The following is a 57,671-nucleotide window of genomic DNA, read 5'->3' as shown; positions in this document are numbered from 1 at the left end:
CCTCACCCTTGCCGCTGATGGCGATGCTGGTCGTACCAGCCGTCTGGATCGTTGTCCAGCTGCCACCGTTCACCTGTTCCTGCAGGACATAGCTAGTCGCGCCGCCTATCCCATTCCAGCTGACGGTATAGCTACCTGTTCCGCTATAGGTGGGTGCGTTGATACTCGGCGCAGCGCTCTCATCGCGGGCGACGAGCTTGGTGCCCAGATAAATGAAGTTGGTCGACTTCAGAGTGGCCGCATCGACTTGGTACAGCAGTTGCCCGGCCTGGCTGTAGAAGTAGTAGGCCGGGGTTCCTCCTGTCGGGGTCTTCATCACCCGTCGGCCCGACGCGTCATAGGCGTAATTGTCGTACCCCGGGATCTGGGTCAGCTGGTTTTTCTGGTCGAAGACCAGGTTGGCTCCGCTCTTGTTGATAACGTTGCCACGGTTGTCGTACTGGAAACTGTCGACCGTACTGGCGCCGTTGGTGATGCTGGCCAGCTTGTTGGTCGTGTCGTAGTGGTAGGTGGAAGTCTGGCTATCGCTCGTGCGGCTGCGCAGGTTGTTGAGGGCGTCGTAGGTGTACGCCTGGGTACCCCACAGGCCGGCCGCACTGGCGCTGGTCAACCGGTTCAGCGCGTCGTAGCCGAATGACTTGTTGCGCGGGCCACCGGCCACCAGATCTGCCACCGTGGTGATGTTGCCGTTGGCGTCGTAGCTGAGGTCTTCGCTCAGCTGTGCCGTGCTGCCGGGGCCGTAGCTGAAGTTGCTGAGCATCTGGCGCGCGTTCTGCTCGGCCACGTAGGCGGTACCGTTGCCATAGACAAACTGCGACACCTGCCCGTTGGGAAAGTAACCGATGCCGGTCGCGTAGCTACCGGCCTGGGTCGGCCGGCCCAGCGCGTCGGGCGCGTAGCTGACATTCTCGCCATCGGGGTAATGCACCAGGCTGAGACTGCCGTACGCATCATGGGCATAGCCGAGGCCCCAGGCGTTCTGGCCGACCAGCTGCAGGCTCTCGCCGATGAGCATGCCGCGATAGTTATACGAACCACTCCAGGTGCTGATGCCCGAGACCACGCTATCCGGCTGGCCTAGCGGCGTGTAGTGATATTGGGTGCTCTGTGTGCCCGAAGGCGGCAGGGTCGTCAGCACCCGGTTCATCGCATCGTAGGTGCGCGCGGTCTGCGCCGCTGTGGCCACTTGTTCCTGTCCGCAGCCCGTGCCGGTGATCGCCAGCCCTTGCGCACTCCACGCCAGGTTGTTGGCGCCGTCGTAGGCCATCACCGTGCTGCCGCTTTCCGGCTCGGTGGTGCGGCACAGGCGGTGGTAGGCGTCGTAGGTCAGCGTCTTGGTGACACTGTCGCTCTCGGTGCCGTACAGGCCCGACTGGGTGATCGACAGCGGATTGCCGTAGAGGTCGCGCGCAATCGTCTGGGTGATGCCGACCGGTGCCTGCACCTGGATTACCGCGTCATAACGAGGTGCGTCGAATACCTGGTAGGTGGTTGTGGTGACGTTGCCCTTGGGGTCGGTCACCTGCTGGCGCGCGCCGGACAGGTATGTGGTGCTGCTGGTGAGCGCACCCAGCTCGGAGTCCTGTTGGATCTGGGTCGTACGGCCCAATGCGTCGTAGGTCGTGGTACTGCCTTGGATACCGGCCGCCGCGGGTGTCTGCGTGAAGATGAGCGCGCTGGCACTCGGGTACGAACCGAAGATCTTCTGGCCTTTGGCGTCGTATGTGCCCAGCGTACTGGTTTGAACGCTGCCACCGATGTCGCTGTCGCTGAGCACCGGACGCAACATGGCATCGAAGTAGGTAACTCCGACCGCGTTGCCGGTGGTGGTGGTACGGCGCCAGTGGTTGGCGGGGATGCCGCGCTCGGCGCCGGTGACGAAGTTGTAGGCGAAGGTCTTGGGCAGCCATGCCACTTCGTCCCCGCCGGGATAGGTGATCCCGCTGATCCGGCCGACACCGTCATAGCCGTAGCTGGTGGTGTGACCAGCCTGATCCGTGATCGCGCTGATCTGGCCGAAGTCGTCGACGGCCAAGGATTCGCCGGTGCCATCCGGGTAGCCGATCGTCTGCGGGATGCCGCGCTTGTAGTTGCCGAGGGTGGTGGTGTGGGTGTTGCCATCGGTGAAGCTTGCCAACTGACCGGCGCTGTTGAACGTGTACTGCATCAGCGTCTGGCCAAAACGGGCGCGCGACTGCAACGTGTCGTTGCTGGTGCTGTAGGTATTGAGGCTTTCGACCTCGCCGGTGGTGAGGTTGGTCACCTGTTGTGGCAGGCCCAGCACCCACAGCGCCGGATCGTTGAGATAGGTGGTCGCCTCCTCGATCGGGCTTTGCCCGGCGATCGAGTTGGAGCGCTTGGCCTGGGTTACCTGCGCGTAAACATCGAACGCTTCTGCTTGCCAGGTATAGGTGTCGCCATCCTGCGTGATGGTGCGCAGGTTTTGGGGAGAGACTGTTACGACCTGTGCCTGGTTGATGCGATTCTGAAAATTGTCGCCGTACACACTGGGAAAGGGGCCGCCGGTCGCAGCGGCATAGCCGTTGGTTTCAGAGCGTTTGAGTGTCGTTCCGAAGGCGCCACTGTAGAAATCGGTGCGCAGCAGATGGCTTTCGGACGCGTCGTAGCGGTTGCTGAAGGTGTAGCGGACGTCGTGGCCATCCGGGTCGAGCACATCCGCCCACACGGTGTCCACGCAGGTCTGACTGGTTGCGCACGCGTCGGTCGACCAGCTCGAATTCGTTGGCGAGAACGTGTAGGCCCATGTGCGCGTCGGCAAACCGGCGCCCGTAAATGTCTTGCTGACAATCGACGGCACATAATAGAAACGCGGATAGGTCGAATAACTCGAGGTCGGGCTCGTCGTCACGCAGCTCTTGTACACATACGAACGCCCCCGAATGGCAGGTTTGGTCGTGAAGCTACCCGTCAGCCCCGACGGATGAACCATCGTGGTGGTCCAGCTCCTGTCGTCGTACGCCGTCGGCTCATCGCACGTCCCGGGAATTTCCGTGGACATGTCAGCGTAGGAGAGACCACCATCGAACGACCACGAGGAACTATCGGGCAAGGTGACGGATGTCAGCCGATAAAACCCGAGGTTGGATGCATAGCCATAGGTCCAGGTACGAGACGTCGATCCGCTGGTTACGCTGGCGGTCTTGATGCGGACGTTGGTTCCGTCAACCGGGTCGTAGGTGAGAGCGATCTGGCGACCATCACTCGCGACGATGCTGTTCAGGCGCTTCGGGTTCGTAGCGTCGTAGTTGTAGGTTAGATAGTTTCCAAACCGATCTTCCACACGCGTTACCAGCATGACGCCCAGTTCGCGCCGCAGAAAATCCGTTGGTAGAGACATCGGCTGCACGCTGAATCCCGCGGGGCTCGAGCCGAGCGCACGGGTGATGTTGGGTGCCCAGCGATAGATCAGGTGATTGAACGTGTATTTGGTGCCATCCGGTGCCACCGCAAGGAACCCTTCGCCGCTGATACCGTCATCCGTGGCAACGCCGCACGTGAGCATCCAGTTGTGTGTCGTGACGATGTTGAACGTGGCGCCCCCCATTTGCGGCGTGAGGGTGTTGTAGGTGACGTCGCGTTTGAGCAGGTCCTGGCTGCCGGAGCCGGGAATAATCATCTGGTAACCCGACCACCACGAATGAGGCTCCCAATCCGACCCGCCGTTTTGCGCCGGCACCGTCCACGGAATGGTGAATTGAGTGCATCGCGCCGTGGAGTGGTTGATGCCTATCGTCCACCCCTGATTCAATATCACCGCCGTTGTCGTGATGCGCGGGATCTCGATATTCCAGTCCGCAAAGGACCCATCGTTCGATTCGGAAGGCGGGGATTGGTCGGTAATGGAATGCAGCGAACGGGTCAGCTGCAAAGCCGGTCCATTGCCAGGCAGGCTTATGTCGGTCTGCGTAAACGAAAGGCTGCCGTCGTAGAGGCTGACCTGTTCACCGAACGGGTTTTCCCCCAGCGGCTGGATGTCCTCGCTGACACGGATCAGCTTTTTGTATTCCTGCTCCGGGAGGTTTTGCGCGCGGCACACACCCGCGAGCGACGCCGACAGCACTGCCGACAGGCAGATCCCTTGCCAAACACGCATAGATGTTCCCCTTTACCTGGCGTCAGGCGCAGGCATGGTGGGGACATTGAGACGGGTGGCGGTGCCAAGTCAAGTGGCTGTTCTGGACCCCTGATCGGGTATCTCTGCATTTGCTTGCGAGCATCATGCGAGCGAGGGGCTAGCGGCTTGTCCGGACATCGGCTCGGGCTTAATAGGCCGATTTCAAGCAGCGATATCTGGGGATGGTCCCGGGATCTTCCGGGTATAGACGCGTCAGCGCATGCCAAGCAGGTCTACATCGAGCACGATGCCATACAGCGGTTCACCCTCCCTCGGCGCTGTCCACTTGCTGCCTTCATTGCGGAACAGCACGTCGATAGCCGGCCGCGCGTGCCTCGCGTTCTGTGATGCACCACACATACCGCGGCATGCAAAAGTGCCATTCACGACAGTCGTAAAGCAGCAATTCGAAACAATCATCGGACAGGCCGAAAATCCGATCCTTTGCGTGACGCCCAATCCTGCACCATCCCGCCCGGGAGGCATCCGCAGACAGGGAGTTCAGCTATGGATGCGATCCACTCCAAGAGTGCATTCGTGTACCGGCAGGTCAAACGCGCCCTGCGATCGGGACGCTACGCGCCTGGTCAGCGGATCGATCCGGCCACACTCGCCGCAGAGTTCAACACCAGTCCCACGCCGGTTCGATTCGCGCTGTATCGCCTGGTCGGCGAATCCCTGCTCGTCGATCGTGCACGCGACGGACTGTACGTTCCTTTGCTCACCGAGGTCGGCCTGCGCGACCTCTATGACTGGATGGAACGGCTGTTGCTGATCGCATGCGATATCGGCGCCATGCCGGCAGCCCGAAAGACCGAGCAGCTGGAGCTCACCTCTGCCGACGACGATCTGGTCACGCTGACGTGGCAGCTGTTCGACGCAATCGCCCTGGCGACCGCCCGCGGAAACCTGCACCATGCCGTGAAGCAGGCCAACGACCGGCTGGCGCCGATACGCCGAGCTGCGCAAGGATTGCTCGAGCACCGCTTCGAAGAGCTTTCGGAATTGAACCGGCACTGGCAGGCCCGCGACATGCCGGCCCTGAAGTCCGCACTGCACGACTATCACGAATGCCGCAAGCAACTCGTGCCGTGCATCGTGGCCTTGCTGAGCGAGCGCAGCGACTACCTTCACTAGACCTCGCCGATGTCTTCTGCCCGCAGGTCCGCTTTGCGCGACCACGGCGGTTGCCCGCTTCGGCTTACCCTGCCGACAACCGGGTCTCAAACAGCCGCTTTCAGGGGACCTGGAAAGATGCCCGCATTCCGGGCGCAGGTTTCCATCTGCGCCGCGGAACGTGGCTCGCCCAGGCCTCAGGCCGCTTTCTTGGCAGCGGTCTTTGCAACTTTCTTGGCTGCGCCCTTCTTGACGGCCTTCGCCGGAGCCGCCTTGGGTGCGCCATCGATCAGGAGGCTCTCGGCGGTGGTACCGCGCTTCTTCAAGGCCTGCACGAACCACAACGGCCGCTTGCCACGACCTGACCATGTCTGGGTAGCGTTCGCAGGGTTGCGATACTTGGGGGCTACTACCGATTTCGGCCCCTTGGCGCCTTTGCCGCTACGTGTCGGATACACGTCGGCCAGGGTGAGGCTGCTGTTTTTCAGCAAACGCTCGATTTTTTCCCGGACCTCGTTGACGTGATTGGCATGAGCAGCCTGCATCTGCGACTGGGCATTTGCGATGAGTGCCTTGAGTTCGGCTGGGGACAGCGTTTCGAGATTAATGGCCATGGTTGTGCTCTTGGGCAGTGGATTAAAAATGGGATTCTATCCGAGTGAATAGGAATTCACCTACAAAAGGAAAAGGCATTTCCTTACACGTCTCCAGCTTACTTCACTGCATGGGTGGCGACGAGCGGGTGAATGCCTCAGAACTAACGCCGAGGAGCCTCACGTACAGCGCAGCCCGAAGCCGATCAGCGCCGGCGAGTCGGTCACGAGCGGTAGGTTCGGGCGATCAATTTCAGCGGTGTGCGTAATGTGCGCCTATGCCGCGAGTCGAAGAGGCGTCGAAGCAGAGCCCGGCATTACAGGGCGACCGTCACGCTTCCGGAATAATCACCGGATGACAGCGCAATAATCATTTGAAAATCAAAATTTGCGCCTCCTACGCTGCTCGCGTCATGGGACTGCCATGACGTTACCGCAGGAGATCGAAATGAACACGAACGAGAACATTCGCAACGACACGCCGGACGATGTCATCGTCCTTGGCGTCGCCAGCGTCGAAACGAAGGGCGGCACTGGCCAAAGCGAGGCGAACGGCTTCCCCGTTACTGGCATTTCCGAAGATTGACCCCAGGGGCGCGCTGAAAGGCGCGCCCCTCCTGCGGGGAAGCGACGATGATCCAGCATCTGAATACGGACATATCGTTCTGCGAGATGGATGGCCGGCTGTTCTTCTTAGATATAAAGAACGACCAATACTTCCAGCTGTCTAGTGCGCTCGAGCGCAGCTTTCTCAGTTATCTGGAAGCACCTGACAAATCAGCCGTCGACATCAGTGGATTGGTCAAACACAACCTTATTTCGCTGACGACAACGTTACCGCACGGCGGCTCCGCAATGGGCATTGCTCTCCCTAGCGAGAGCGCGATTGAAATGCCCTGTCCCGACAAGCGGGTCCCTTTCGATGTGGCGCGAGACGTCTTCGTTATGGTTGCCATGATGCGTTGGCAACTGAAAGTGCGGCGGCTGAAACAAGTTCTCCAAGCCCTGAGCGACTACCGCAACGAGAGAACATCGCCACCTGTCCACGACCAAGCCGAACTCCGGCAGCGTTTGTCAGAAGCCGCGAACGCCTTCGAGCTTGTGCGGCCCTACGTACCCATCGAAATGTGCTGCCTGATCGACTCATTGTCGATGGTCAGGTTCCTCGCCAAGCGCGGCTTACATGCCCACCTCATCATGGGAGTGGCATGCGATCCGTTCTCCGCCCATGCCTGGGTGCAACACGGCTCGCTGGTATTGAACGAAACCGTGGGAACGGCCCAGGCCCATGTCCCGATCCGGGTAATCTGATGTGCTACCGCTACGTCGCCTTGTCTGGCAACTTTGCCGGCAACCCGAAAAACTCCGGATGGTCGCTCGCAGATCCGTTGCGGAACCTGCGCATGGAACTCTGCGGCCACGTAGGGTGCGTTGCACTATTTGCGCCCAAAGAGACTCCGACGTTGCATTTACCGGGGGGCGGCATACTTCTCGGCGACCTATATGACGAGGACGGCAGACCGGTCAAGGATCTGGCGCGTCTGCAGCATCTGCCGACACAGTCGGTGCTGCGAGAACATCTTCTCGACCGCTACTGGGGTGAGTACCTGCTATTCCAGCCTGCCGAAGAGGGTACCGACAGCATCACCCTCATGCGGGATCCATCCGGCGGCATGGCATGTGCCTATTCACTGCAGGATGGCAATGGATTCATCACCTCCGACTTGGCGATCGTGTCAAGTCTTGGCCTGCATCGCGACCGGATCGACTGGGACTTTGTGCGCCACTGCCTGGTCTATCCGCACATGAAAATCTCTCGCACCGGTCTTGCCGGCATCAGGGAACTGCTTCCCGGCTGCATGCTTGCAATCAACGGCGAGACAACACGCACCATGCTGGCTTGGTCCCCTTGGACCTTCGTCGCCCCTACCCAGCGGCGTAGCCACCCCGTGGCGTCGGCAGAGGCACTTAGAGAAGTCATAACCATGGCGGTTCAGGCCATGGCTGGAACCGACCGATCTCTGCTACTCGAACTCTCTGGTGGTATGGATTCTTCGATCGTCGGCGTCTGCCTTGCGGGAGCGCGAGCACGAATCACCTGTTGCACCACTATCACACCAGTGCCCGGTGCCGACGAACGCCGATATGCCAGTCAGATCGCAGAGCAGCTTGGCGTCGAGCTTTTGCAACGGCCGCTCGATTTCAATGAGGCAGACATCGATTTCCCGCTGCCGAGCCACTCACTGAGGCCTGCAGTCTGGATGCTGGGCCAAGCCATTGCCCGCGCTATGAACGACGAGGCAGGCCTCCAGGAAGTTCGCAGCCATTTCTCCGGCAGCGGTGGCGACACGATCTTCTGTTATCTGCCATCCGCCGCTCCAGCCGCCGATGCCTTTCGGGAACGTGGTGTGGCTGCGGGATGCCAAGCTGTAGTCGATCTGTCCAGGCTTCATGGATGTACGGTGGCAAAAGCCACACGGCTGACGCTAAGGAAGCTGTACCTGCGCCCCAAACCGGCCTGCAGACCGGACTATTCATTGCTGGCACAAACTGACGTGACTCCTCCTCTGGAGTTGCATCCATGGTTCGATGCGCCACCCCATGCCCTTCCCGGCGACCGGGAACGGATCTTCGACCTCGCCGGCAACCAGATGTTTGCGGATGCCACACTTCGAGCGGGTCATCGAAGAGTACGCATGCCGCTGCTTTCTCAACCTGTGATGGAAGCTTGCCTCCGCATTCCCTCCTGGATGTGGATATCCGGTGGTCAGAACCGGGCCGTCGCCCGATCCGCATTCGCCACACAGCTTCCGAAAGACGTGCTGGAGCGGCGCAGCAAGGGCACCTTCATGAACTACAACGCCGGGATATACCGCAGGAACAAAGAGACCATCCGCCGATTCCTGCTGGACGGCCACCTCCAGTCCCGCGGCCTGCTGGATCCGCACAAGCTGAACCTTTTCCTGGACAGCCCACTGTCCTCTCGCGATCGTTCCTTCATGCGTATCTTCGCCCTGTGCATGATCGAGAACTGGGCCCGGAAGCATGCCTAGCACTTAACCCTTGCAGTCGGGAGCCGAGGACCGTGCCGACGTCGGGCGCCTTCGCAGGGCACGCCAACGCGCGTACTGGTCAGCCTTGGAAGGATCATCATCCTCATACCCCTGCAACCAGAATCGAAACCAGTCCATGTTGCGCGTGTAAGCCGCGAGCTTGTGTTTGGGTTGAAATTTCTGATGCGGCTCGTTGGGGAATACGTAAAGGTCCGCCATGCTCTTCCTGATCATCGGGATGACATAGTCGGTCGCCTGCATATACTCCTGCTCGGGCATCTGAAAGAGGATCGGAGCAGATATTCTGTCCAGGTTGTAAGCCGGGGAAAGCACATGCCATTGCGACGGTGTTTTTTCGGGCGAACCAAGTCCCCAGAACTTTTTCAACCCGCTTGCAAACGGGTCCCCTTTGATGGATCCAAGCAGATAGTAGTTGGGCGACATCGACACGGAACTGACTGAGGCAGCCGCCAGAAGTCGCGACTTCATTGCGACCCACATCGTGACTTCACTTCCGAAGCTCAATCCACCCATCCCCACTTTGGCGCAATCGACCTCGCCATTTGCCGACAACAGCGTGACCGCGCTTTCGGCGGCCGCGAGTCCTTCGTTGTAGCGATCGACAGGGTCGAGGCGATAAGGGGCGGCATTGATGCAGAGCGCAGATATTCCGTGCGCCGCCAGGCTTGCGAAGGGCCATTCATCGCCGAAGCCACCACGCACGAATCCCGCGCATCGATAGTAATTCACGAACAGCGGAAGCCTGGCTCCAGAACCGCTTTTCGCTGGATAAAACCGTCCTGTGAACAGCTGGCCTCTCGCACCTTTCCAACGTAGCAACCTTACCGAACTAGATTTCGCCATCGCCCGCGCGAGCGCTGCATTGGGTTCAAACAGAACCCGCTGGGCTTCTGTCTCCAGGTCGATCCGCTCCAGGCGCGGCGGCTGACTGGCTGTCGCGCTCACACATACCATCGCGGCATGGGAGGCCCCGCATTTACTGGACGGATCCCGCCCACCATTGAGCAGGCCCGGCGAATGCGCCACCGGTAGCACAGCCCCAGCCCTGACATTCCAGCGATAGATGGATTGCGCCAATCCTGCCGACGGATCCGTTACGGTAAACAACACTTCATCGCTGTGGGGGCGCCATTGGATCGACGTGATTGCCTTTCCCGTGCATGCCGCAGCCTTGCATACGATCTCTTGCGGCCCTTCGGGCAATGTCGCAGACAACTTCACATCCGGTTTGTCCCGCAAGCCGTTCCTTTTGCCAGTTCGGGTCAAGATGGCTACACGGTCATCTGCGGGTGAGCGCGAGAGGAGCCAGGCCTCGGGGTATCGCTTGTCTGCATTGGATTCCTCACCAACATCACGGGCTTCGGCAGCATCCAGGTCCCGCGTTACCCGCTTCTGCAGATCCACTGCTTTCCAGTGATCGGGAACATCGGCCGGCAATGGAACACGATCGAACCAAACTTTGCCGTAATGCTGCGTCGCCATGCGTCCCCCTACGAAACCGGAGCGAAATAGCGGCTGGCCTATCGGCACGAAAGCGTCGATGTGAATGCCCTGGTCGTACTCGGCCCGCTCCGCCGACCGGACCTCCTCGCGGGCGGCGCCGACGCTGTACCTGAGGACACAGCCGCCCTTGCCCAAGACGAAATCGCGCACGTCCGCCGTGTCGTGCGTCATGGGCTCTACGCCCGAACCGTTCGCCGCCGCGCGCCACACATCGATCTTCCCGTCGACCATGGCGCGGTAATAAATCCAACGCCCATCCGGAGACCACACGACAGTAGCTGGCAAAGGAATTCCTGCAGAGTCACGCAGGACCACGCCGCCGTCCGCGATCCGGTGGGGAAGCGACACCCCGTCGACATCCTGCACATACCAGAACGCATCGTAGGTGTTGCGTTCGACCGAAGCCTGCTCGATCCGGAACGCCACCAGCTTTCCATTCGGGGATACGACAGGGCCATTGAAGTCGGCCACCTCCAGCAGGTCGCGAGGTTCAACCGTCTGTGCGTGGGCGACATACGAGAGCCCGCTCATGAGCACGATAATTGGCAAGGTTTTCATTGCCGTCACCAATGCTTGGACAACGACAGGCTCAGGAAGCGCCCCACCGCCGAGTAGTTGGTCGAATCGTAGGGCGCATAGCCGTTGGCGTAGTTCACCGAGGTGGCGGCGTACAACGGCGGCGCACGATTGAGTAGATTCTGGGCCGACAACTCCAACGCCAGATTCGACCATGCATCCTCGCGCGCGCCGGCCTCGTAGCGCAGCGTGGCGTCGAAGGTGCTAAACGAGGCGCCCTTCCTGCCATCCGCAGTATTGGTCACCCCGCTCGTGTAGTTTCCAAACAGCGAAGCGGTAAATCCGCCCTGCTGCCACATCGCCCCGATTCGGCTTTTGATCCTGGCCGGATGGGCCAATGTGCCAGCCAAGTCGTAGGGGCTCTGCGCCACCGTCAGAGATTGTGTACTGGCCAGCCAACTGGTCGAGCCCCGGACCATCAACCGCCCTGAGCTCAGGTTGAATTGGTACGACCCCGACAGGTCGCCCCCCTTGATCCGTTGCCGGGCTGCATTGACATACCGGCCGTCGAGGATCGCCACGACCTTGCTGGCGTCGTAAGGTGCACCAACGAAGTTGAAGAAGTTGCTGCTGTTTACGTTTGCAAGCGCCGTCCCCTGCGCGGCCTCGGTTGGATCGTAATCGACAAAATCCGCGTAGACCGGATTGCCTAGCACGTTGAAATCGGTGAGCGGCTGCAGAACACGGTCGGTGTAGTCGATGTCGAACCAGGTCAGCTCCGCTTCAAGGCCGGTTAGGGCCTCCGGGTGAAATGCCAGCGAGGCACTCCATGTCCGGGCCCGCTCGGGACGCAGGTCCGCGTTGCCGCCCGACAGCCACAACACCGCAGCGTCCGTGGGGTAACCGGCACCAAATGTCGCCGCCGGGTAGTAGATGGCGACCTGGGCGAGAGAGAGCTGATCAAGTGTGGGCTCCTTGAACGACTTGCCCCATGAGGCTTTCAACGAGAAATCGGCACTGGGCGCATAGATCAGACCAAACTTGGGCGAGGTCACCCTTCCGTAGCCGCCATCTTCGGTGCGGACCGCGCCTGTCAGCGCAAGTCGCTCAACTCCGCCGATGCCCTGCTCCGGCCCGATCAACGGCACGCTCAACTCGGCATAGGCAAAGCGGCTGCTCTGATCGCCACTGGCACCGACCGTTCCGCGGCTGGGGATCGAGTACAGAAAGTCGTTGTACCGGTAGCCTGCACCCGTGGCCAGCCTCGCTTCGCCGCCGGGCAGTGTGAACAACGGCCCTTCCGCGCCGATCTCGTAAGTCCGGCTTTTGTTCCCGTACGCGACGCCGCCAGCAGTGACCGCCCCGTCTGTTCTGCTTACTGTCGGTTGAGAAATAGAACTCCTCTCCTTTCCCACGGCCCCGCTGAGCGTGAGCGTCCAGTCGCCCGGCAGCCATATTTCGAAACTGGGCGCCAGCAGGGTGGTCTTCGTCTCGACGTTGTAGGGGTAGTAGACGCTGGGGTATGCCGACGATGTCGAGATGTCCCGCTCGTTCCTGAGCGCATCCAGATGCAGTTCCGCAGCGTCCCCCAACGACTGATGCAAGCTGAACAAGCCGCTGCGCAGATCGTTGCCCTGCCACAGCGTCGAAGGCCGGTACATCGACCGGGTGTAGTCACGCTGGTCGGAGTAGATCGGGTCATTGGAGGTTTTCTCCAGCGCCGTGATCAAGCCGCCCGTAGCCCAAGTGGTGCCGGTAGTCGCGGTGTACTCGCGCGTGATCAGCCCACCCTCGGTGGCTCCGCCATAGCGCGTGCCCACGGTCACCCCATCGAAGTCCCGCTTGAGGATCACATTGGCCACACCGCCCACCGCATCGGAGCCATAGATCGCAGAAGCACCATCCGGCACGATCTCAAGGCGCTCCACCGCCGACACAGGAATGGCGCTGATGTCCACCGCTTGAGAAAAACCGCCGTAGGACATGCGACGACCATTGAGCAAGGTCAAGGTCGCATCCGGCCCCAGCCCGCGTAGATTCATGCCCGAGCCGCCGGTGATGTTTTGATTGCTTGGCCCACCTCCCCCTGCGCCTTTCGCAACTCCAGGATTCTGTCCCCCGGAAAAGTTCTGAGGCACGCTTCGGGCCACTTCGCCGAGATCGGTAAAGCCCTCTTCCTGGATCCGCTCGCTGCCGATCGTGATGACTGGTGATGGCGTGCTGCCGCCGCGGATGCGCGTGCCGGTGACGGTCACGGTCTGCAGGTTGGTTGCCGCTGGCGCGGCGGACTTGTCGGTCGATGTTTTCGGTTGCGTCTTGGCCGGCGCTTTGGTCGCCGGCGCCCTGTCCTGCATGGCCGTGTCTGTCGTGGTGTCCTGGGCCATGGCCCGCTCGCTGGTGCCGATGGCGGCCACGAGCAAGGCGATGGAAATGGCGTTGTGTAGCGTGCCTGGCTTCATGCTGCGTTCCTCCCCTTGGTTGGACTGCTTTGCTTGCCGGTCCTGTCGCGGACACGGCCTCTACTGGGCAGCACCATGGGCGCTGCGCCTATGTAGAGTAATATAAAGTAGAGTAATAATCTGTAGAATTCAAGGCGGTAGATGGACAGGCTGGGCTTATGCCCTCCCAGTCCAAGCCCAAGCGCAAGCCTGCACCCCTGTCGAGCGCTCTCGGTCACATCGCCGTGAACGTCCGTCGCCGCCGCGATGCCATGGGTCTGACGCAAGCAGAACTCAGTGAATTGGTGCCGTGCCACCCCACGTACGTGTCGCAGATCGAACGCCGCGTCACCAATATTTCCGTCGAGCGCCTGGAGGCGTTCGCGAAAGTCTTTGGAGTGGATGCCCTTTCCCTGATGCAGCCCCCGAAATAGAAAAATGGCGCCCCTAGTAACTTCAGGGAGCGCAGCAGTCATGAGAAAAACTGCGGCCTACCGGCGCAGATTTAGACGGCCAGTGGGGGAGGCGCATTGGATCGCCCGGCTCGTAACGATTACTGCGCGCTATCTGCACTCAAAGCGTCAGCCACCTCGCGTAACACAGTGCTGCAAATCATCAGCACACCACGAGGCGACTACTCGGTTATTAGCAGTAGAGTTATATTCTGTAGAAGGTAACCCGGTAGATGGTCAGGCTGGACGCATGTCGTCCAAGTCCTCTCTTCCATCGCTACCAAACGCCCGCAAGCGCGTGGCGGCAAACATTCGCCACCTGCGCAAAGCTAAGGGGCTAAGCCAAGAACAGTTGGCCGAGATTGCTGAGTTTCACCGTACATACGTGTCTCAGCTCGAGCGTTGCGTCACTAACATCTCGATAGATGGCCTAGAACGGCTAGCTCAAGTATTGGGAGTGGACATCACCGACTTGTTGCAGGTGCCCGAACACGGGAAGCGGTGAGTTATCAGAAGAGACCAGCTTGTCTTCCCCAATCTATTTTGGTCGAGCGCAGCAATGCCCGACCCCACCGGTTGCAAGCGCCTACAGAACACCGATCCAGCCGCTGATATCCGCGACGGCCAAGCTGCGCGAACGTGGCAGCCATGGACGAGCATATCGACATGGATAACCCACTCTGCCGAGCCTACTGGTGCGGCAACTTCAGCTGCAGCGATGCAGAGTTGGCTAGTGCAGTGCGCATCATGGACAGCACAGCAGTCGGCCTTGTCGGGCTCTACCTGGCCACACGCAGCCCAGAACCCCGTGACGTCGATCAGCATGACCTTGCCGTGGACGCTTGACGGATAGGTCGGCGACGAAGCGCTAGCTCCAAAATCGGATGCGACCTGCAACGGTCCATAACTGTTCCCGTTCAAAGGTGTCCGTCAAATCCGGGCCAGCTCACACTGACCTCTGTTTCGATCTGCTGATGCTTTACGTCGAAACTACCCGCATTGTCGGTGTCACGCGAAAGCACGCCGCTTGCCTGCAATAGGTTGCTCAGCTCTATTTCAGGCAAGCGGCGACGGCTTTGTCCATGCTCTCAACGTGAACCGGGTGCACCGAGCCAGACTTCATTTTCCAGACGGTGTAGCCACCGCCACTGGCTTTGGAACCCAATGAAGTCTGTTTGCCCTCACTGATCAGCCGAACGTGAAGGGCAACTTTACCGGTGTCTGGGTCTTGGATGTCAAAGAGTTTCCGAGCGACGGCGTCACTCAGCAGGTGCTTCCCCTTGGTGTCCAGACAGAAGACCTTCTTGCCAGACCAGACGAGAAAGTCGGGACGAAACGATCCTGTGTCGCCAGGTGTAAGCAACGGAATTGAATACCCACCAGCGTTCGGGTTCCTGTGCCACCGCACCTTCGCACGATCTAAGGCCTCCGCGAATTTCATCTCCATCTTGTTGAGACCGCCATAACGCTCATACAAGCTGCAAGTAAACGTCGATGCGTCTTTCGCTGTGCGCAGTGGACCAAAATCCATTGGCGAGCTCGTTTCATAGCTCAGCTCCGAATGATCGAAGTAGGCTTCGACCACTCGCTCGGCCACATCTCCAACCATGCTGGCTGCCGGACTGTTCATCTGAACTCGTACATCGAACTTGCTATCGGTTGTATCAACCATCGCTGATACTCGACTGGAACGCTCTCGAATCGCATTGGTGAGAAGCCAGCGCACCCTTACAGGATTCGTGTCGCCCCCAGGGCTCCAGGCAGCCTTGCTGCTGTCTCCAAGCTTGGTCATATCGATTTCTGTCTTGGCCGTTCGGGCTTCGCCCTTCGTGGACGGGTCGTCCTTCGAATAGCTGGGATATTTCGCAAGCTCCTCGGCGACGTGGGGCTGAGCGTCAACACTGTTCACGTGCACTTCGTAAAGCGTCACGTCATCGAAGCGCGGTTCAAGCGTGATGGAACCTGCCCCAGTCCCGCCGAAATTGCTCGTGATCTCAATGGGAGCGCCCTCATCATTGAGCTTCCTCTGGATCTTTGAAATCGTCTCGTCGAAGACATTTTCTTTGTCGACCCGAATGAAGAAATGTGCGCTGTTGAGAAGCGGCGATTCATAGTGTTCCGCGCCGTATTGCCGGAGCACGCGACCGATCATCTGTTCAACAGCAATCGACGAACCCATGCTCTTGTCGATGTAGGCGCAGTAGCAGCCGGGATCGTCCCAACCTTCTTGAAGCGCCAGGTTGAAGATGATGTGCTTGTATTCGCCCGCGGAAAAATCGTCGAAATCGCTCTCCCCCTTCGAAAAGAGATTGACCTCTTCGGGCTTCGATCCTTCCGCAAAATCAAGGTTCGCGTAGATCGCGATGTCCTTGGGCGAAACCTTCTTCTGTTCCACCAAGTATTGCCAGATCCGAATGGGCGGCGCTTGGCGCATCTGAAACGGCGCTTTGGGATCGTCCTTGCTTCCATCGTCGTTGATATTCGTCTTGCAGACGTAGATTGCCTTCGGCTGAATACTCAGGCCCAGACGCTTGGATTCCGACCTTAGCAGGGTCATGCGATCGGTCAGCTCGTCGAGGCATCGTTCCATCGGTGCCGTGGTGCCATCGAATTGGATGGCTCGCTTGACCAGCTGTGCGTCCACAACAGCGTCGCTGGATACAGCCGTTGTGATGAACAACCGCGGATCAGCTTTCCCGTTCTTGCCCAAGGCCTGAGCTTTGGCCAAACCGGTCATATCCTCGACCTCCTCGACCCAGCCAAGGATGGGCTTGACCACGGACTTCTCGAATCCCTCGGGCAATTTTAGAGTTGAACTCGCCAACAGGTAGGCGTCGGCATCCAGCTCAGCGAGAATGTCAGTCTGCTGTTCCGACAGGTTGTGCCCTTCGTCGTAAACGATGATCAGCGGGCGTCGCCGGCCGTCATCCATGAGTCGATCTTTCAGGCGCTCCCAAGGCGATGTGCCGCCGAACAGGTCCTGCCCGGACTTGTAGATCCTCAAGTGCCCTGCAACTTGATCCTTATTGTTGAAGACGCCCGTTGTCGTCATCAGGATCAGCGGCACGGATCCGTCAGCGAGCATGGTGGGCTCCATGTCCTGGATCCCGGCGATACGAAACCCTTCAAGAATTTCGTGATACTTCCCGCCCGCGGAGAAGTTCGTCAGGGTCTGTCCTACCACTGACTTTGCCTTGGACATCCACAGCACAATCGGCTCAATGGACGGATAAGATATGCGAAGCCAGTTGACGCTCTGCGCGAGGATCGGAGTTTTTCCGGCGCCAGTAAGTGCCGCCAAAGCCTGGAAAAACGGCCGCGGTCGACCATTGGCTTTGAGCGGCCTATATTTATTGAAGAGCTCATACCGTTCCGCAATCAGCCGGGCCGCATCACTCTGGAAGGTCTTGAGCTCGATCATGCAGAAGCCTCCTCGTTGTTGAGGGCATCTGCGCGAATGTTGAAGCCGATATGTTCAAGCACCTTGTCGGGAATTTTGTAGAACTCGACACTCGACCCGGTATAAACCGCTGTGCGCGCATAGACGTGATAGCGTCGCGCGAGACCTGCTTTCTGGGCTTCCTCAACAATGGCCCGGAACACTGCACGATCGAGCACCGACGGACTTTCAGAAGCTCCCCACACCAGGAAGAATCCTTCGTTGTTTGGACTGACGCCAAAGAGATACTTGTGCGATCCGACATCCAATCGCTTCAAGTAGGATTTTGCCTTCTCGGCCTTGTTCCAATAGCTCGTCAGCAGAAGGTCAATCATCTCCTCTCGTGCCAGATCAATCACCGCCTTCGCATCGACATCCTTGCGCTGCAGCTCGACGAACCGAAACCCACCAAGCATCGACGGACGCTTGCCCGATACCCAATCGCCACTGATCACCCGACGCAGACGATCGGCAGTCAGAGTCTTCGCGTAGCGGTCGCCCTTCTCGGTGTTCCCCTGCTCAATCATGATGAACCGCCGACTTGCTCCCGAATCCTGGTTCAAGTCGAGGACGGCGTGCCCGGTCGTTCCGGAACCCGCGAAGGGATCCATGACGACGCCATCTGGACGACACCAGATCTGAATGATCTTCTTGATCAGCCGCAGCGGTTTGACGGTCTTGAAATTATGACCTGGACCAACGACAGCAGTCAGCTCATTCACTCCCGCTTGACTGTGGCCGGATTCCTCGTGATCCCATGATTGGGTCCCCATGACAAGCGGATCTTCATACTCGTCCTTAGCCCAATAGGTCAGTGGAACCTTTCCCTTGCGAACCTTAGTCAGATGCTTTTTCTGTCGTGGACCGCCTTCGCCCCCATCAGTGAACACCAGGCTCGGCCAGACTCCTCGATCCATTACTTTTAGCGCGCTGACACGCGCCTTCTTGAGCGCAGCCTGTCCTGCCTTGGGTTCGAGCCCTTCGAATTTGCAACCCTTAATGACAAGCGCATCTGCTTCGCAGTGGTCATCGAGCTTCTTCGACGCGTATTCAACGCCCCACGCTTCCAGTGAGCGCTTCATCTCTGCTCGATCGGAAACCCAATGGCCCCGGGTCGGATAAAACATCCGGCCTGTAAACGGAGATTGAATCGCGTAGGTTCCGGTCTTGCGATATTCGGGAGCAGTTACGTCAGCCGCTGTCCATTCCCCATCAGGATCTCCATCCTCGTTTGTATATCGAGAATTCATGGACGCGGTGCGATCGAGCAGCCCTGTTTTTGTCCGATCCATGTCCTTGGCATAGACCAAGACATATTCGGTGGCAGTGGACAGTCCGCCCTTTTTTCCACCCGTATCGTTTTTTGGGGAGTAGGCCTTTTGCCAATTGATGATGCCGATGCGATTGTCTTCCTTGAAGATCTCATCCATCAGCATGCCAAGCCGGAACAGCTCGCGGTGATCGATGCAGATCGCAATGACCCCGTTGGGCTTGAGCATTTCTCGCATCATCCACAACCGAGGCGTCATGAATCGAAGCCACTTGCTGTGCTTCGAGCCGTCTTCCTTCGGCACCAAATCGCCGAGGTCGGGATCGTTCGGATCTGTGTCCCATTTGTCGTTGTAGCGGAAGTCCTCACCCGTGTTGTAGGGAGGATCCGTCATGATCAAGTCAACCTGGCCACGATATTTATAGAGCGTGACCATGGCGGAAAGATTCTCGCCTTCCCACAGCTCGTTCTGAAACTGCTGGTCCTCTGTTCCACACGAATATTTCTTGATGATGCGCGACAACTTCGGCTTGACCTGTCGGATGATCTGCCAAGGCGCGGTTCGCCCGGCGTAGTTCATCACGATGCCGTCTTTTCCGGCCTCAAGAAGGCTGGCTTCATGCTCCTGCAATAGCTTGATCAACGCAGCACGGGGGAGTTGGTCGAGATCCATTTGCATCAGCCATTTCAGAAACGAAAAACAAAGCCAGCACCAATCCGGCGCCAGCCAACAGGAGGTGTAGCGTATCGGGGGGGATTCTCAGCCTCTGCGACAAGCGTGTCCAAGGTCCGCTCACTTCCCACAATAGCCCGTCAAAGATTACCGGATGGCGCAGGGGATGTCTCCGTGCCCAGCGGCCTGCTGAGCCGCTTTCCGCGCCTCGATCCACGCCTTTCTCTTCGCTTCCCGATCACTGACGTAGTCATCCTTCGGGGCCAACTTCGCGCGCTTCACCACCTCGAAACTAAGCGGGTCGCCAATGACGCTCGATGTAGCCGGCCGTCGCATAGACCGCAGTACCCAAACTCGCATCAGCCGCGCTCGTCTCTCGAGGCATCGGGTCTGCATCTCGCTGCGTTGTACGTCGCGAACCACTGCGCCGCCGGTCCAGTTGGCGACGATGCACGATGGACGGTCGAGATTGTGAGATTCACGCCCGCGCGCGGCATCTCGTCAACATCGAGCACGACGAGACTGCCGTCGGCGAGGTCTTGTCGCACCATGTGCAGAGGCATGCTGCCGTAGCCGATGCCATCCTTCAGAACCGAAACCGGGGTCAGAGACGACTTTCTAAAAGTGCACTCTGACCCCGGTTTCCGCAAGCAGCAAGGGCCGCTAACGCGGCCCGACTGGCGCGATCTTGGCGCCGCATGAAACACAGCGGCTGGTGGTCAGCGACAGGACGGGCAACTACTCTTCGGCATAGCCGGGGAAGAGCAAGTTCGGGCCTATTGACTACGGACGGCGAAATGGTGAAACCATTTACCGATCACCGATGGCGTTAGTCGCTGCTTCCAGCCAAAAACGGAGGTTGATGGGTGATTAACTCGCCAGTTTCCCCCAACCTAATAATTTTTTCCTTATAAAACTCCAGCAACTCTTTCCAAGCACTCCGAGACCCACCTCCGGGCTCTTCACGATTGGCATCGCAAAGGGCTAGCTTGATCTTAACTACGTACCAAATTGCGGTATACCAATATTTATTAAATTGTCCCTCCTTTACCCCTACTTCACCTCCACGCACCTCTCGGAGCCATGGGCACGATTCCAACAACCGTTTATCTACAACGCCGCCGCGGTGAACGAGTGAATTTCGAATTTCAGACATTTCCAAAAACATCTTTGACACCCATTCATCCACAGATCCGTTGACTGCAACGGCATCGAGAACGATTTGAAATCGGCCATTCCCTTTCTTTAGAGTTGAAGCCCGAGTTTCCTTGAATCTACTTAGAATGACTTCTAGTCGTTCCGCGCCATCCACGTTGATAAACTCTGAGATGGACATCTTAAGTGCATGAAGTTGGGGAAAGGCGTCTAACGTAGACCCTCGAAGCCTTGACATTGCGATCTCATCAACGAAAGTCTCCAATATTGACCAAGTTCGGATTAACGCCAAGTTGTAGAGATATGGATGTCTTAAATCCACCTGCCTCTTCGCGAACTCTTCAAGTTCCTCAGCATCCTTTAGATCTCTAGCGAGTTCATTGCTGGACATTTCCTTATGGTAATGCTGATTAATACGGTGCATCGAATTGGTTATGGAAACTAACTCCGACGTTTGTGCAAATCCTATTTGGACAGTGCGAACAAATTTGCCCAGGTCAAAAAGCTCGCTAAAGTGTTTGTTTATTACGTCCACTTCGGGGAGGCCCTCTATCAGTTTTTGTTTAATTGCCCAGCTACTATTGACTATAGAAGCGAAGCTCTGAACCAGCACCTGGTATCAGCAAGAACCGGGTCAGGTTTACTTCTTTCGTCAATAAGTGAACCTGACCCCGTTAACTTTTTGGCACTTCGTTTTAGGCACTTCGTTTATTTTTTTTACTAGGGGCATTTGAGCTTAAAGTACGCGACTTCTGTCGGCGCGGTTATCCCTGCAAGCTCTTCAAGAAGTTTTAGCGCGACGGAGTGAATCTCACGGACGACGCGGATGTACTCCGCATCCTCCAGGCCAGCTCCCGCCTCCGCACGCCTGACGCTCACTTTGGCCATTGGGACTATTGCCTCAATGTGGGTGATTACGACTTGAAGGGATTCTATCCCTGAAATATCCAGGCGTTCATTGAAAAGCCGAGAATCGTGCAATTCTTTTGCCATTCGCTCAGCGGTTTCAGACAGATCAATCGCCAGCTTTCTCCTCCACTCCGCGTTGCCGATGCGATCAAAAAAGATCTCGAGGTCATGAAGCAATGGCCAAAGGTGCCGAACAATCCGTTTACGAATGTCGATCTGCAATTGATTTTCTTTGCTGCTCTCAACGATCCGCTGCAGGTTAAAACCTATAAAAACAGCCATAGCGGTGGCGACTGCACCAATAAGTGCCCCTAGCATCGACAACATTCCGTCGGAAAGATACCAACCGGCCGGATACTTGATTCCAACCCCGACCGCGACACCCAATGAGAACGTCAAGCCTGCAATGGCATGCTTGGAGATAAAGACGATAGTTTTTCCACTCATCTACAAGACCGAGCAGCAGAGGATGGCCCGAATCAATGGAAAGATATTCAATTTCGCTTACCTCTTCTAGCAGGCTCATTGAAAGCAACACTTAAAGGGTATCGCGCGTCGCTTCGCATCAATGTATTCAAAAGAATAGGCGTTAATTCACGGTGCCGATAGCACGCCAAAAAAAAGGGGGCAGCATTACTGCCGCCCCATTCTTCAAAGCCACAATGTGATGCTCGCAATCACCCGCACTTCGAATACCCACAATTCAAACACGTCTGACACCCATCCATCAGCACCAGCGCCTGCGTATTGCACTTCACGCACAGCGTGGCACCGGGCGGAAAGCCGGAGTCGTTGCTCTCGCTCTTGGCGCCGGCAGCCGCGGCTACGTCAGTGTTTTTTTTTGCCCCGGCCTGCTCGTAGGCAGCGCGCTTGTCGGCGATCAGCTGGCGGGTGGCGGCGTCCATCTCCGGATCATGGATCAGGCCGATGTTCTTCATGTGCTGCTCGATCACCGCGCCGATCTCGGCGACGATGCTGGGCATGTAGATGCCGCCGGATTTGAAGTAGCCGCCGCGCGGGTCGAACACGGCTTTCAGCTCTTCCACGATGAAGGTGACGTCGCCGCCCTTGCGGAACACGGCGGACAGGATGCGGGTGAGCGCCACGATCCACTGGAAGTGGTCCATGTTTTTCGAGTTGATGAAGATCTCGAACGGGCGGCGCAGTTCGTGCGGGGTGCCCTGGTTGAGCACGATGTCGTTGATGGTGACGTACAGCGCGTGCTCGAACAACGGTGACTTGACCTTGAAGGTGGAGCCGACCAAGGTTTCCGGCCGCTCGACGCTTTCGTGCATCTGGATCACTTCAGCCTGACGCGGCTCTTTCGGCGCGGCGGCGGTGACCGGGGTGGCGGCAACCTTGTCTTCGGGTTTGACCACGTTGTAGCCCGTGATCTTCTTGTCGATCTTGATCGCCATGGTGTTCGCTTCTTCTTGAGGTGTTGATGCCGGAGTGGACGCGGCGTGGTGCGAGAAACATGCGGCCCGGCGCATGGCCGGGCCGCATGCGGTGTTGCTTACTTCCGTTTTGCAGCGGCCTTCTTGCCGGCAGCCTTTTTCATCGCAGGCTTGGCCGACTTGACGCTCGCCTTCTTGCTGGCAGTGGACCTCTTTGCCGTCTTGGCGACGGCTTTCTTGCTGGCGGACTTCTTGACTGCCGCCTTCTTCGGTGCGGCCTTCTTGCTGGCCGACTTTTTGCTGCTGACCTTCTTTGCGACCTTGGCGGCTTTCTTCTTCACCACCTTGGCGACTTTCTTCGCGACCTTCTTCACCGCTTTCCTGGCGACGGAGGCTTTCTTGGCAACTTTCTTCGCGACCTTCTTGACCGCCTTCTTCACGGCTTTCTTGGCGGCGACCTTCTTGGCCGGTGCCTTCTTGGCGACCTTCTTGGCGGCGGCCTTCTTCACGGGTTTCTTGGCGGCAGCTTTCTTCGGTGCAGCCTTCTTGGCCGCAGCCTTTTTCGGCGCAGCTTTCTTGGCAGCGGCTTTCTTCGGTGCGGCCTTCTTGGCGGCAGCCTTCTTCGGTGCAACCTTCTTGGCCGCAGCCTTCTTCGGCGCAGCTTTCTTGGCGGCGGCCTTCTTCGGCGCCGCCTTCTTGGCCGGAGCAGCTTTCTTGGCCGCCGGCTTGTTCACCGCCGGTACGGCGACAGCCACGGGCGCGGCCGGCACGTCGGGCAGTACAGGCAGGACGACGGCAGGCGCGTCGACGACCGGTGCGGCGCTGCTGTTCATTTCAAATTCGTTGTCGATGGACATGCTGATGTTCCCCTCCGATGGACCGCTTGAGTTGTCGCACGCGGTAGACGTGCGACGGTTCAGAACTTGTCATGAGCCTTTGTTCGAAACCGCAAACAAGGCTCAGAACTTGCCGTAGTAGCCTTCCTTCAAGGCATCGAAGAGGTTGGCGGCGGAGTGCATTTCGCCGTCGTATTCCACCTGCTCATTGCCTTTCAGTTCGACAACGCTACCGTCTTCGAGCTCGAAGCGGTAGAGGGTGCTTTCAAGATCGGATTCCTTCACCAGCACGCCCTGGAATGCGGCGGGGTTGAAGCGGAACGTGGTGCATCCTTTCAGGCCCTGTTTGTAGGCGTAGAAATAGATGTCCTTGAAGTCTTCGTAGGGGTAATCGGTAGGTACGTTCGCGGTCTTGGAGATCGACGAGTCGATCCACTTCTGCGAGGCGGCCTGGATGTCGACGTGCTCTTTCGGGCTGATGTCGTCGGCGGAAACGAAGTAATCCGGCAGCTTGTTGTCCGCCTCGTCGGTGAACACCTTGGCATCGGCGTTGATCAGCGCGCGGTAGGCAAGCAGCTCGAAGCTGAGCACCTCGACCTTCTCCTTCGACTTCTTGCCTTCGCGGATCACGTTGCGCGAATAGCTGTGCGCGAAGCTGGGCTCGATGCCGTTGCTGGCGTTGTTGGCCAGCGACAGCGAGATCGTGCCGGTCGGCGCGATCGAGCTGTGGTGGGTGAAGCGCGCGCCGATCTCGGCCAGCTCGGCAACCAGGCTCGGCGCCACGCTGGCGATGCGCTGCATGTAGCGCGAGTACTTGGCATGCAGCACGCGGCCGGGGATGCTGTCGCCGACCTTGTAGCCATCGGTGACCATTTCCGGGCGCTTGCGCAGCATGTCGCCGGTGACGGTGAAGTCGCGCAGCAGGATCGGCGCGGCGCCCTTCTCCCTGGCCAGCTCCAGTGCCATTTCCCAGCCGGCCACGGCCATCTCGCGCGAGACTTCCTCGGTGAACGCGACCGCTTCGGCGCTGCCGTAGCGATGCTTGAGCATGGTGACGGTGGAACCGAGGCCGAGGAAGCCCATGCCGTGGCGGCGCTTGGACATGATCTCGTTGCGCTGCTGCTCCAGCGGCAGGCCGTTGATCTCGACCACGTTGTCGAGCATGCGGGTGAATACTTTCACCACCTCGCGGTACTCGTCCCAGTCGAAGCGCGCCTTCGGGCCGAACGGATCGCGCACGAAGGTGGTGAGGTTGATCGAGCCGAGCAGACAGGAGCCGTACGGCGGTAGCGGTTGCTCGCCGCAGTTGTGCGCGTGCAGGCCATTGCCGTCGAAGGTGTTGATGCCGGGCACCTGCACGTCGTAGACGTCCTCGACGCCATCGGCCTGCAGGGTAGCCACGGTGGCCACGAAGCGCTCGCGGTTGAGGTTGCGCTGGTAACCGGACAGGGCGGCCTTGAGGCGGGTCGCCTTGTCGGTGTCGGCAAAGCCGATCAACTCGGCGAAACGCTGCAGCGACTCGCCGGCGATGACCAGCTCGTGCTGGGCCTGGGTGGCATAGGCACGCGTACCGCCGTGGCCGTCCGGCAGCTGGCTTTCACCGGCAGCGCGGCGATCGCGGTAGATCCGCGACGGCATGCCCAGACGCAGCAGCATGCGCTGCACCGCCTCCAGTCGTGGCATATCCGACTGCGCCAGGCGCACGGACACACCCTTGGCCTGGCTGCCCTGCACCGAACCGTCGGCATCGAAGAAGCCGCGCAGGAAACCGCGGTATGCCTCGCTCGATGCCTGTTCCAGCGCCGGCGTGATCGCCTTGTCGCCAACGCTCATGCCGAACTCGAAGGCGAGGTCGCGCAGCGCGGCGGATTTCATGCGGAATTCGCCACGACCGCTCACTTCCGACCAGCCGGCAAAGTCGGCGCGATGCGGCAGCGTCTGCGCGCAGCGCAGGGCTTCGGCCATCAAGGCATGGGCAGCGCCATTCACACAGCCGTTTACGACGGCAGCCTGCGGCCACACCGACAGCACTGCGGCCTCGTGCTTGAGCGTGCCGTCACCGACCAGCATGCCGAGCAGGTAGCCCTGCTCCGCGGTCAGCGCGCCGGACCATTGCGCGTTGGCGCGGTGATCGTTGAGGAGCACGCGATCGCCCGGTCGCAACGCACCGGCGGCACACCATTCGGTGTCCACGCTCCAGCGCGTCAGACGCGAGACACGGCGTACGCGATGGTCTTCGGTCAGGCGCAGGCGATGACCTTCTTCGGTCTGCAAGGCCAGCACCGGCTTGGTCGCGGTACGGAAGAAACCTTCGGCGCCGGTGGTGTGATCCTTGCCGTCCACCCGCGCCATGAAGCCGTGGCCGAGCAGGTCGCTGACCTGGCGCGGGCCTTCGGATGTCTGCACCCAGGTATCGGCGGTAACACAGGGGTTGGTAGCGCGGATGTGCTCGCACCACCAGTTGTTGTTCATCTCGTTGACCTTGTCGATCAGGATGAAACCGGGCTCGGCGTAGTCATACGTCGAGACCATGATCATGTCCCACAGGTGCCGCGCGCGGATGTGGCTGTAGATCTTGCAGGCGACCAGGCCGTCTTCGCGATCGACGTAGTTCTCGTGGGTCGGCCATTCGCGCCAGATCACTTTGGTGGGATCGTCGACGTCGATCTCGTCCTTTTCCTTCACGTGCACCGGGAACACCAGCGGCCAGTCCTGGTCGTGCTCGACCGCTTCCATGAAGCCGTCGGTGATCAGCAGCGACAGGTTGAACTGACGCAGCCGACCGTCTTCGCGCTTGGCGCGGATGAATTCCTTGGCGTCCGGATGGCTGATGTCGAACGTGCCCATCTGCGCGCCGCGGCGGCCGCCGGCGGACGACACGGTGAAGCACATCTTGTCGTAGATATCCATGAACGACAGCGGGCCGCTGGTGTATGCACCGGCGCCGGACACGTACGCACCGCGCGGACGCAGCGTGGAGAATTCGTAGCCGATGCCGCAGCCGGCCTTCAGCGTGAGGCCGGCCTCGTGCACCTTCTCCAGGATGTCGTCCATCGAATCGCGGATGGTGCCGGAGACGGTGCAGTTGATGGTGGAGGTGGCCGGCTTGTGCGCCAGCGCGCCGGCGTTGGAGGTGATGCGGCCGGCGGGGATCGCACCGCGGCGCAGCGCCCACAGGAAACGCTCGTACCAGTGGCCGCGCAATTCGTCGCTGGCTTCCACGTCGGACAACGCGCGCGCCACGCGCTGGTAGGTGCCGTCGATGGTGATATCGACCGGCTCGCCGGACTTCGCCTTCAGGCGATATTTCTTGTCCCAGATGTCGTACGACGCGGGTTGTAGTGGAATTTCCACGACGGCATCACGACCTGTGGCTGAATTTGTGGCTGGGGCACGCATTGTGCTCATCGGCTTCCTGACCTCTCGGTGTGGCCTTGCGGCCCCCGTTGATTTTTATTTGATACGACGGTGTCGTTCACGCTATGTCCGCTGCAGCCAACAGGCCGTGAGGGTTGCCCTCCGGCCTTGTCCCACTTGATTCCGACGACAACGACTCCCCCTCAAGAGCGCGATGGTCGACACCAGTGCTTGTCTCGGCGCTGGCACTTGAACACAAGATGTTGTGGTTGCTATCGGATAGGCAAGTTAACCCTGACGCCGCTGGAAGTAAATACCCACGACGTCATTCGGGCCGATGGAACCGTCGCGCCCCGCGCCGGTCGAACCAGCGCTGCATCTGTCGCCCTATAAGAGGAGGAATCCATGTCGCCGCAACGCTCCCGACTTTTGCACTGGCTGGCCGGCCTGCTGGTGTCGATCACCGTCGGCGCCGCACCGGCGAGCGCCATCGCCGCCACCTTGCCGGCGGCAGTCGACGGCCAGCCGATGCCATCACTGGCGCCGATGCTGGCGCGGGTGACCCCGGCGGTGGTGAACATCTCCACCAGGACGCGGGTGCAGGTGCGCGATGCCTACTTCGACGACCCGATGGTGCGCCAGTTCTTCGGCCTGCCCGCGGCACCGCGCGAGCGGGTCGAGCAGAGCCTGGGCTCGGGCGTGATCGTGGATGCAGCCAAGGGCTACGTGCTGACCAACAACCATGTGGTCGGTGGCGCCGACGACATCAGCGTGACCTTGCAGGACGGGCGCACGTTCAAGGGCAGATTGATCGGCACCGACCCGGACACCGACGTAGCGGTGGTGCAGATCCCCGCGCAAAATCTCAAGGCGCTGCCGCTGGCCGATTCGACCCGGCTGCAGGTGGGCGATTACGTGGTGGCGGTGGGCGATCCGTTCGGACTGGGCCAGACGGTGACCGCCGGCATCGTGTCCGCGCTGGGCCGCTCGGGGCTCGGCGACACCGGCTACCAGAACTTCATCCAGACCGACGCCTCGATCAATCCCGGCAACTCCGGCGGCGCGCTGGTGAACCTGCGCGGCGAACTGGTGGGCATCAACACGATGATCTTCTCGCCGTCGGGCGGCAACGTCGGCATCGGCTTTGCGATTCCCAGCGCCATCACCAGCGAAGTGATGGGGCAGTTGCTGGCGCACGGCAAGGTGCAGCGCGGCAGCCTCGGCGTGCAGACGCAGGCGATCACGCCGCGCATTGCCCAGTTGCTGAAGCTGAAGGACAACAACGGCGTGGTGGTCACCGGGGTCAGCGACGGCTCGGCCGCCGCGCACGCCGGCCTGCAGCCGGGCGACGTGCTGACCACGCTCAACGGCAAGCCGCTGCGCAGCGAGCAGGAACTGCGCAACACCGAGGGCCTGCTGCCACTGGGCAGCACGGTGCAGCTGGGCGTGCTGCGCGACGGCCATGACCGCCAGGTCAGCGCCACGCTCGCCGCGGAGAAACTGGCCAGCGTCGACGGCGACCAGCTCGATCCGCGCCTCAGCGGCGTGCGTTTCAGCGAACTCAACGAGCGCCAGCGCAGCGACGGCCTCTACGGTGTGGCGATCGGTGCGGTGCAGCCAGGCAGTCGTGCCGCGCGCGCGGGGCTGACTACCGACGACGTGGTGATCGGCGTGGGCAACCAGCGCATCACCAGCCTGCACATGCTGCGCGGGCTGGCCGGCGTGAAGCCGCGCCAGCTGGTGCTGGTGGTCGCCGATGCCGATGGCACTCGCTATGTGGTGGTGAACTGAACCGCAGCGCGAAGCCGATCATCGGCCAAACCGTGGCGTGGATCGCCGGCCCGCCGTGTGCCGGCGCACAGGCTGGCGAACTGCCTCGCGCAAATCCATGAAAGTGCTTGATGTTTTGTGTTCAGGCCGATGGAATATCCTTTCCAGTTCACTCTATGTGCGCCCGCAAGGCGGCATACTCGCGCCATTACATCCACACATAATCATGCCGGGGTTCCCCACCACCATGTCCGTCCGTCTTGCCCGCCTGCTGTCCGTCGCCCTGATCGGGGCCTGCTTCGTCACTGCCCCGGCATTTGCCAAGAGTCACCCCAAAGCCAAGGCCAGGGCCAGCGCACCCGCGAGCGGCCCCACCCTGATCTGGCGCGGCGACGTCGCCACCGCCAACGGCGTGGTCAACGACGTGGCAGCGGCGTGGGAAAAGAGCGGTCGCGGTCATATTGAACTGCAGCCGTTCAACACCGCCTCGGGCATCGACGCGGTGGCCAACGGCACCGCGGATCTGGCCGGCAGCGCGCGTGCCGGCGACGGCAGCGCGCAGAACACCAACCTCACCTTCACCCCGGTGGCCTGGGATGCGCTGGTGATCATCACCCAGTCGTCCAACCCGGTCAGCAACCTCACGCTGAAGCAGGTGCACGACATCTACTACGGCAAGATCCACAACTGGAGCGAGGTCGGCGGCAACAACGCGCCGATCGATGTATATGCGGTGGCCAGCCCTGGCGACGGCGTGGAATTCAGCCTGCGCAGCCTGCTGTTCGGCCGCGGCAACCAGCCGGTGGCCGCGCCGCGGCTCTACGTCAACACGCGCAAGCTGGAGGAAGGCATCGCGCTCAATCCGAACGGCCTGGGTGTGACCACGCTCGCGGGCATCAGTGGCAACGGCAAACTCAAGGCGATCCCGGTCAACGGCAAGCGAGCCACCGTCGCCAACGTCGCCGATGGCAGCTATCCACTGTTCATTCCGCTGTACCTGGTGACCAACCCGAGCAGCCCGAAGGCCGCCAGTGCGCAGGCCTTCGTCGACTTCGTGCAGACCGAGCCGGGCAAGGCGGTGCTGCGCAGGCACGCTGTGCTGCCCTATCAGGATGGCAGCGCGCTGACCGCAATGGACAGCTCGCGCCGCAGCCGCATCCTCGCCGAAGTCGGTGCACGCGCCAGCCATGTCACGCCGGTCTCGGCACCGGGCGCGACCTATGCCGCGCGCGCTGCAGTGGCGCCCACCTCGCCCGATACGATAGCGGCCAGGACAGCGCTGGAAGCACGTCGTGCAGAGGCGGCGGACACGGCCCGGCTCAACCGCATCAGCGGCAGCGTGAGCGACGTCACCGTCAGCGGCGTGGCGCACGCCAACGGCTCGGCCACCACGGTCAGCCGGAACGGCAGCAAGGATTTCGGCAAGGTCACCGCCGACGCCAGCCAGACCGCGACGACCTACAAGGTGACCAAGGGCGACACGCTGTCGTCGATTGCCAAGCGGCATGCGGTCGAGGTGGCCAAGCTGCGCGAATGGAACCACCTGAAGAACGATCAGCTCAAGCTCGGTCAGGTGCTGCGCGTCAGCAAGCGCTGAGCCACGGCTGGCGTGCAGATACTCGCACTCACGCTGGATCTGGACGACACCCTGTGGCCGGTGCTGCCGGCGCTGGAACGCGCCGACCAGGCGGTCGACGCCTGGTTGCAGCAGCATCACCCCGATGTCGCACGCGCCTGGCCGATCGCGGCCATGCGCGAGCTGCGCGCACGGGTCGCCGCCGAGCGGCTCGACCTGGCGCATGACTTCACCACCCAGCGCCAGCTCACCCTGCAGCAGGCGTTTGCCGCCTGCGGCATCGCCGCCGCGCCGATCGAGGCGTTGTGGGAAATCTACTTCGCCGCGCGCAACCGCGTGGAGCTGTACCCGGACAGCCTGCCGGCACTGCAGCGGATCACCGCACGCTGGCCGCTGGCCAGCCTGACCAACGGCAACGCCGACCTGCAGCGCATCGGTATCCATGCGCACTTCGCCCATCACGTCTGCGCCCGCGACAGCGGCGTGGCCAAGCCCGATCCGCGGATTTTTCTGGCCGCCGCCGAACGGCTTGGCGTGGCGCCGCAGCAGATCATGCACGTCGGCGACGATCCGGCGATGGACATGATCGGCGCGCGCGATGCCGGTCTGCGCACTGCCTGGATCAATCGCGATGCGCAGCCCTGGCCGGCCGAACTGGGACCGCCACCGGAGCTGGATCTGCGCGACATGACTGCGCTGGCCGACTGGCTCGAAGCACAGGCTCCTGCTGCCGAGGGCCGATAGGCAGCGGCGGGCATTGCGCGCATCATTGGCGATTCGCCATCCATGGCACACCTCGCGTCGTGCCAACGCAAGCCAGAAGGAATCCGCATGTCCGCCCTGATCGAACGCCAACCCGGCGGCCGCCACAGCATCGCCATCGAAACCACCGATGCCGCGCATTACGCCGCGACCCGACGCCGGCTCAGTGCGCCGCAGCGCCGCTGGTTGAGCGACAGCGGTTTCGAGGCGGCAGCGGGCACCTTCGCGCTGTTGTCCGATCCCGCCGGCAAGCTGGTGCGCGTGCTGGTCGGGATCGATCCGGCCGATCCGCTGACGGCACTCGCGGCGTTGCCGTGCGCCCTGCCCGAGGCCAGCTACCACCTTGCCGCCGAAGGTGTGCTGAGCGATCCCACGCTGGCGGCACTGGGCTGGGCGCTGGGCGCATATCAGTTCGGCCGTTATCGCCAGCCGAAGCGTGCGCCGGCCCGGCTCGCCGTGACCACCGCCGAACTGCAGCAGCTGGCGCCGCTGGTGCAGGCCACCGCGCAGGTGCGCGACCTGGTCAATACACCGACCGAGGACATGGGCCCGGCGCAGCTGGCGGAATCGGTCAAGCAGCTCGGCAAGACGCACAAGGCGAAAGTGCGCGAGTGGGTCGGCGACGAACTGCTCAAGGCCAACTTCCCGACCATCCATGCCGTAGGTCGCGCCAGTCATCGCGCGCCACGACTGGTGGAGCTGAGCTGGGGCAAGGCCAGCGATCCGAAGCTGGTGGTGGTCGGCAAGGGCGTGTGCTTCGATACCGGCGGGCTCGACCTGAAATCGTCCGACGGCATGCGCTGGATGAAGAAGGACATGGGCGGCGCCGCGCATGCGATCGCGCTGGCCGGGCTGATCATGCAGGCGAACTTGCCGCTGCGGCTGACCCTTCTGATTCCGGCGGTGGAGAACGCGGTGGCCGGCAACGCGATGCGTCCGGGCGAGGTGATCACCACTCGCGCCGGGCTGGCCGTGGAGATCGACAACACCGACGCCGAAGGCCGCCTGGTGCTGTGCGACGCGCTGGCCTACGGCGCCGAGCAGCAGCCCGAACTGATCATCGACTTCGCCACCCTCACCGGCGCCGCGCGCGTGGCGCTGGGGCCCGACCTGCCGGCGCTGTTCGCCAACGACGCGGCAATCGCCGCCGCCGTGCTGGCCGCCGGTCGCACGGTCAACGATCCGCTGTGGCAGCTACCGTTGTGGCGGCCGTACCGGCGCATGCTCGATTCGTACCTGGCCGACTTCGCCAATGCCGGCTCGTCGCGCCACGCAGGCGCGATCACCGCGGCGCTGTATCTGGAACGCTTCGTGCCGGACACCATCCCATGGCTGCACCTGGACACCTACGCGTGGAACGACGCCGATCGCCCAGGCCGGCCGCGCGGTGGCGAAGCGATGGGTTTGCGCGCCGTCTTTGCGTTTCTGCAAAACCGCTACATGCGCTGACCTTGTCGGCCCGGCCACCAACGCACGACACGCAGTCGCGGGTTGCTTCATCGCCTGATCGCGTTCCTATACTCACCCGGTACGTTCAATAGTGAATCTGCCGATGGACAACCCGCCAAACGCTACTCCCGCGACCTGCCGCGAGCAGGCGCTTGCTGGATTGCAGCGTGGCGACATGGCGCTGGCCGAGCAGGCATTCTCGCGCCTGCTCGAAGTCCAGCCCGATGACGCCGAAGCGCTACAGTTTCTGGCCACCCGCCAGCTCAGTCGGGGATATACGGCTCGCGCGATCGAGTTGCTGCTTGCGGCGCAACGCGCGCACCCTCAGGACGCGGCCATCCTGCACCAGCTGGGTTCGGCACAGATGCTGGCCGGGGATCTGCAAGCCGCCGCCGACAGCTTGCACAAAGGTCTGGAGCTCGCACCCGGCATGTTCGTGGCGCGTCTGCGCCTGGGCGTGGTGTTCGAGCAGCAGGGACGCCAGCGCGAAGCGATGTCAGCTTATCTGGGCGCGATCAATGCTGCGCAAGCGCACGGGCGCTGGCTCAGCGACGCGACCACCGCGCCAGGCGTACGCGACGCGGTAAAACACGCCACGCAATACGTCGCTGCCGGTCGACGCGAGCTGTTCGATGCGATCATCGAGCCGCTGCGACAACGCTACGGACGATCGGAACTGTCTCGCGTGGATCAGTGCCTGTCCATCTATCTGCATGAGCAACCTGCACCGTTGCCAGATCCGCGACAGCGGCCCGAATTCCTGTACTTTCCGGGCATCCCCAGCCAGACCTTCTACCCACGCGAGCGCTTTCCGGCACAGGCACAGCTGGAGGCTGCCGTTGACGTGATACGTGAGGAACTGCGCGCGGTGCTGTCGAACGGGCAGGATGACCTCGTGCCGTTTCTGGGCACCAACTCAGCCGAGGCAGTGGCGGCGCACCTGCTGGGTTCGTCCGGTACACAAGAGGCGGCATGGGATGCCTTCTTCTTCTATCGGCACGGTGTGCGCCATGACGCGCACTGTGCGCGTTGCCCGCGCACCATCGGGCTGCTCGACTCCATGCCGCTGGTTCGGGTGCGCGACCACGCGCCGGAAACGCTGTACTCGGTGCTGCGTCCAGGCACGCATATCCTGCCGCACCGCGGCGTCACCAATACTCGCCTGGTCACGCATCTTCCGCTCATCGTGCCGCCGGATTGCGCGTTGCGCGTCGGTGGCGAAACCCATGTGTGGAAGGAAGGCCGTTGTGTCACCTTCGACGATACGTTCGAACACGAAGCGTGGAACCACAGCGACCAGACCCGCGTGGTGTTGATCATGGACAGCTGGAATCCCGATCTCAGTGAAGCCGAACAGGCGGCGGTGGCTGATCTGGTCGCCGCCATCGGCGACTTCAATCGGTCGGGCGAGGCTCCGGCACAACCGCGGCCCGAAGAGTCTTCCGGGTCGCCGGCTGGCTGATCAACGGTCCGACGGGCCGCCTGGCTTGCGTACCAGGGCCTTGTGCGCTGGACCATTTCTGGGAGTAGTCTTTTGGCTGTTGGGCAACGCAGGCGATCATCGTCGCGTGGCTCAACGCGTGCCCGGGGGGGACTCGACGCGCTCGAAAGCCGGGAACGGATAACAACATCCATCCACTGGGGAGATCCAATGAAATACGGCATGAATCACTTGTCACTGGCAGTGCGCCTGGCATTGACTGCAGGAATTTTCGCGGCAGCAGGTGTGGCCCAGGCGCAGGTACCGCAGGCGGATACGTCATCGTCAGATCAGACCACGCCACCATCCAAGAACAAGGCCAAAACCCTGCAGGCGGTGGTCGTAACCGGCTCGCTGATCCGGCGTGTGGACGCCGAGACGGCCAGTCCGGTAGTGACGCTGGATCGCGCCACCCTCACCAACTCGGGCAAGCCCGTGCTGGGCGACGTGCTGCAGCAGATGCCGAGCATCTCCGGCAATGCCACCAATCCGCAGAACAACAGCAATGGTGGTGGCGTGGCCAGTCCCTTGCTGGAAGCCGGCGATGGTGCGTCGCGCGTCTCGCTGCGCGGCCTGGGCATCAGCCGCACGCTGGTACTGGTCAACGGCCAACGCATGGCCAACCCGGATCTCAACCTGATCCCGCCGGAGATGATCGAGCGGGTCGACGTGCTGGCCGAGGGGGCTTCCACCGTGTACGGCTCCGACGCCATCGGTGGCGTCGTCAATTTCATCCTGCGCAAGGACTTCAAGGGTGCCCAGTTCAGCTTGAACGATGGCATCTCCAGCCATGGCGACGCCCAGCGCCGCGGATTCAATCTGACCGCGGGCAGCACGGGTGAGAATTACAGCATTGCCGGCGGCCTCGATTACAACAAGTACGACGCGGTGCTCGGCAAAAGGCGCAAGTTCTCCAAGCAGCAGCTGTACCTGTCGAGCGGCTCTGTCGTGGCGGCCGGCTCCAGCTCGATCCCGACCGGCAGGATCCAGCTGCCCGCATCGATCGCCAGCCAGTACGGCTGCCCGATCAATTCGAGCGGCACCGCCAATGTGACCCTGGCGCAGGGTGATGGATCGGCCCTCGGTGACTACCGCTGCCGTCTCGCCTCGGATACCTACAACTACGCTGCGCTCAACTACATCCAGACCGCACAGAAGCGCACCAACGGTTTTATCCTCGGCAGTTACAACCTCACCGACAACCTCACCGCGTTCGTCGATGCGTTCTACAACCACACGGTATCCAGCGGCCAGGACGCTCCTTCACCGGTCGGGACCGGCGACGGCCTGATCATCTCCTCCAACAATCCGATCAATCCGTTTGGCGTCACGTTCAGCCAGAATCCCGTCCCCGGCGATCCGAACAGTGGCTACAACTTCCAGACCCGCCTCACCGGCGCCGGCACACGCGTGCACAGTTACACCACCAACACCGGCCAGATCAACACGGGGCTGCGCGGCAATTTCGGCCAGGACAGCAGCTGGATCTGGGATGCATCGGTCAACTACAGCCATACCAAACGCGACCAGCGCGACACCAACGAGGTGGACATACCGGCGCTGCAGGCAGCCGTCGACGGCGGCGCGAACATCTTCAACCAGGCCGACCCGAGTGTCGGCGCGCAGTTGAGGGGTGGCGTGAAAACGCCGGTCTACATCTTTACCCAGTCGACCAAGCAGGGTCAGTTCGATGCCAGCGGCGAGCTGTGGGACTTGCCCGCCGGCACGATGCAGTTGTCCGCCGGCGCCTTGTATCGCAAGCAGTCCATGAACTACACCGTGAGCTCGTTCGCCGTGCTCGATCCGGTGACCACCACCTGCCAGATTCTGCAGGAAGCCTGCGGTTCGCCCGGGCGCGGCAGCTTCGACGTCAAGGAGCTGTATGCCGAAACACTCATTCCATTGCTCTCCGAGCAGCCATGGGCCCACTCGCTGAACCTCGACCTCGGCATCCGCACGTCCAACTACAGCACCACCGGCACGACCACCAACGGCAAGATCGCGATCGAGTGGCGTCCCACCGCCGATCTGCTGGTGCGCGGCACGGTCTCCCAGGTGTTCCGCGCGCCCAACCTCAATGAACTCTACGATGGCCGCACGCTGGTCCAGCCCAACTTGAACGACCCCTGCGTCGGACGCACGGCGGCCGAGCTGGCGGCGCATCCGGTAGCCTGCCAGTTCGTTCCCGTGAACTGGGCCGGCAACTCGCCTGCACAGGTCAATACGTTCTACTCCGGCGCCACCACGGTAGGTGCGAAGCTGAAGCCCGAAAAGGGCAAGTCCATCGATCTCGGACTGGTCTACGACCCGGACTGGCTGCCCGGCTTGTCCACCAGCGTCGACTTCTGGCACATCTACCTGTCCGACACACTGACGGCGATCCAGGCCGATACCGTGGTCAACTCCTGTTTCAACAACAGCAGCAGTCCGTATTGCTCGTTCATCCATCGCCAGGACAACACCAGCAGGACGCCGGGCCAGGTGTTCCTGATCAATACCCCGGTGGTCAACCTGGGCAACCTGAGTACCACCGGCATCGACTACACGCTGCGCTACAAGATCCCGCATTTCGACCTGGGCAGCTTCGATCCCGGAAACTTCCGGGCCGGTCTCAGCACCAGCTACACGTCGACATACAAGAACGACGCAACACCCGGCCAGCCGGGCGCAAAGACGATCAACTACGCCGGCACCCTGAGCCCGCAATTCGGCAACATCTCGCGCTGGCGCGGCACGGTCACGCTCAATTGGGACAAGGGCAACTGGAACGCCCAGTGGCAGTCGCGCTACATCAACAAGCTGACCGCGCTCAACGCCGACGCCGCCATCAGCGGCGTGAACATCCCGATGGCTTCGGTGATCTACCACTCGATCCAGCTGGGCTATGCGGTGCCATCGATCCACACCCGCTTCGATGTCGGCGTGGACAACCTCAGCAACAAACTGCCACCGCTGGTCTACCAGAACGGTTCGAACTACAACGTGGATACCGCCACGTACGACGTGCTCGGCCGCTATTACTGGGCGCGGGCGACGATCAAGTTCTGACATCGTGACCAGGTAGGCGACATCCGGAAACTCCGGAGCATGCAAGAGGGCCGCGAACACGTTCGCGGCCCTCTTGCATAATGAGATTCGGAAGACGATGGATGGAGAACCATGTCCACTACGACCGCGGAACTGGCCAAAACCATGGCCGACGCCTGGAACACCGGTCAGGCGGAGCGGGTCATTGCCCTCGCCGCGCGGGCCGCGCCGGCCGATGCGGAAGACGAAGACGTGCTGGTGCTGCTTGGCCTGGCGCAACAGGCCACCGGTCGCCACCCGCAGGCCGCGGCGACGTTCCGCCGGCTGGCGCAGATGCGGCCGGACGTTTCAGCGTATTGGAACAACCTGGCGGTCGCCTGCCGGCAGGCGGGCGACCTGCCGGCCTCAGAGCAGGCCCTGCTGACGGCGCTGTCGCTGGCGCCGGACGACGCCGAGCTGCACTACAACCTCGGCTTGCTCTACACGCAGCAACGGCACTGGCTGCTGGCCAGGCAGAGCTTGCTGGATGCGGTGCATCTGGCTCCGCATTTCATCGAAGCCCGGCTGCAGGCAGCGTATGCCTGCTACGTCTGCGGCGACAACACCCATCAGGAAACCATGCTGAGCGGCGCCGTCGACTGGCCCGCGCAACCGGCCGAGCAAGCCCTGGTGCTGTCCGCCATGCTGTCTGTCCAGGGTGATCTGGATGCAGCGCTGCGCACGCTGGCGCACGCACAATTTCCCGCCGAACCGGCAGCCAGGGTCATGCGTCTGCGCATCGCCGCGCAGCGCGTCTTGCTGTACGAAAGAAACAACCAGATCGGCGCCGCGCAAAACGAACTGCAGCAGTTGCCGCCGGAGGCACTCGACGCCCTGCCAGCGGATGCAGAACAGGCGCGCGCCGATGGCTGGCGCGCGCACGCGGCCATGGCGATGCGCAGGGGTGCCTATGCCGAGGCCGAGGCGCTCTACCGGCGCGTGCTCGCCTGCACCATCGACGACGAAAGCCAGGCTAGCGCCGCTTTTGGCCTGGCTTCCGCCCGTGACCGGCAAGGACAGTATCCCGAGGCGTGGCAGGCCCTGCAGAAGGCGCATGCCACACAACTCGACATCGCCCGGAACGTGGTGCCGGAACTGCTGGCAACCGACAGCCGACCGCTGCAGGTGACCGGCAGCAACTTCGAGTACGGCACCCATGCCGACTGGAAGCCGCTGTCATCACCCGACAGCCGGCAGAGCCCGGTCTTCGTGGTCGGCTTTCCCCGTTCCGGCACCACCTTGCTGGAACAGATGCTCGATGCCCATCCGGACTTCCGGTCCATGGATGAGCGTGCGTACATCCATGACCTGATCGAAAGCATGGAGCTGGTTGGCCAGCACTATCCTGCCGACCTGGCAAACCTGACGCAGCAGGACGCCGATCAACTGCGCGGTGTCTATCGGCGCATGGTCGGCGAGGTGCTGCCCGACCTCGGCGAGCGTCGTCTGGTGGACAAGAATCCGCTCAACATGCTGTGCCTGCCGATGATCATGCGGCTGTTTCCGCATGCGCGCATCATCCTGTGCCTGCGCCACCCCTGTGATGTGCTGCTCAGTTGCAGCATGCAGCCGTTCCGCTCACCGGCCTTCATGGTGCTGTGTTCGTCGCTGCAGCGCCTGGCTCAGGGCTATGCAAGCGCCTTCGAGCAGTGGTATCGCGATGTCGACGCGTTCGCCCCGCACGTGCTGGAGTGGCGCTACGAATCCGTGGTCAGCCAGTTCGACGACCAGGTCGCGCGCCTGGGGCAGTTCCTCGAGACCGCCGACGCGTCGCCCATGGCACGCTTCGCCGAACACGCACGGGACAAGCGTTTCATCAGCACACCCAGCTATGCGCAAGTCACCGAAGGCGTTCACCGCAAGGCGGTCGGTCGCTGGCAGAACTATCGCGAACAGCTGGAGCCCGTGCTGCCGGTGCTGCGACCGTGGATCGATCGCCTCGGCTACACCGAATAGGAAAGGTCCAGCGGTGCTCCTGCGACAACGTTGCATGACTTCTGGCGTTGTCGCCACGCGGTGAAACATTGCATCCTGCCGGATCATCCCCCGGAGCATCCCATGCACCATCGCCTGCACGTTCTAGCCCTCAGCGTGGCCCTTGGCCTTGCGGCATGCACCGGCGTACCGATCGCCCGAACCAGCCAACCGGCCCTGATCGCGCAGACGCTGAACTCCGGCGGCGTGATGCCGGCCGAGCAGGCACGCGTGCATTTCGATCATGCCGAACTGCACTTCACGGTCGACGCGCCGAACCAGCGCATCGACGGCACCGCCACGCTGAGCTTCACTGCCAAGTCCGTCACCGATGTGCTGCTGCTGGATCTGGACCGCAACCTGCCGATCAGCGGTATCGATCTGGACGGCCAAACGCTCGCCCCCGGCGCATGGAGCAATCCGGACGGCCGCTTGCGTATCCAGTTGCCGATGCCGCTCGCCGCAGGCGGCAAGGTGCACACGACCATTCGCTACGGCGGCAAACCGCACGTGGCGAAGAAGGCGCCGTGGGACGGCGGCTTCGTGTGGAGCCACACCGCCGACGGCCAGCCGTGGGTGGCCAGCGCGGTCGAGGGTGAGGGCTGCGACCTGTTCTGGCCGTGCATCGACCAGCCGCAGGGCGAGCCCGACCTGGTCGATACGTTCATCACCGTGCCGAAGGCGCTGGCCGCACCCGGCAACGGCGTGCTGGTGGGCATCACCGATGAGGGCGGCCAGCACACCTACCACTGGCGCGCCAAGCATCCGGATACCTATGCGATCTCGATCAACGTCGGCCCCTTCGATGTCTTGAAGGGCAACTACGCCAGCCGCTACGGCAACACCATCCCGATGCAGTTCTGGTACGTGCGCGGGCACGAGGCCCAGGCGAAGGAGCTGTTTGCGGGATTTCCGCGCATGCTGGATTTCTTCGAGCAGGAGATCGGCCCCTACCCCTTTGGCGACGAGAAGATGGGCGTGGTGGAAACCCCGCACCTGGGCATGGAGCACCAGACCATCAATGCCTATGGCAACAACTACCGCCTCAACGGGTATGGATTCGATCAACTGCTGCAGCATGAGTTTGCGCATGAGTGGTTCGGCAACCAGGTCACCAATGCCGATTGGGACGACATGTGGCTGCACGAGAGTTTCGGCACGTACATGCAGCCGCTCTACAGCCAGTACCTCAATGGCGACATGGATTACTTCAGCTGGCTGCGTGCCCTGCGCCTGATCTTGCGCAATCACCATCCGATCGTTTCCGGCAGCAGCAAGACCGAAGAACAGGTCTATGACGAGACGGCCGGCCCCGGTCAGGACATCTACAACAAGGGCGCCGTGATGCTGCATTCACTGCGCCAGCTGATCGGCGACAAGGACTTCTTCGAGAGCATCCGGCTGCTGGTGTATGGCCGGCCGGATCCGAAGCCGGGCAATTTCAGCCCGCGTTACGCGAGCACGAACGACTACATCGACATCGTCGACAAGGTGACCGGACGCGACCTGCGCTGGTTCTTCGCCGTCTACCTGCACGATGCCGCGCTGCCACGTCTGGATGTGCAGCACGACGGCGACATGCTCACGCTGCATTGGGTCACCGAACACGGCAAGCCGTTTCCGATGCCGGTGGAAGTGCAGGTGGGCGATGCGCTGCATGCCTTGCCAATGACGCACGGCGAAGGCCAGCTGAAGGTGCCGAGCGGCAGCTTGCTGATCGTCGACCCGCATTCAAAGCTGCTGCGCGAACTGCCTCACATCGATGCCTACCAGCAGTGGATGAAACAGCAGCGCGAGCAGAAACAGGGCAAGCGCGCCACGCAGTAGGCCGCCTGCCGGTCGTCCCGCTCACCCCATAAAAAAAACCGGCGCCTGGCGCCGGTTTTTTTTATGACCTCTTGCAGCAGACCGGGATCAGGGCTGGGCTGGCCGCACCGCAGTACTGTCGGCCTTCGGCGTCACCGCCGCCGTGCTGGCGAATTTTCCACCATACGGCAGCACCTCGCTGGCCAGCTTCGGATCGGCCTTGATCATGCCGATCGCGTCGAACAGGATGTGCGCGGTTTCATTGAGCTGCACATCCTTCGCCTTCTTCGCTTCCTTCTCCTGCTTCAGCTCGCTCTTGAGGCTGCGCTCGTTCGCGTTGAGCCCGTCGTCGAGGGTGCTCTGCTCGTCACCCAGCGTGGCATCGGAGCCGTCGATGGCTTTATGCCGCGCGCGGAAGTCGGACTGGATCGCGTCCTGCTGCTTGCGCTCGACCTCGCGCGTGGCGAGGTTCAGCGAGATCGCGGTTTTGTCGCGCATCGTCTTGTACTGCGCCAGCTCATCGAGCATCAGCTTCCACGCCGGCGACTTCGCCACCCGGTCGCCATGCAGCTGCAGCAACTGTGGCAGGTAGGCATTGAGGTTGGCCACCGGCTGGTAGTCGGCCGGTGCAATCTGGGTCCACTTCAGCGCGTTGTCGTAGGTCGATTCGCCGAAGTCCTTGTCATCGCCATTCTTCGGGAACGCGATGTCCGGCGTCACACCCTTCAGCTGAGTGGAGCCGCCGTTGATGCGGAAGAATTCCTGGATGGTCATCTTCAGCTCGCCGAGCTGCGGCTGCTCGCTGTCGCTCTGCGAGAAACGGTCCAGATCGACCAGGTTCTGCACGGTGCCCTTGCCGAAGGTGGGCTCACCGACGATCAGGCCACGGTGGTAATCCTGGATCGCCGCCGAAAAGATTTCCGAGGCCGACGCCGTACCGCGATTGACCAGCACCGCCAGCGGGCCGCTCCAGGCCATGCCCGCGTCGTCGTCGCCCTGCTCCTCGACCTGGCCCTTGGAGTCGCGCACCTGCACTACCGGGCCCTTGTCGATGAACAGCCCGGTCAGCGAGTTCGCCTCGGCCAGTGAGCCGCCGCCGTTGTTGCGCAGATCCACCACCACGCCCTGCACGCCGGCGGTCTTGAGCTCACCCAGCAGCTTGGCGACGTCGCGCGTGGCGCTCTTGAAGTCCTTGTCGCCAGCGCTGCGCGCGCCGAAGTCGGAATAGAACGTGGGCAGTTCGATCACGCCGATCTTGCGGGTGACATCACCATCCTTGATATCGACGATCTTCTTCTTCGCCGCCTGTTCCTCGATGCTGACCTTCTTGCGCACCAGGGTGACGATCTCGTGCTTGCCGTCCAGGCCGGTATCGCCGGGCAGCACCTCCAGCCGCACGGTGGTGTCCTTCTTGCCACGGATCAGGTTGACCACGTCGTCCAGGCGCCAGCCGATCACGTCGGTGATCGGGCCGCTGTCGCCCTGACCGACACCGACGATGCGATCGCCGACCTGGATCTTGCCGGACTTGATCGCCGGGCCGGCCGGCACCAGCTCGCGGATCTGGGTGTAGTCATCGCGTGCCTGCAGCACCGCGCCGATACCCTCCAGCGACAGCTTCATCGCGATGTCGAAATTCTGCGCGGCGCGCGGCCCGAGGTAATCGGTATGCGGGTCGGTGGTTTCGGCGTAGGCGGTCATGAAGGTCTGGAACGCGTCCTCGCCATCGAGCTGCTTGACCCGCTCGATGTAGCCGGCATAGCGCTTGTCCAGCGTCTTGCGGATCTCGGCGTCGGGCTTGCCGGCCAGCTTCAGGCGCAGCCAGTCGTTCATGGTGCGCTTGCGCCACAGGTCGTCCAGCTCGGCCTGGTCCTTGGGCCAGTCGGCGTGCTCGCGATCGAACGTGTAGCTTTCGTCGGCGGAGAAATCGAAGCCCTGCTTGAGCAGCCCGCGTGCATAGGTCATGCGTTCGACGGCGCGCTGCACGTAGAGGTTGAACACCGAGAACGGCGCAGACAGATCCTGGTTCCAGATCGCGTCGTCAAGCTTGGTCTGCAGTGGCGCGAACTTGGCCATCTCGGCCTGGGTGAAGAACACCTTCTCGCCGTCGAGCAGCTTGAAGTAGGCCTTGTAGATACGCGCCGACATCGCGTCGTCGAGCGGCTGCGCGTCGTAGTGGAAGCGGGTCAGGAAGCGCGCCGACAGTTGCGCGGCCTGCGCCTCGCTGGGCGTGGACGTGAGCGGCCAGCTGGCCGCCTTGCGACCGGTGCCGGCACCGAGATCGGCTGCCGACTGCGCAAGCGCACAGGTCGCGGTGAGGGCAAGCAACAGGACCAGCGCAGGGCGAAATTTCATGAAGGTTCTCAGGCTGACTCGGTGACACCGGCTGCATGGGCCTGCAGGTCGGCGTGATAGGACGAACGCACCAGCGGACCGGAAGCGACGTGATGGAAACCCATCGCCTCACCGGCTTCGCGCAGCGCCTCGAATTCTTCGGGAGTCCAGTAGCGCACCACCGGGTGGTGGTGCGGCGTGGGCTGCAGATACTGGCCGATAGTGATCATCTCGACGTCATGGGCGCGTAAATCACCCAGCGTCTCGATCACCTGATCCCAGGTTTCGCCCAGGCCCAGCATGATGCCGGACTTGGTCGGCACGCCCGGATGCTGCGCCTTGAAGCGCTTGAGCAGGTCCAGCGACCACTGGTAGTCGGCGCCCGGACGCACCTCGCGATAGAGGTGCGGCACGGTTTCCAGGTTGTGGTTGAACACGTCCGGCGGGAAATCCTGGAGTACTTCCAGCGCGCGTTCCATGCGGCCCTTGCCGCGGAAGTCGGGCGTGAGGATCTCGATCTTGATGTTCGGACTGGCGTGGCGCGTGGCGCGGATGCACGCCGCGAAATGCTCGGCACCGCCGTCGCGCAGATCGTCGCGGTCGACCGAGGTGATCACCACGTACTTCAGGCGCATGTCGCGGATCGTCTCGGCCAGCCGCGCCGGCTCCAGCGGATCGGGCGCGACCGGGCGGCCATGCGCCACGTCGCAGAACGAGCAGCGGCGCGTGCATACCTCGCCGAGGATCATGAAGGTGGCGGTGCCCTTGCTGAAGCATTCGTGGATGTTCGGGCACGACGCCTCTTCGCACACGGTGACCAGCGCGTTCTCGCGCAGGCGCGCCTTCAGCTGCGCCACGGCGTTGCCCTGGGGCAGGCGCACGCGGATCCACGACGGCTTGCGCAGGGTCGGTACGGCGGTGTCGAAGCCGGCACGATTCAGCGCGATCTTGTCGTTGCCGACCTGCTTTTCACCCGCAGGCGCACCGCTGACGACGGTGATCGGGATGATCTTGGGGGAAGAGGTGGAGATTTCGCTCATGTAGACAGCTCAGACCGCTGCACGAGCGGGGAGTTCGGGTAAAACGGGGGCAGCTGACTCGGCGGCAAAGCCGAACTGGCGGCAGAACTCCTCCACCAGCACGTCCTCGACCGTGGCCAACTGCGACGGACCGCCCAAGTCTAGCAGTTGCGTGACTGCCAAACCCTTGTAACCGCAAGGGTTGATGCGATGAAACGGCTCCAGGTCCATCGCCACGTTGAAAGCCAGCCCGTGGAAGCTGCAGCCACGGCGCACGCGCAACCCCAGCGCAGCGACCTTGGCGTCCGCCACGTACACGCCGGGCGCACCTTCGCGCCGTGCCGCCATGACGTTCCAGTGCGCCAGCGTGTCGATCAGCGACTGCTCGATCCTGTTGACCAGCTCGCGCACGCCCACACCGACCCGACGCAGGTCGATCAGCGGATAACCGACGATCTGGCCGGGCCCGTGATAGGTCACCTGGCCACCGCGATCGACCGGCAGCACCGGAATGTCGCCCGGCGCCAGCACGTGCTCCATCTTGCCGGCCTGGCCGAGGGTGAACACCGGGTCGTGTTCCAGCAGCCACAGCTCGTCGGCGGTATCGGCGGTGCGGTTGTCGGTGAACGCGCTCATCGCCTTCCAGGTCGCCGCGTAAGGCTGGCGGCCGAGACGACGGATTTTCAGCGGCAACGACATGACATCAAACCTTGGGAATGAACGGGGAACATTGGGGGTATTGCGCACATGGTCAATGGAGCCGGACTGAAACGGGCCTGCCACCACCACGTTGCGAGGAACTCGCCGTCCCCCGTTTGCCGCACTTCACATCGTGTAACGGATATCCGGATTTGCGCGCAACGCGGCATGGGCCGCCTCGTAATGTTCGCGGGTGTCGCAGCGAAAGCTCACCGTGACCGAGACGAAATTGCCGGCGCCGGAATGCCGATGCCGCACGCTCTCGTGCAGCACGTGCAAGCCGGCACGCTCCAACAGCTGCGGCACGTGGGTCGGCAGGTTCGCGCTGGCGCTGCCGACCGCGGTGATCTCGAACTCGCCAGGGAACTGGAAGCCCTTGCCGTCCTGCTTCGCTTTGGTGAAGTCGATCGGTTGCATTACTTGGTGCTCGGCGCCTGTTCGGTATTGCCCTTGCTGCCGTGGAACCACAGCATGATGCTGTCCCACAGGCGCGAGAAGAAACCGCCCTGCGGCGCATCGTTCATGGCGATCAGCGGCACGCTCTGCACCGGCTGACCGGCCAGTGTGATGCGCAGCGTACCGACCTGCTGGCCCTTCTTGAACGGCGCGATCAGCGTGGCCGGAATATCCATGATGGCCTTGAGCTGGTCGTACTCGCCACGCTTGACCGTGACCTGCACATCGTCGGCGACACCCAGCGGCAACTGGTTCGTCTCGCCCTTCCACAACCGCGGCGTGGCCAATGGCTTGCTGGCGTCATACAGCTTGTGCGTCTCGTAGAAACGGAAGCCGTAGCTGAGCAGCGCCATCGCCGAATCGGCACGCGCCTTCTCGCTGCTGGCGCCCATCACGATCGCGATCATGCGCGACTCGCCCTGCTTGGCCGATGCGGCCAGGCAATAGCCAGCAGCGGCGGTGTGGCCGGTCTTGATGCCGTCCACGGTCGGATCGCGCCACAGCAGCGTATTGCGATTGTGCTGCTTGATGCCGTTCCACTCGAACTCCTTCACGGCGGAGATCGCGTAGTCCTCGGGGAAATCGTGGATCAGCGCGCGCGACAGGATCGCGATGTCATGCGCGGTGGTGTAGTGGTTCTCGATCGGATAGCCCGATGCATTCTGGAAGTTCGAGTTGACCATGCCCAGCTGCTTGGCATAGGCGTTCATCAACCCGGCGAACGACTGCTCGGAGCCGGCGGTGTGTTCGGCCAGTGCGATCGCCGCGTCGTTGCCGGACTGGATGATCATGCCGTACAGCAGGTCTTTCAGCGGCACCTGGCTGTTGAGCTTGAGAAAGCTTGTGGAACCGTCGGTACCGGCACCGCCGCCGCGCCAGGCATTCTCGCTGATGGTCACCGGGTCGGTCATGTGGACCTTGCCGTTGGCGACCTCGGCCGAGACCACGTAGTCGGTCATCACCTTGGTGATCGAGGCCGGCTCCACGCGCAGGTCCGGCTCCTTGCTGGCGAGAATCTGGCCGGTGGCGTAGTCCATCAGCACCCAGCTCTTGCCGTCGACATCCGGTGGCGGCGGCACCGGTGCGTCGGGCACCACCGGGCGCGGCACCGGCGAAGGACGCGGCGGTGTCTGGGCAACGGCGACACCGACCAGCAACACGGCGGCGAACGGGATCAGGGTGCGGCGGAAGAAATTCATCGTGTGGTTCAGTCCAGTCTCTGAATGCCGACGTGGCAAATGCCGGCATGATTAAAAAGGGGCATGCAAATCCTGCTCAGTCTACCGCGACCTGGGGCCGCGGCAGACCCATGCCTTCAATCCGCGCGCTGACCTGGTCGGCGCGATCCACGTCCGCCAGCGGCCCGACCCGCACCCGGCGCACGTGACGACCGTTGACCTCGGCATCCATGACCTGCACCGCGCCGACGTTGGCCTGACGCAGACGCTGGGCCAGTCGCTCGGCATTGTCCGCATCGGAAAACGCGCCCACCTGCAGGTAGATGCCAAGGTGTCCGGTTGTGACCACGGTGGGCGGCGGCAGTTCCTGCGAGGAGCTTCCCGGGTCGATGCCGCGCACCTCGACCAGGCCGGTGCCCTTGGGCCAGATGCCGATTTTCACCGCAGCCGCATAGGACAGGTCGATCAGGCGGTTCTGGTGAAACGGCCCGCGGTCGTTGATCCGCACGATCACGCTCTTGCCGTTTTCCAGGTTGGTGACGCGCGCATAGCTGGGTAGCGGCAGCGTGGTGCTGGCCGCGCTGAACGCGTACATGTCGTAGGTTTCCAGGCTGGACGTCTTGTAGCCGTGGAACTTGTTGCCGTAGAACGAGGCGATGCCGCGCTCGTCGTAGCCGCGCGCACTGGGCAGCACGCGATAGGAGTGCCCGAGCACCGTATACGGCGACTTGTTGCCGTACAGCGAGCGCGGCTCGATCCTGGGTACGGGTTCGACCAGCTTGCCGATGTCCGGCACGTCGCCCGGCACGCTGTCGCTGCCGTCGCGATAACGGCTGCTTTGCGATTTGCTGAGGTCGTCGCGGAAGCTGTCCGCGCCCCGGCTGCTGTCGGCCCTGCCCTGCTCGTGCCGGGCCGAATCAGCGGCATGGCTCGGGCGCGTCCGCTTGCCACCGCAGCCGGCCAGCAACGACATTGCCAGCAGCAGCACCAGGCGGCCTGCCGCCCTCATCGCGCGGCGTCCACCTGACCCACACCGGCCGCGATGGCGCCTGCCAGCTGGTCGACCGCCATGGCGTATAGCGGGCTGCGGTTGTAGCGCGTGATCACGTAGAAATTCTGGAAGGTGAACCAGTACTCCGGCCCGTTCGGACCCTGCAAGGTCTGCAGGCTGGTGGGCTGCGCGGGTGGCAACGACTGCAGCGGCGCATAGCCCCACGCCTCAAGCTGCTCCAGCGGCCATTGCGGCGTGGCGTCCTTCACTGTGATGGGCCGCGCCGCCGCATCCGGCTGCGCGCGCGCGGCGACCGGACCGCCATCGACCCAGCCGTGTTTCGCAAAATAGTTGGCGACGCTGGCGAAGATGTCCGGCAACGAATTCTGCAGATCGATGCGGCCGTCCTGATCGGCGTCCACCGCGAAATCGCGGATGCTGGTGGGCATGAACTGGCCCCAGCCCTGCGCGCCGGCATACGAGCCGGTGAGCGTGTCGAGCGGGCCGGCCAGATGGTTGTCCGGCATCTCCAACAGCTCCTTCAACTGCTCGCGAAAGAACTTCGCCCGCGGCGGGTAATACAGGCCCAGCGTGACCAGCGCATCGAGCACCTTGTACTTGCCGGTGTTGCGGCCATAGCTGGTTTCCACGCCGACGATCGCCACGATGTACTGCGGCGCCACACCGTACTGCCTGCCGACCTGCTCCAGCAATGCGCGATGTTCGCGATAGAACGCGATGCCGTCGTTGATGCGTTTGTCGGTGAGGAAGATCGGCCGGTAATCCTTCCACGGCTTGGCCTCGGCCGGGCGGCTGATCGCATCGAGGATGCTCTGCTGCATCGTGGCGCCATCGAGCAGCGCGTTCAAAGCCTGCGGACGCTTGCCGGTATCGCGCGCCACCTCGCGCACCAGTTCGGCCTGGCCGGGGTGAGTCGTCGCCATGACCGGGGTCGGCGCACCAACCCAGAGCAGACTCAGGATGGCGAGGAAACGGGCCGGATGCGGCGCAGGAGTGGCTGTCATGTGGAGGCTTCGCTCGCGGAAAACGATGTCATCGAAAGCCTAACACGCACACCGGCACAACTCCGGGCCACGCCCAGGCCATGCGCCGGCGGTGTTCAGATGTGCGTCTTGCGATTGGCGTGGATCGACATCAGCACACCGAAGCCAGTCAGCAGCGACACTGCCGAGGTGCCGCCGTAACTGATCAGCGGCAGCGGCACGCCGACCACTGGCAGCATGCCCGCCACCATCCCGCCGTTGACGAACACATACACGAAAAAGCTCATGCCGATCGCGCCGGCGAGCAGGCGCGAATACGTATCGCGCGCCTCCATTGCGATCCACAGGCAGCGGCCGATGATGAACGCGTACAACGCGACCAACCCGCACACGCCGATCAGGCCGAACTCCTCGGAAAACACCGCGAAGATGAAGTCGGTGGTGTGCTCGGGCAGGAAGTCGAGCCGCGACTGTGTGCTGTGCTGCCAGCCCTTGCCGAAGATGCCGCCGGAACCCACCGCGATCTGCGACTGGATGATGTGCCAACCGTTGCCGAGTGGATCGGATTCCGGGTTGAGCAGGGTCAGCACGCGATCGCGCTGGTACTGATGCAGGAAATGCCAGCCGACCGGAATCATCCCGCCGACCGCCGCCACCAGCGCGCCGATGCGCCACCACGCCATGCCGGACAGGAACAGTGCAAACGCGCCGGCTGCGGTCACCAGCACGGCGGTACCCAGATCTGGCTGCTCGGCGATCAGCCCGGCCGGAATCGCGATCAGCACGCCAACCACCGCGATGTCCTTCCAGCCCGGCGGCAGCTGGCGCGGGTGCAGGTACCAGGCCACCATCATCGGCATCGTCAGCTTGAGCAGTTCGGACGGCTGAAAGCGCATCACGCCCAGGTCCAGCCAGCGCATCGAACCGCGACCCTCGCCGAGGAGCGCCACCACCACCAGCAGCGCGGTGCTGCCGGCATAAAGCCATGGCGTCCAGCTGCGCAATATGGACGGCGAGATGCGCGATACCACCAGCAGCAACGCGCCACCGAGCACGAAGCGGGCCGCCTGGCCGCCGACCATGCCGAGGCTGCCATCACTCGCGCTGTACAGCGTGACCAGGCCGATCGAAGCGAGCACGAACAAGCCGAACGCCAGCGGCAGATCGATCCGTGGCCGGGTCATGATGCGCCGCAGGAAGCGCTGCAGACGAATGCTGAAGGTTCCGATCATGGTGTGCCCCCATCGCTGCTGGATGCCTGTGCCGGGTCGCTTTCCACCGGCACGTCTTCCACCGGTGTCGTGCTCTCATTGGGCGTGTTCTCATTGGGCGCGCCCCGATTCGGCAAGTCCCGACCGGACGAACCCGGCGCCGACAGCGGCAGGTCCTGCGGCGCGGCGCCGCCTTTCGCGATGACCCATGCATCGAAAATCCTGCGCATGATCGGTCCGGCATCCGTGCCGCCCCACGCGCCGGCCTCCAACACGACCGCGGCCGCAATCTGCGGATCATCGGACGGCGTATATCCCATGAACCACGCGCGGTGGCGTGTCGCCAGGTAGGCGGTGTTCTTGTTGGTGTCGTACGCTTCGGAGGTGCGTGAGAAGCGCTCGGCGGTGCCGCTCTTGCCCGCGATCAGATAGGGAAAGCCGTCGTTCAATCGCGCGAGCTTGCCGGTGCCGCTGACGATCACCGCGCGCATGCCTTCGTTGATCACGTCCCACTCCGAAGATTTGCGAATCAACGACGGGCCGCTGGGAGGATTCGGCAGCGGACGCACCTGCGCGTCGGCCACCGCTCGCGTCGCCATCACCAGCCTCGGCTGATACGGCACGCCATGTCCGGCGAAAGTGGCGATCGCATGACCGAGCTGCAGTGGCGTCACCGCCCAGTAACCCTGGCCGATGCCGGCGATGACGGTTTCACCGGGGAACCAGCCGAACTTGCTGTGCGCCGCCTTCCATTGGCGTGAGGGCAGGATGCCTTCGGATTCGCCGAGCAGATCGATGCCGGTCTTGCCACCGAAGCCGAAGCGGCTCATCCACGCGCTCAGCCGGTCGATGCCGAGATCCAGCGCCAGTTTGTAGAAATAAGTGTTGGTAGACTTCTCGATCGCACGCACCATGTTCACCGTGCCATCGCCGCCGCGGGTATCGTCGCGATAGCAACGCGATTGCCCGGGCAGGCAGAATTGGCCGGTGGACAACACCGTGTCTTCGGGCCGGCGCACGCCGTATTCGAGTCCGCCCAGAGCAAGAAACGGCTTCACCGTGGAGCCTGGCGGATACATGCCGCGCAACGCGCGGTTGTACAGCGGCTTGTCGGGGTCGTTGGTCAACGTGCCGTAGTCGGCCTGGCTGATGCCGTTGACGAAAAGGTTGGGGTCGAACGTCGGCACGCTGACCATCGCCAGCACCTGCCCATTGCGCGGATCGATCGCCACGGCCGCACCGGGGCGGCCGGCAAACGCCGTTTCGGCGGCTTTCTGCAGACGCACATCGATGCTGAGGTACAGGTTCCTGCCTGGCGTCGGCGCATGCGTTTCCAGCACGCGCTGGGTTCGCCCATCGGCATTCACTTCAAGCAGTTCGTAACCCGGCGTGCCGTGCAGCACGTCCTCGTAGGATCGCTCGAGGCCGCTGCGGCCAACGTGGCTGGTACCCTGGTAGCGCTTCGGGTCGAGTCGCTCCACATCGGACGCATCAATGCGCCCGACATAACCCACCACATGCGCGAACAGTTCGCCGAACGGATAGCGGCGGGTCAGGTAGGGCACCACGTCCACGCCGGGAAAACGCCAGCGATTCACCGCGAAGCGATCGATCTCGTCTTCGGTGAGGTGCATCTTCAGCGGCACGCTCTCGAAACGCCGGCTCTGCCTGAGTTGCTTGGTGAAGGCGTCCAGGTCGTCCGCACCCAGCGGCACCACCTGGCCCAGCCGCTGCAGCAGGGCGGGCATGTCGGCGACCTGCTCGGGCACCACTTCTAGCCGGAATGCCGGCACGTTGTCGGCCAGCAGCACGCCGTTGCGGTCGTAGATCAGCCCGCGCGCCGGCGGGATCGCGCGCGGTTTGACCCGGTTGGCCTGCGAACGGGTGACGAACTCGTCGTGATGCATCACCTGCAGGAACACGAAGCGACTGACCAGCAGGCACAGGCTCAGCACGATCAGCACGAACCCCGCCAGCGCACGGCGCCGGAACAGCATGCTTTCGCCGCGCGGGTCCTTGATCGATCGCCGGATCTTCATGTCACTGGTTCATGTCTCATTGAATCCGCAGGCGCGCGCGCAGGTCGTCGAGCAACAGGAACAGGAACGGCCACAGCACGGCACCGACGAACGGCGAGATCCACCAGCTTGCCGGCGGCAACGACGCACCGGCCAGCACGCGCACGATCAGCAGCAGGATGCGGTCGTTCAACAGCAATGCCAGCACCGCGAGGGCCTGTTGCCACATCGGGAAGAAGCGCAGCCGCGAGCGAAAACGCAATGCGATGAAAACCAGCGCGCACAGGCGCAAGGCCTGCTCGCCCAGCACCACGCCGTTGAGCAGATCCGCGCCCAGGCCCACCAGGAAAGCCAGACCCAGGGTGACCCGATCCTCCGATTCCAGCGACCAGTACAGCAGGACCAGCGCCGGCCAATACGGCTTGAACGGTTCCAGCACGCCGGGCAGCGGTACCAGCATCGACAGCAATGCAAACACCAACGTGCCGATGAACCACCAGAGACTCAGCCGCTGCTTGTTCATCGCGTTGCCCCGTTGTTCGTGGGCATCGGCGGAGCTGCAGAGGTTGCGCCCGGTGCCAGCTCACCGGATGGTCCCATCGGTGTCACTGGCGCTGGCGGTCCATCCGGCTCGGCCTGATCGTGCAGCAGCAGCACGTCCTCGCTGCGGTCGAGATCGGCTGACGGCTGTGCTTGCGCCACCAGGAACATGCCGCTCGCCGCCGGTGCCACCGCACGGATCTCGCCAACCGGAAATCCCGGTGGAAAGCGCCCGCCCAGGCCTGAGGTAAGCAGCTTGTCGCCAGTGCGCACGTCGGCTGCCAGCGGGATGGTGGGCAGGGCGAGCTGATCGCCGTCGCGCGAACCATAGGCCACCGTGCGCAAACCGGTGCGCTCGATCACCACCGGAATCGCGTGCGACGGATCGGTTATCAGCATCACCACCGAGGTGGTCGGCAGCACCTCTTTCACCTGACCCATCACGCCATGTGCGTCGATCACTGGTTGGCCCGGCCTGACACCGTCGCGGGCACCCATGTTCAGGGTCAGCTGGTAGCGATAGGCGCCCAGGTCCACGCCGATCACCCGCGCCAGTTGCACGTTGAGCTCAAGGCTGTGCTGGGTATCGAGCAATTCCTTCAGGCGCTGGTTCTGCTCGGCGACGGCGGCCATCCGGTTCAACTTGGCGTTGGCCAGCAGCAGGTCCTCGCGCAGACGCTGGTTCTGCTCGGTCAGTCTCTGGCGATCGGCAAACGCCACGCTCATCGTGCGCACGCCCACCGCCGGCAGACCGGCGAGCCGATACACCGGCTCGACCACGGCAGACGCCGTGTAACGCAAGCGCCACAGCCAGCCATTGCGATGGTCGAGCACCATCAGCACCACAGCCAGTGCGAGATAGACAATCAGCCTCAGCGTACCGGCCGCATTGCCGGCGAACAGAGGCGAGGATTCGTCGCGCGTGCGCGCCATGGCCGCCCCTGCCTAGCGTGCGTTATTCGGGCGCGAAGAAATCGCTGCCGTGCTGATCGATCAGCTCCAGCGCCTTGCCGCCACCGCGCGCCACGCAGGTCAACGGATCGTCGGCCACCTGCACATGCAGGCCGGTTTCCTCGGAGATCAGCCGATCCAGATCGCGCAACAGCGCGCCGCCGCCGGTGAGCACGATGCCGCGCTCGGCGACGTCAGAGCACAGCTCCGGCGGGGTCTGTTCCAGTGCCGATTTCACCGCGGCCACGATGCCGGCGAGCGGCTCGTGCAGCGCCTCGAGAATCTCGTTGGAATTGATCGTGAACATGCGCGGCACGCCCTCGGCCAGATTGCGGCCGGAGATCTCGATCTCCTTGACCTCGCTCTGCGGGAACGCGCAACCGATCTGCAGCTTGATCCGCTCGGCGGTGGATTCACCGATCAGGGTGCCGTGGTTGCGTCGCACGTAGTTGATGATCGCCTCGTCGAAACGGTCGCCACCCACGCGCACCGACTGCGAGTAGACGATGCCGTTGAGCGAGATCACCGCCACTTCGGAAGTGCCGCCGCCGATGTCCAGCACCATCGCACCGCGCGCCTCGTGCACCGGAATGCCGGCGCCGATCGCTGCGGCCATCGGCTCCTCGATCAGAAACACGTCACGCGCACCGGCGCCCTCGGCCGATTCCTTGATCGCGCGGCGCTCGACCTGGGTCGAGCCGCACGGCACGCAGACCAGCACGCGCGGGCTCGGCCGCAGGAAACGCGACTTGTGCACCTGCTTGATGAAGTGCTGCAGCATCGCCTCGGTCATGGTGAAGTCGGCGATCACGCCGTCCTTCATCGGTCGCACGGTGGCGATATTGCCCGGCGTGCGGCCGAGCATGCGCTTGGCGTCGCTACCCACTGCGGCAATCGTGCGCGGACCACCGGGGCCACGATCCTGGCGAATCGCCACCACCGAAGGCTCGTTCAACACGATGCCCTGGCCGCGCACATAGATCAGCGTATTGGCCGTGCCGAGGTCGATGGAGATGTCGTTGGAAAAGATGCCGCGAAACTTCTTGAACATGGGTCCGCCGTGGGTCGGCTTGGCTAAAAAGTAAGCTCGCCAGTCTAGTTAGCGTGGCCTGCATGCGCAAGGACAATAACGTTAAGAAACCCTTCTACAACACCGTGATATGCGCGTTTCCTTTACCTTGAAATGAGCTGCGCATGGCGGCGAAAAGTCGCCAACCCGGGCATATGGCGGTACGATTCCACCTTTTGACCGGAGCATCCCGGCTCGGCCATCGGCCGACCGCGGCGCTCTCGGCCTTTCCACCTTGCCCGGGGGTTCCCGCACATCATGCCTGCCGTCATCTGCGGATCGCTGGCCTACGACACCATCATGGTGTTCCAGGATCAGTTCAAGAATCACATCCTGCCCGACCAGATGCATATCCTGAACGTGTCGTTTCTGGTGCCGCGGATGCGTCGCGAATTCGGCGGCTGCGCTGGCAACATTGCCTACAACCTCAAATTGCTTGGTGGCGATCCGCTGCCCGTGGCGGCCGTGGGCCAGGATTTTGCGCCGTATCGCAAACATATGGAGCAGTGCGGCATCCAGCTCGATTGCGTACGCCAGTTCGATGACCAGTTCACGCCGCAGTGCTTCATCACCACCGACCTGGACAACAACCAGATCACGGCCTTCCATCCCGGCGCCATGTCCAGCGCGCAGGAAAACCACGTGCGCGACATCCCGCAGATCGATTTCGCGATCGTCGCTCCGGATGGTCGCGAGGCAATGCTGCAACACGTTGACGAGTTTGCCGCACGCGGGGTGCCCTTCATCTTCGATCCGGGCCAGGCGATGCCGCTTTTCAGCGGTGACGAATTCCGTTCGATGATCACCAAGTCCACCTACGTGATCGTCAACGATTACGAGTCGCAGCTGCTGCAGACGCGCACCGGCTGGAGCGCCACCGAGATCGCCGGGCACGTGACCGCCTACATCGTGACCCAGGGGCCGCGAGGCTCGACCATTCACGTTGACGGACAGACCCATGACATTCCACCCGCACGTGAACGCCAGATCGTCGATCCGACCGGTTGTGGCGACGCTTATCGCGCAGGTCTGATCTTCGGCATCATGGCCAACAAGGACTGGCCCACGGTCGGTCGCATGGCCTCGTTGATGGGCGCGCTGAAGGTGGAACATCCCGGCACGCAGAATCAGCACTTCAGCTACCCCGAGTTCGCTGCAGAATTCCTCGACCAGTTCGGTTACGCGCTGGATTGACCGCTGCGACGGTGGATTGCTGGCGAGGCTTCGCGTCTGATCGAAGCTTCGTTCGTGTCATTCGACGCGAAAGCCAATGGTGGCGTTCACCGCGTCCTGCCAGCCCCGGTACAGGCGCTCGCGGGTGGATTCGTCCATCTCGGGTTGGAAGCGACGCTCCACCTGCCAGAGTTCCGCGATCTGCGCGCGACTCTCCCAGAAGCCCACCGCCAAGCCCGCCAGGTAGGCTGCGCCCAGCGCGGTGGTCTCGGCCACTCGCGGACGCAGTACCGGCACGCCGAGCATGTCGGCTTGAAATTGCGCCATGAAGTCGTTGGTGATCGCGCCGCCGTCGGCGCGCAATTCCTTCAAAGGGATGCCGGCGTCCGCTTCCATCGCGGCCAGCACGTCGCGCGACTGGTAGGCCATCGACTCCAGCGCCGCACGCACCACGTGTTCCTTGCGGGTTCCGCGTGACAGGCCAAACATGGCGCCGCGCACGTCGCTGCGCCAGTACGGCGCGCCCAGCCCCACGAACGCCGGCACCAGATATACGCCGTCGCTGGATGACACGCTCTGCGCACATGCCTGCGAATCACTCGCCTGCACCAGCATCTGCAAGCCATCACGCAGCCACTGCACCACCGAGCCGGCGACAAAGATGCTGCCTTCCAGCGCGTACTCGATGGTACCGTCCACCTCCCATGCGATCGTGGTCAGCAGGCCATGCCGTGAGAGTACTGCCTGGGTGCCCGTGTTCATCAGCATGAAACAGCCGGTGCCATAGGTGTTCTTGGCCATGCCTGGCTCGAAGCAGGCCTGGCCGAACAGTGCCGCCTGCTGATCGCCGGCCACACCGCTGATGGGCAATCCCGCAGGCAAGCCCGCTAGCGTCGTCGTGTACCCGTAGATCTCGCTACACGAACGCACCTGCGGCAACATGTTGCGCGGAATGTCGAGCATGCGCAGCAACTCATCGTCCCAGCATCGCGCATGGATATCGAACAGCAGGGTACGCGCGGCATTGCTTACATCGGTGACATGTAACCTGCCGCCGCTGAGGTTCCAGATCAGCCAGCTGTCGATCGTGCCAAACAGCAGGTCGCCACGCTCGGCGCGGGCACGGGCGCCGTCGACATGATCGAGGATCCAGCGGATCTTGCTGCCTGAAAAATACGCATCGATCAGCAGCCCGGTCTTTTCGCGCACCAGTGGCGCATAGCCATCCGCTTTCAGCTGCTCGCAGATCGCCAGACTCTGCCGCGATTGCCACACGATGGCGTTGTAGACCGGCTTGCCGGTATGGCGGTCCCACACCACCGTGGTTTCGCGCTGATTGGTGATGCCGATTCCTGCCAGGGCGCCGGCTTCGATCCCCGCCGAAGTCAGTGCCTCGGCTATCGTTGCCAGCACACTCGCCAGAATCTCTAGCGGATCGTGCTCCACCCAGCCAGGCTGCGGGAAGATCTGGCGAAATTCACGCTGTGCCGAACCGGCAACGTCTCCCGCACGATCAATCAGCACCGCCCTGGAACTGGTGGTGCCCTGATCAATCGCCAGTATGTAGCGCTGCTCCACCGCGTCATCCCTTCGTCATCCGCACTACGGACCTGTCAGCGAAGAGTAGCAACGTGTCGGGACGGCGGGCGAGCGCATTGGGCGAACCGGGACCCAGTCAGTGCGCCTCAACGTGCTTGCGGGTCGGCTGGCTCAGTTTGTCGGTATACGCCAGCACAATGACCAAAACCACGAATGTCAGACGCAACAGGATCTGCCACATGATGCTTTTACCGTCCATGATGTCGGATTGCCTATCGTTGATGCGACACCCCATGCCGCGCTTTCGCGCGTTTTGAGGTGCGCGGCGCGGAAGGCTGGATAAGGTGGCCGACGGCGGTCACGGTAACTGGATGATGATCGTGTCGCTGTCGATCGGCGAACGGGTCGAGCCCGACCTGCCGCACTGAAACTCAAACCAAGAACCCCCCCACCGTTTCGGGTGGAGGTTTTTGGGATAAGCCCCTGGCGGTAACCTGTTGCAGCCTGCGATCTTCGATCGCGGCAGCAAGCGTTCTCAAACGCCACAAAGACGAAGGCCTCCCCGGATGGGGAGGCCTTCCAGGATAAAGCCCCTGGCGGTGACCTGTTGCGGGTCGCGACCTGCGGTCGCCACAGCAACGCGCAGGCAAGAAAAAACCCCCACCGTTTCGGGTGGAGGTTTTTTGGGATAAAGCCCCTGGCGGTGACCTACTCTTGCATGGCAAAGCCACACTACCATCGGC

Annotated in this window: 41 protein-coding genes (1 of these 41 running past the window's edge); 16 read left to right on the top strand and 25 right to left on the bottom strand. The window is 62.4% G+C overall.

From position 1 onward, the window contains the following. Positions 1-4,114: the 5' portion of an RHS repeat domain-containing protein gene (locus EAH75_RS08385; protein WP_140805140.1), read on the bottom strand. 1,442 nt of this gene lie to the left of the window's left edge; the window shows 4,114 of its 5,556 coding nt (coding positions 1-4,114); it begins with the start codon at positions 4,112-4,114; its stop codon lies beyond the left edge, outside the window. A gap of 528 nt (positions 4,115-4,642) precedes the next feature. Here EAH75_RS08385 and EAH75_RS08380 point away from each other — a divergent pair. After that, positions 4,643-5,272: a GntR family transcriptional regulator gene (locus EAH75_RS08380; protein WP_194150617.1), complete on the top strand. Its 630-nt coding sequence runs from the start codon at positions 4,643-4,645 to the stop codon at positions 5,270-5,272. 176 nt (positions 5,273-5,448) lie between these two features. Here the strand turns inward: EAH75_RS08380 and EAH75_RS08375 are convergent, their stop codons facing one another. Further along, positions 5,449-5,865, bottom strand: coding sequence for an H-NS family nucleoid-associated regulatory protein (locus EAH75_RS08375; RefSeq protein WP_140656268.1), 417 nt, complete (start codon positions 5,863-5,865; stop codon positions 5,449-5,451). 427 nt (positions 5,866-6,292) lie between these two features. Here EAH75_RS08375 and EAH75_RS08370 point away from each other — a divergent pair, with 427 nt between their 5' ends. Genes EAH75_RS08370 through EAH75_RS08360 form a run of 3 tightly spaced genes read left to right on the top strand, consistent with a single transcriptional unit; the run spans position 6,293 to position 8,897 of the window. Beyond that, complete coding sequence (locus tag EAH75_RS08370; protein WP_140805138.1) at positions 6,293-6,430, top strand: benenodin family lasso peptide; 138 nt, start codon at positions 6,293-6,295, stop codon at positions 6,428-6,430. Positions 6,431-6,477: 47 nt separating this feature from the next. Further along, on the top strand, positions 6,478-7,155 hold the full coding sequence (locus tag EAH75_RS08365; RefSeq protein WP_140805136.1) for a lasso peptide biosynthesis B2 protein: 678 nt from the start codon (positions 6,478-6,480) through the stop codon (positions 7,153-7,155). Next, positions 7,155-8,897, top strand: coding sequence for an asparagine synthase-related protein (locus EAH75_RS08360; protein WP_161596293.1), 1,743 nt, complete (start codon positions 7,155-7,157; stop codon positions 8,895-8,897). The genes EAH75_RS08365 and EAH75_RS08360 overlap by 1 nt, the downstream gene beginning before the upstream one ends. A 3-nt stretch (positions 8,898-8,900) precedes the next feature. Here the strand turns inward: EAH75_RS08360 and EAH75_RS08355 are convergent, their stop codons facing one another. Beyond that, positions 8,901-10,979 carry an Atxe2 family lasso peptide isopeptidase gene (locus EAH75_RS08355; protein WP_140805133.1) on the bottom strand — a complete coding sequence of 693 codons (2,079 nt, stop codon included), beginning with the start codon at positions 10,977-10,979 and terminating at the stop codon, positions 8,901-8,903. A 5-nt stretch (positions 10,980-10,984) separates the two neighbouring features. Beyond that, complete coding sequence (locus EAH75_RS08350) at positions 10,985-13,396, bottom strand: TonB-dependent receptor plug domain-containing protein (RefSeq protein ID WP_140805131.1); 2,412 nt, start codon at positions 13,394-13,396, stop codon at positions 10,985-10,987. 158 nt (positions 13,397-13,554) lie between these two features. Here EAH75_RS08350 and EAH75_RS08345 point away from each other — a divergent pair, with 158 nt between their 5' ends. The 3 genes from EAH75_RS08345 to EAH75_RS08335 all read left to right on the top strand — a co-directional run bounded on the left by EAH75_RS08345 (position 13,555) and on the right by EAH75_RS08335 (position 14,673). Continuing rightward, positions 13,555-13,809, top strand: a complete 255-nt coding sequence (locus EAH75_RS08345) for a helix-turn-helix domain-containing protein (RefSeq protein ID WP_140805129.1) — start codon at positions 13,555-13,557, stop codon at positions 13,807-13,809. A 4-nt stretch (positions 13,810-13,813) separates the two neighbouring features. Continuing rightward, positions 13,814-14,332 carry a helix-turn-helix domain-containing protein gene (locus EAH75_RS20095; RefSeq protein ID WP_343182731.1) on the top strand — a complete coding sequence of 173 codons (519 nt, stop codon included), beginning with the start codon at positions 13,814-13,816 and terminating at the stop codon, positions 14,330-14,332. 143 nt (positions 14,333-14,475) lie between these two features. Further along, entirely contained in the window at positions 14,476-14,673 is a 198-nt protein-coding gene (locus EAH75_RS08335; protein ID WP_140805125.1) for a DUF3606 domain-containing protein, read from the top strand. Between the two features lie 205 nt (positions 14,674-14,878). Here EAH75_RS08335 and EAH75_RS08330 read toward each other — a convergent pair whose 3' ends face one another. From EAH75_RS08330 to EAH75_RS08295, 8 genes are all read right to left on the bottom strand, one after another. Next, complete coding sequence (locus tag EAH75_RS08330; protein WP_140805123.1) at positions 14,879-17,248, bottom strand: hypothetical protein; 2,370 nt, start codon at positions 17,246-17,248, stop codon at positions 14,879-14,881. Next, a complete protein-coding gene (locus EAH75_RS08325) occupies positions 17,245-19,215 on the bottom strand; it encodes a site-specific DNA-methyltransferase (RefSeq protein ID WP_206666208.1) in 1,971 nt (656 codons plus the stop codon). The genes EAH75_RS08330 and EAH75_RS08325 overlap by 4 nt, the downstream gene beginning before the upstream one ends. A 353-nt stretch (positions 19,216-19,568) precedes the next feature. After that, complete coding sequence (locus tag EAH75_RS20160) at positions 19,569-19,916, bottom strand: LysR substrate-binding domain-containing protein (protein ID WP_428993502.1); 348 nt, start codon at positions 19,914-19,916, stop codon at positions 19,569-19,571. A 122-nt stretch (positions 19,917-20,038) separates the two neighbouring features. After that, entirely contained in the window at positions 20,039-20,977 is a 939-nt protein-coding gene (locus tag EAH75_RS08315) for a hypothetical protein (protein WP_140805119.1), read from the bottom strand. 107 nt (positions 20,978-21,084) lie between these two features. Next, on the bottom strand, positions 21,085-21,720 hold the full coding sequence (locus EAH75_RS08310; RefSeq protein ID WP_140805117.1) for a hypothetical protein: 636 nt from the start codon (positions 21,718-21,720) through the stop codon (positions 21,085-21,087). 230 nt (positions 21,721-21,950) lie between these two features. Then, complete coding sequence (locus EAH75_RS08305) at positions 21,951-22,691, bottom strand: NrdJb (RefSeq protein WP_140805115.1); 741 nt, start codon at positions 22,689-22,691, stop codon at positions 21,951-21,953. Between the two features lie 98 nt (positions 22,692-22,789). Continuing rightward, positions 22,790-23,527 (bottom strand): hypothetical protein, encoded by a 738-nt coding sequence (locus tag EAH75_RS08300; protein ID WP_140805113.1) that lies wholly within the window; start codon positions 23,525-23,527, stop codon positions 22,790-22,792. Positions 23,528-23,629: 102 nt separating this feature from the next. Then, complete coding sequence (locus tag EAH75_RS08295; RefSeq protein WP_140805111.1) at positions 23,630-26,914, bottom strand: LAGLIDADG family homing endonuclease; 3,285 nt, start codon at positions 26,912-26,914, stop codon at positions 23,630-23,632. Positions 26,915-27,268: 354 nt separating this feature from the next. Here EAH75_RS08295 and EAH75_RS08290 point away from each other — a divergent pair, with 354 nt between their 5' ends. The 8 genes from EAH75_RS08290 (at position 27,269) to EAH75_RS08255 (ending at position 40,767) form a co-directional block, all read left to right on the top strand. Beyond that, on the top strand, positions 27,269-28,654 hold the full coding sequence (locus EAH75_RS08290) for a DegQ family serine endoprotease (RefSeq protein WP_140805108.1): 1,386 nt from the start codon (positions 27,269-27,271) through the stop codon (positions 28,652-28,654). A gap of 226 nt (positions 28,655-28,880) precedes the next feature. Next, entirely contained in the window at positions 28,881-30,230 is a 1,350-nt protein-coding gene (locus EAH75_RS08285; RefSeq protein ID WP_170212696.1) for a LysM peptidoglycan-binding domain-containing protein, read from the top strand. A gap of 12 nt (positions 30,231-30,242) precedes the next feature. Next, positions 30,243-30,953: an HAD family hydrolase gene (locus EAH75_RS08280; protein ID WP_140805104.1), complete on the top strand. Its 711-nt coding sequence runs from the start codon at positions 30,243-30,245 to the stop codon at positions 30,951-30,953. Between the two features lie 87 nt (positions 30,954-31,040). Continuing rightward, entirely contained in the window at positions 31,041-32,420 is a 1,380-nt protein-coding gene (locus EAH75_RS08275; RefSeq protein WP_140805102.1) for a leucyl aminopeptidase family protein, read from the top strand. 103 nt (positions 32,421-32,523) lie between these two features. Next, positions 32,524-33,882, top strand: a complete 1,359-nt coding sequence (locus EAH75_RS08270) for an aspartyl/asparaginyl beta-hydroxylase domain-containing protein (protein ID WP_140805100.1) — start codon at positions 32,524-32,526, stop codon at positions 33,880-33,882. A gap of 201 nt (positions 33,883-34,083) precedes the next feature. Further along, positions 34,084-36,948 (top strand): TonB-dependent receptor domain-containing protein, encoded by a 2,865-nt coding sequence (locus EAH75_RS08265; RefSeq protein ID WP_140805098.1) that lies wholly within the window; start codon positions 34,084-34,086, stop codon positions 36,946-36,948. A 111-nt stretch (positions 36,949-37,059) separates the two neighbouring features. Then, positions 37,060-38,922, top strand: coding sequence for a tetratricopeptide repeat-containing sulfotransferase family protein (locus EAH75_RS08260; protein WP_140805096.1), 1,863 nt, complete (start codon positions 37,060-37,062; stop codon positions 38,920-38,922). Between the two features lie 102 nt (positions 38,923-39,024). Next, positions 39,025-40,767: a M1 family metallopeptidase gene (locus tag EAH75_RS08255; protein WP_140805094.1), complete on the top strand. Its 1,743-nt coding sequence runs from the start codon at positions 39,025-39,027 to the stop codon at positions 40,765-40,767. A gap of 87 nt (positions 40,768-40,854) precedes the next feature. Here EAH75_RS08255 and EAH75_RS08250 read toward each other — a convergent pair whose 3' ends face one another. From EAH75_RS08250 to EAH75_RS08195, 12 genes are all read right to left on the bottom strand, one after another. Beyond that, entirely contained in the window at positions 40,855-43,101 is a 2,247-nt protein-coding gene (locus tag EAH75_RS08250) for a carboxy terminal-processing peptidase (RefSeq protein ID WP_140805092.1), read from the bottom strand. An 8-nt stretch (positions 43,102-43,109) separates the two neighbouring features. Continuing rightward, positions 43,110-44,120 (bottom strand): lipoyl synthase, encoded by a 1,011-nt coding sequence (lipA, locus tag EAH75_RS08245; protein ID WP_140805090.1) that lies wholly within the window; start codon positions 44,118-44,120, stop codon positions 43,110-43,112. Between the two features lie 9 nt (positions 44,121-44,129). After that, positions 44,130-44,798 (bottom strand): lipoyl(octanoyl) transferase LipB, encoded by a 669-nt coding sequence (gene lipB, locus EAH75_RS08240; RefSeq protein WP_140805088.1) that lies wholly within the window; start codon positions 44,796-44,798, stop codon positions 44,130-44,132. Positions 44,799-44,924: 126 nt separating this feature from the next. Next, complete coding sequence (locus EAH75_RS08235; protein ID WP_140656356.1) at positions 44,925-45,215, bottom strand: DUF493 family protein; 291 nt, start codon at positions 45,213-45,215, stop codon at positions 44,925-44,927. Continuing rightward, on the bottom strand, positions 45,215-46,453 hold the full coding sequence (locus EAH75_RS08230; protein ID WP_140656359.1) for a D-alanyl-D-alanine carboxypeptidase family protein: 1,239 nt from the start codon (positions 46,451-46,453) through the stop codon (positions 45,215-45,217). Before EAH75_RS08230 ends, EAH75_RS08235 begins: the two co-directional genes overlap by 1 nt. Positions 46,454-46,529: 76 nt before the next feature. After that, positions 46,530-47,441, bottom strand: coding sequence for a septal ring lytic transglycosylase RlpA family protein (locus EAH75_RS08225; protein ID WP_140656362.1), 912 nt, complete (start codon positions 47,439-47,441; stop codon positions 46,530-46,532). Further along, positions 47,438-48,448 (bottom strand): lytic murein transglycosylase B, encoded by a 1,011-nt coding sequence (gene mltB / locus EAH75_RS08220; RefSeq protein WP_140656367.1) that lies wholly within the window; start codon positions 48,446-48,448, stop codon positions 47,438-47,440. The genes EAH75_RS08225 and mltB overlap by 4 nt, the downstream gene beginning before the upstream one ends. A 95-nt stretch (positions 48,449-48,543) precedes the next feature. After that, positions 48,544-49,659, bottom strand: a complete 1,116-nt coding sequence (rodA, locus tag EAH75_RS08215) for a rod shape-determining protein RodA (RefSeq protein WP_140656370.1) — start codon at positions 49,657-49,659, stop codon at positions 48,544-48,546. After that, positions 49,656-51,677: a penicillin-binding protein 2 gene (gene mrdA, locus EAH75_RS08210; RefSeq protein ID WP_140656373.1), complete on the bottom strand. Its 2,022-nt coding sequence runs from the start codon at positions 51,675-51,677 to the stop codon at positions 49,656-49,658. Before mrdA ends, rodA begins: the two co-directional genes overlap by 4 nt. 16 nt (positions 51,678-51,693) lie before the next feature. Beyond that, positions 51,694-52,179, bottom strand: coding sequence for a rod shape-determining protein MreD (gene mreD, locus EAH75_RS08205; RefSeq protein ID WP_140656376.1), 486 nt, complete (start codon positions 52,177-52,179; stop codon positions 51,694-51,696). Then, positions 52,176-53,129 (bottom strand): rod shape-determining protein MreC, encoded by a 954-nt coding sequence (gene mreC, locus EAH75_RS08200; protein ID WP_140656379.1) that lies wholly within the window; start codon positions 53,127-53,129, stop codon positions 52,176-52,178. Before mreC ends, mreD begins: the two co-directional genes overlap by 4 nt. A gap of 22 nt (positions 53,130-53,151) precedes the next feature. Beyond that, positions 53,152-54,198 carry a rod shape-determining protein gene (locus EAH75_RS08195; protein WP_008437271.1) on the bottom strand — a complete coding sequence of 349 codons (1,047 nt, stop codon included), beginning with the start codon at positions 54,196-54,198 and terminating at the stop codon, positions 53,152-53,154. A gap of 276 nt (positions 54,199-54,474) precedes the next feature. On the opposite strand from EAH75_RS08195, the gene EAH75_RS08190 reads away from it, so the two are divergent. Next, positions 54,475-55,410, top strand: coding sequence for a carbohydrate kinase family protein (locus tag EAH75_RS08190; protein ID WP_140656382.1), 936 nt, complete (start codon positions 54,475-54,477; stop codon positions 55,408-55,410). A 57-nt stretch (positions 55,411-55,467) separates the two neighbouring features. On the opposite strand, the gene glpK is transcribed toward EAH75_RS08190, so the two are convergent. After that, positions 55,468-56,967 (bottom strand): glycerol kinase GlpK, encoded by a 1,500-nt coding sequence (glpK, locus tag EAH75_RS08185; RefSeq protein WP_140656387.1) that lies wholly within the window; start codon positions 56,965-56,967, stop codon positions 55,468-55,470. Positions 56,968-57,671 lie beyond the last annotated feature (704 nt).

Source organism: Rhodanobacter glycinis, assembly GCF_006438785.1.
GTDB lineage: Bacteria > Pseudomonadota > Gammaproteobacteria > Xanthomonadales > Rhodanobacteraceae > Rhodanobacter > Rhodanobacter glycinis_A.
Note: the sequence above shows the minus strand (reverse complement) of the source record. Positions and strands in the feature narration are given on the sequence as shown.

Coding starts and splice junctions, on each gene's coding strand:
- EAH75_RS08380 (WP_194150617.1), top strand. CDS start 4,643: ATGGATGCGATCCACTCCAAGAGTGCATTCGTGTACCGGCAGGTCAAA.
- EAH75_RS08375 (WP_140656268.1), bottom strand. CDS start 5,865: ATGGCCATTAATCTCGAAACGCTGTCCCCAGCCGAACTCAAGGCACTC.
- EAH75_RS08370 (WP_140805138.1), top strand. CDS start 6,293: ATGAACACGAACGAGAACATTCGCAACGACACGCCGGACGATGTCATC.
- EAH75_RS08365 (WP_140805136.1), top strand. CDS start 6,478: ATGATCCAGCATCTGAATACGGACATATCGTTCTGCGAGATGGATGGC.
- EAH75_RS08360 (WP_161596293.1), top strand. CDS start 7,155: ATGTGCTACCGCTACGTCGCCTTGTCTGGCAACTTTGCCGGCAACCCG.
- EAH75_RS08355 (WP_140805133.1), bottom strand. CDS start 10,979: ATGAAAACCTTGCCAATTATCGTGCTCATGAGCGGGCTCTCGTATGTC.
- EAH75_RS08350 (WP_140805131.1), bottom strand. CDS start 13,396: ATGAAGCCAGGCACGCTACACAACGCCATTTCCATCGCCTTGCTCGTG.
- EAH75_RS08345 (WP_140805129.1), top strand. CDS start 13,555: ATGCCCTCCCAGTCCAAGCCCAAGCGCAAGCCTGCACCCCTGTCGAGC.
- EAH75_RS20095 (WP_343182731.1), top strand. CDS start 13,814: ATGGCGCCCCTAGTAACTTCAGGGAGCGCAGCAGTCATGAGAAAAACT.
- EAH75_RS08335 (WP_140805125.1), top strand. CDS start 14,476: ATGGACGAGCATATCGACATGGATAACCCACTCTGCCGAGCCTACTGG.
- EAH75_RS08330 (WP_140805123.1), bottom strand. CDS start 17,248: ATGATCGAGCTCAAGACCTTCCAGAGTGATGCGGCCCGGCTGATTGCG.
- EAH75_RS08325 (WP_206666208.1), bottom strand. CDS start 19,215: ATGCAAATGGATCTCGACCAACTCCCCCGTGCTGCGTTGATCAAGCTA.
- EAH75_RS08310 (WP_140805117.1), bottom strand. CDS start 21,720: ATGAGTGGAAAAACTATCGTCTTTATCTCCAAGCATGCCATTGCAGGC.
- EAH75_RS08305 (WP_140805115.1), bottom strand. CDS start 22,691: ATGGCGATCAAGATCGACAAGAAGATCACGGGCTACAACGTGGTCAAA.
- EAH75_RS08300 (WP_140805113.1), bottom strand. CDS start 23,527: ATGTCCATCGACAACGAATTTGAAATGAACAGCAGCGCCGCACCGGTC.
- EAH75_RS08295 (WP_140805111.1), bottom strand. CDS start 26,914: ATGAGCACAATGCGTGCCCCAGCCACAAATTCAGCCACAGGTCGTGAT.
- EAH75_RS08290 (WP_140805108.1), top strand. CDS start 27,269: ATGTCGCCGCAACGCTCCCGACTTTTGCACTGGCTGGCCGGCCTGCTG.
- EAH75_RS08285 (WP_170212696.1), top strand. CDS start 28,881: ATGTCCGTCCGTCTTGCCCGCCTGCTGTCCGTCGCCCTGATCGGGGCC.
- EAH75_RS08275 (WP_140805102.1), top strand. CDS start 31,041: ATGTCCGCCCTGATCGAACGCCAACCCGGCGGCCGCCACAGCATCGCC.
- EAH75_RS08270 (WP_140805100.1), top strand. CDS start 32,524: ATGGACAACCCGCCAAACGCTACTCCCGCGACCTGCCGCGAGCAGGCG.
- EAH75_RS08265 (WP_140805098.1), top strand. CDS start 34,084: ATGAATCACTTGTCACTGGCAGTGCGCCTGGCATTGACTGCAGGAATT.
- EAH75_RS08260 (WP_140805096.1), top strand. CDS start 37,060: ATGTCCACTACGACCGCGGAACTGGCCAAAACCATGGCCGACGCCTGG.
- EAH75_RS08255 (WP_140805094.1), top strand. CDS start 39,025: ATGCACCATCGCCTGCACGTTCTAGCCCTCAGCGTGGCCCTTGGCCTT.
- EAH75_RS08250 (WP_140805092.1), bottom strand. CDS start 43,101: ATGAAATTTCGCCCTGCGCTGGTCCTGTTGCTTGCCCTCACCGCGACC.
- lipA (WP_140805090.1), bottom strand. CDS start 44,120: ATGAGCGAAATCTCCACCTCTTCCCCCAAGATCATCCCGATCACCGTC.
- lipB (WP_140805088.1), bottom strand. CDS start 44,798: ATGTCGTTGCCGCTGAAAATCCGTCGTCTCGGCCGCCAGCCTTACGCG.
- EAH75_RS08235 (WP_140656356.1), bottom strand. CDS start 45,215: ATGCAACCGATCGACTTCACCAAAGCGAAGCAGGACGGCAAGGGCTTC.
- EAH75_RS08230 (WP_140656359.1), bottom strand. CDS start 46,453: ATGAATTTCTTCCGCCGCACCCTGATCCCGTTCGCCGCCGTGTTGCTG.
- EAH75_RS08225 (WP_140656362.1), bottom strand. CDS start 47,441: ATGAGGGCGGCAGGCCGCCTGGTGCTGCTGCTGGCAATGTCGTTGCTG.
- mltB (WP_140656367.1), bottom strand. CDS start 48,448: ATGACAGCCACTCCTGCGCCGCATCCGGCCCGTTTCCTCGCCATCCTG.
- rodA (WP_140656370.1), bottom strand. CDS start 49,659: ATGATCGGAACCTTCAGCATTCGTCTGCAGCGCTTCCTGCGGCGCATC.
- mrdA (WP_140656373.1), bottom strand. CDS start 51,677: ATGAAGATCCGGCGATCGATCAAGGACCCGCGCGGCGAAAGCATGCTG.
- mreD (WP_140656376.1), bottom strand. CDS start 52,179: ATGAACAAGCAGCGGCTGAGTCTCTGGTGGTTCATCGGCACGTTGGTG.
- mreC (WP_140656379.1), bottom strand. CDS start 53,129: ATGGCGCGCACGCGCGACGAATCCTCGCCTCTGTTCGCCGGCAATGCG.
- EAH75_RS08195 (WP_008437271.1), bottom strand. CDS start 54,198: ATGTTCAAGAAGTTTCGCGGCATCTTTTCCAACGACATCTCCATCGAC.
- EAH75_RS08190 (WP_140656382.1), top strand. CDS start 54,475: ATGCCTGCCGTCATCTGCGGATCGCTGGCCTACGACACCATCATGGTG.